Source organism: Asticcacaulis biprosthecium C19, assembly GCF_000204015.1.
GTDB classification, from domain to species: Bacteria; Pseudomonadota; Alphaproteobacteria; order Caulobacterales; family Caulobacteraceae; genus Asticcacaulis; species Asticcacaulis biprosthecius.
Window position 1 is genome coordinate 841,814 of record NZ_GL883078.1, and the last position, 48,430, is coordinate 890,243.

A 48,430-nucleotide genomic window follows, 5' to 3' on the forward strand; every position below is an offset into this window, starting at 1 on the left:
GTCGGTCTTCGACCTCAGGCTTCCACTCACTCGAGCGGTCCCCCTCCCCGACAAGCGGGGAGGAGCAAGAAATTAGCGCTCTTGAAAACAAAGCCTATGGTTTTTAAATAGCTTTTCCCCACGCACGATGTCGTGACAGGGGCAATTATGTGCGCGTTCGCACTATTTTTGTGCTATGCAGCATGATTGTCCGCTTACTGTAAATTCCGTCTTCCCTACTGCTTTTTTATGGGCTGACGGGCAGTATGCCTACATTCCGCAAGGTTTTCAGAGCCTTAGCACAATTCCGTGATCAGTCCAAACAAAGGCGTGAGAAGCATTGACGGCTTTTTCCGCGCGAGAGGACGTGCGTTCCAAGCTCATCGAGGTAAGAATATGCTGCAGTCCAACAGTTTCCAGGCCGCCAATCGGATCGAAGACGAAGACTTCAGCGTAATCGATATTCCCTTTCTAAATGACGCCAAGTCCGGTGCCGTCCGCCTGACCCGGCCGGCGATTATCGGCAACTTCCCGCCGCGCCAATGCGGCCTGGCCACCTTCACGCGCGACATGTACGCCTGCCTGTCCATGGCCCTGCCGAAGGCGCAGTGGAGCGTGGTCGCCATGAATGACCCCGGCGCGTCATACGACTATCCGGCAGAGGTGACGCACCAACTTCCGCAGAACGACATCGAAGCCTACCGCGCCCTGGCCGACGAACTGAACACCGCCGGCAACGACGTGGTCTTCGTCCAGCATGAATTCGGCATCTATGGCGGGCCGTCCGGCCGCTATCTGCTGGCCATGCTGGAGCGGCTCAACATGCCGATCGTCACCACCTTGCACACCATTCTGGAAAAGCCCAACGCCGAACAGCGCCTGGTTATGGATGCCCTGATCCGCCTGTCCGACACCCTGGTCACCATGGCACAGAAGGGCAAGGACATCCTGATGCGCGTCTATCAGGTGCCGGAAGCCCGCATCGCCGTCATCCCGCACGGCGCCCCGTCGCGGCCGCTTCGCGACACCACCAGCTTCAAGGCCGAACTGGGCCTGACCAACAAGAAAACCCTGACCACCTTTGGGCTGCTGTCGCCCAACAAGGGGATCGAGACCGTTATCCAGGCGCTGCCCGATATCGTCCGCGGCTGCCCCAACCTAATCTATCTGGTCATCGGGGCCACCCATCCGCACCTGATCCGCAACGAAGGCGAAAAGTACCGCGACAGCCTCAAGCAGATGGCGCGCGATCTCGGCGTCGAACGCCATGTCCACTTCATCAACAGCTTCGTCAATGATGCCGAACTGGTCGACATCCTGCAGGCCACTGACGTCTATGTCACGCCCTACCTGACCGAGACCCAGATCACGTCGGGCACACTCTCCTATGCCCTGGCGCTGGGCCGGCCGATCGTCTCGACGCCCTACTGGCATGCTCAGGAAGTCCTGGCCGGCGGCGTCGGCGCCCTCTGCCCCTTCAAGGATGTCCACGCCTTTACCCTGGCCATCTCCAACCTGCTGGCCTCGGACACGGCGCGCACCGCCATGTCGCAGCGTGCCTATCAGGCCGGGCTGTCGTCGCGCTGGTCGGCTGTGGCCAACGCCTATGTCACCCGCGCCGAGGCTGACGCCGAACGCCGTACCGAAGAGCCCGGCATCCGCGCCAAGGTCATCGGCGATGCGCCGGCCTGGGGCGCGATCGAGCGTATGACCGATAGCTGTGGTATTTTCCAGCACGGCAAGTACGGCCTGCCCGACCGCGAGCATGGCTATTGTGCCGACGACAATTGCCGCGCCCTGTCGCTGGCAGCGCGCCTGTCGAACATCTCGCCCCTGACGCCGCGCCAGATTGAACTGACGCGCATCTATGCTGCCTTCATGAACCATGCCTGGAACCATGATACGCGTTTCCGCAACTTCATGTCGTTTGGCCGGCAGTGGCTGGACGACGGCGGTTCAGACGACTGCTGCGCCCGGTCTTTCGAGTGTTTGGTCGATGTCGCCCGCTCGAACCTGCCCGAAGACCTGCGCACCTGGGCCGTTAGCCTGGCCAATGACGTTCTCGGCAAGACAACGCAATGGCAATCCCTGCGCGCCCGCGCCATCCTGATCCGCTGCCTGGTCCGCGGTTTCGGCGTCATCGGCGATCCTCAGGAAGTACAGGTTCTGGTCCGCAAGCTCGGCCAATCGGTGCATGGCGCCTACCGGCATCATGCCCGCGCGGGCCACAAGTGGTTCGAACCTTATCTCGCCTATGACAATGCGCGCCTCAGCGAAGGGCTGATCCTGGCCGGTCAGTTCCTGGTCGACAATGCCATGCTGAACGACGGCATCGACTCCCTGCGCTGGCTGATGCAGCGCCAGACCGATGACGCCAGTGGCTGTTTCGTGCCGGTGCCGACCTCGCATTTTAAAGAGGACAGCCAGGGTCGCAACCTGTTCGACCAGCAGCCGATAGAGGTCGTCGCCACCGTCGAGGCCTGCCTCACCGCCTGGACCGTGACCACCGACTCGCTGTGGCGCAATGAAGCCCTGCGCAGCTATGCTTGGTTCCATGGTGAAAACGTCCACAGCCTGCCGATGGTGACCGCGGATGGCGGTTGCTACGACGGTTTGAACCCGAATGGCTTCAACCAGAACCAGGGCGCCGAGTCGATCCTGGCCTATCCGTTGAGCTGGACAGCCCTTAAGGCCGGTCTCTGAGCCCGAAGCTGCGCGTATAACAACACCGTGATCACCCTCTCTCCGTACAAGGACAGAGGGTGTCAAACTTTTTGCAACAGACTATAGGAGGCGGCAATGGACGGATCCGTTCGCACGACACACGGGGAACGCACCTTGACCGAGATGATCATCAGTCCAACGACCCTGCACGCCAACCCCGAGCGCGTCGTTATCCTGCCCTTTTCGATTTCGATCAGCGCGCACAACAGCGCCATGGGCGCCATGTCGCGCGTCGCGCGGATTTGCGCCGCCATCGTCGACATGCCGAACGACGTCGTCAAGGCCGAGCTGGAGATCGTCAATCGCGACTTCACCGGTCGCCACTGGCAGACGCGCGGCATCTTCCTGGAGCGCTTCCGTCAGATCCAGGCGATGCAGGGCGGCATGGATGCGCTGGATGAGGACCATCAGGCGCTGATCGGCGCCTATTTCTGTCACGAGTATAGCTATCAGGCCGCCGCGGTGATGAACCCATCGGTCGTGCCCCACCCAGACCAGACAGGCGCCCCTGTCGGCGCCACCAACTTCATCATGTCGACGCGCACCGTCGGTGAAGGCCATATCTCGACCATTTCTTTCCGCGAAGGCACCTTCCATCCTGACGGCAAGGTCGAGTTGAAACCCGATGCCCAGATCGCGGTGGCCGCCAAGCCCCACGGCAATGCCCCGCTGGACGGCGTGGTGACCGTGCATGGCCACCAGGGCTGCCCGGTGTCAGAGACTGTCTTGTTTCCGGTAACACGCAACCAGAGCAACGGCCTGGAAGACCTGCGCATGGTCAAGTTTACCGACGACAACGGCGCCTCGACCTTTATGGGCACCTACACCGCCTATAATGGCCGCGAGACGGCCTGCGAATGTCTCGAAACCAGCGACTTCCGCTCCTTCAAGCTGACCCCGTTTCGCGGAGCTGCGTCACAGCACAAGGGCCTCGCCCTGTTCCCGCGCCGCATCAATGGCCGCTATGCCGCCGTCGGCCGGCTGGATCATGAAAGCATCTTCTATCTTGAAAGCGACGACCGGCTGACCTGGAACAATGGCGATTTCCTGGCGGGACCGGTGGAACCGTGGGAACTCATCCAGATGGGCAATTGCGGTTCGCCGATCGAGCTGGACGAAGGCTGGCTGGTCCTGACCCACGGTGTCGGCGCGGTGCGGCGCTATTCTCTGGGGGCGATGCTGCTGGACAAGGACGATCCGCGCAAGGTTCTGGGCCGGTCCAAGGTGCCGCTGCTGTCGCCGTCCGAGGACAATCGTGAGGGCTACGTGCCGAACGTGATCTATACCTGTGGCGCCATGCGCTGCGGCGAGTGGGTGTTCCTGCCTTATGGCGTGGCGGATTCGAGCATTCATTTTGCCTCGATCAAGGTCGCGGATTTGCTCAAGCATTTGAGTGTGTAGGCTTTCTTTCACCTCTCCCCGCTCGCGGGGAGAGGGGTTTCTACAGCGATCTTGCCGTTTGTGCCGTAACCGCCTAAAGGAGCGGCTCATTTACGGCTGTAACGAAAGACTGCACAATGTCCTCTCCGGTTCGCGTCCGCATCGCTCCGTCCCCGACGGGCGAGCCCCACATCGGAACCATGTACACCGCGCTTCTCAACGAAGCCTTTGCGCGCCGCAACAACGGCACCTTCATCCTGCGCATCGAGGACACCGACCAGAGCCGCTCGACCCCCGATTCCGAACGCAAGATCATGGAGGCCTTCACCTGGATGGGCCTGCATTGGGAAGAAGGCCCCGACAAGGGCGGCCCCCACGCCCCCTACCGCCAGAGCGAGCGCAAGGACATCTATCACCGCTTTGCCGGCCAGCTCCTGGAGTCGGGCCACGCCTTTCGCTGCTTCTGTTCGGCCGAGCGCCTGGATCTGATGCGCAAGACCCAGCGCATGAAGGGCGAAGCGCCGAAATATGACGGCCGCTGCCTGACCTTGCCCAAGGCCGAGGCCGAAGCGCGCGCCCAGACCGAGCCGCACGTGCTGCGCATGGTGGTGCCGACCGAAGGCAATTGCGAGTTCACCGACGGCGTCTATGGCGATATCTCCATGCCGTGGTCGAACATCGACATGCAGGTGTTGATGAAGTCGGACGGCATGCCGACCTACCACCTGGCCAATGTCGTCGACGACCATGTCATGGAAATCAGCCACGTCATCCGCGGCGAAGAGTGGATGTCGTCGACGCCCAAGCATATTCTGCTGTACCGCCATTTCGGCTGGACTCCGCCGCAGTACCTGCACCTGCCGCTGATGCGCCAGCTCGATCGCTCCAAGCTGTCGAAACGCCGTAACCCAACCTCGATGTCGTGGTTCGAAGCCCAGGGCTACCTGCCGGAGGCCCTGGCCAACTTCCTGGGTCACTACTTTGTCCGCTTCGAAGAGGGCGAGGACGAGCTGATGACGCGCGACGAATTCATCCAGCGCTTCGATATCGCCCAGGTGTCCAAGGCCGGCGCTGTGTTCGACGTCAAGAAGCTGGACTGGATGAACGCGCGCTGGATCCGCGAACGCAAGACGCCGGAGCAGTTCCGCGCGGACGTCATGAAATGGGCGGCACGCGAGAGCCGCGCCGACCGCGTTCTGGACCTGGCCCAGTCGCGGGTCGAAAAGCTGGCCGACCTGGCGCCGCTGATCGCCTTCATGTTCGTCGGCCATATTGACCTGAAGGCCGAGGCTTTCGACGGGCTGAAGGCGACGAAAGAGCAACTGCGCGAGATCCTGACGCGCTCCTATGCGCTGATCGATACCCTGACCGAGTTTACCGGTGAGTCGATCTTCAACGCCGTAGCGGCCATCGCAAAAGAGATAGGCCTGAAGACCAAGGACGCCGCGCCGATCCTGTTCGTGGCGATTACCGGCACGACGCGGTCGCTGCCGGTGTTCCAGGCGATGGAAGTGCTGGGCCGATCGGTCTGCCGCGAACGCCTGCGCGCGGCGGTCAAGCTGGTGTCGGACGAGGAAGAGACGGTCGCCGAAGAAGCTGAAGCGACGGACGCGTAACGCTGTAGAATCCCCTCTCCCCGTTTACGGGGAGAGGTTAGGGTGAGGGGCATGCTGTACCGCCCGGTGTATAAGCGTCTTCGGAAGGCCCGTCAGGCTCGCCGCCCCGCGCCGATCGCGTTCACTTCGTTCCGCTCTCGTCCTCTCACCGCAAGCGGTGGAGGATAATTTTATACGCTTCTCCATCTCCCGCGCTGAGAACTTATGCGTCCGGATGCAGACTGTCTCTTTCTGCAGAGGAGACAGCCATGCTCGACGACAAAAATCCCGAAACCGACCTCGATCTCGATGAACACGCCGGCGACGAAGTCGGCGACAACATCCTGAACGAGGACGAGGACCAAGACCTCGACGACGACGTGGATGACGAAAACGACGAAGGCGAAACTGGCATCGGCGTGATCGACGATCTGTCCAACGGCGACACCGACAGCGAAAACGAAACCGGTACGATAACACCGGCTCTGTAAAGGTTTACACGACATCGCATTGTAAAGGATTACAATCTTTGCGCATCAAGGGACCTGCTCAACCCAGCAGGTCCCTTTTTCGTGACAAAATTTTGCATTGTCGGATCGAATTTTCCGTGTCTACATGGCGTCGTCTCAACACCCCGCAAGAGGGCAAAAGACAGGAGAGAAACATGGACCATCTCAGCATGAACCGCCGCATGGCTCTGGGCGCGATCGCCGGCGCCTTCGGTATGACGCTGATTCCCGCCCTTGCCAGAGCCGCCGACCTTGCCGCAGACCCGACGGCGTCGGAACTCGGCTTTCAGCCCACCACGACCGTCTTCACCGCGGCTCAACGCGCCTTTGTCGCCGCCTACAGCGAGCGCATTGTGCCGACCACCGACACACCTGGGGCGATTGCCGCCGGCGTACCCGCCTATATAGAAATGATGCTGGGCGATTGGTTCACCGGCAACGAACGCGCCGACTTCATCAAGGGCATCGACGCGGTCGAGGCGCACGCCAAAACCAGCCGCAAGAAAAGCTTCGCCAAGCTGAAGGCCGCCATACAGGATGAGGTTATCACCGAGGTGATGAACGGCAAGGTGCCCGGCGCCGGAACCGAGTTTTTCTATGCCTCACGCCAGTTGGTGGTGTCGGGCTATTACAGCTCCGAAATCGGCATGACAGTCGAGCGAGTCTACCTGCCCGTCCCCGGCCGCTATGACGGCGATTACAAGTACGAAGGCCGCGTCTTCACCGGCTGATGGCATACAGCCGCGGGTCTGCGCAGACGGACGGCGGCACCAGGAGAGAAACAAATGCAAGACGCGTCCTATGAGTTCGACGCCATCGTCATCGGTTCGGGGGTCAGTGGCGGCTGGGCCGCCAAGGAACTGACCGAAAAGGGCATGAAGGTGCTGATGCTCGACCGCGGTTACATGGTCGAACACGGCGATTATCCGGGCGAAGGCAAAGGTGCCTGGGAACTGCCCTTCCGCGGCCAGACACAAAAGGCCAAGGTCGAGAGCGACCATTTCAAAGCCCGGTTCGGCGGCGCCGAAGGCTCCGACAAGGCGCATTATTTTAACAACGACCGGCTGAACCCCTATGCCTATGACGAAGGCAAGGATTTCCGCTGGGTCCGACCGGCCATTGTCGGCGGCAAGTCGATCCTGTGGGGCCGGGTGTCGCTGCGCTGGAACGCCACCGACTTCGAAGCCAACAAGAAAGACGGCAACGGCAATGACTGGCCGATCCGTTATGACGACATCGCGCCGTGGTATGACTATGTCGAATCCTATGCCGGCATTGCCGGCAACAAGGACGGGCTGGACGAACTGCCCGACGGCCAGTTCCAACCGCCGCACCCGATGAACGTGGCCGAGCGCTGGGTCCAGGACCAGTTCAAGTCGAATGTGCCGGGCCGTCACTTCATCCATAACCGCGTCGCCAACATGACCGAGGACAAGCCCGAACAGGGCCGGTCGCGTTGCCAGAGCCGAAGCCAGTGTGCGCGCGGCTGTTCGTTCGGTGCCTATTTCTCGACCCAAGCGGTGACCCTGCCGGCGGCGCGCGCCACCGGCAACCTGACCCTGATCCCCGACTCCGTGGTGACGTCGCTGGAATATGATGAGGCCAAGAAGCGCGTCACCGGCGTGCGCGTCATCGATGCCAACACCAAAGAAGCCAAGACCTATCGCTCACGCATCGTCTTCCTGTGCGCCTCGACCCTGGCTTCGGTGCAGATCCTGCTGAATTCGCGCGCCGAAGGCCGTTCCGACAGCTTCGCCAATCAGAGCGGGACCCTTGGCCGTTATGTCATGGACCACATCTTCCGGGTCAGCATTTCGGGCGAGGTCCCGGGCTTCAATGACATGATCGAATATGGCCGGCGGCCGGGTGGGATCTACATCCCGCGCTTCCGCAACCTGCGCGACGACCAGAAAAACGAAGTCGACTTCGTGCGCGGGTATGGCTACCAGGGCGGCGCCGGTCGCGGCCCCAAATGGCCGGAAGGCTTTGGTGCCGACATGAAGGAGCAGATGCGTGAATACGGAGCGTGGCGGATGGGCATGATGGCGTTCGGTGAATGCCTGCCCTATCGCGACAACACCCTGACCCTGTCGCCGACCAAGGTCGACCGCTTTGGCGTGCCCCTGGCTGTGTTCAATGTCACCTTCCACGACAACGAATACAAGATGATGGCCGACGCCAAGCAGGAAGGCATCCGGATGCTGACCGCGGCGGGCCTGAAAAACGTCAAGGCCGAGCAGCGCGAACACGTGCCGGGTGACGCCATCCACGAAATGGGCGGCGCGCGCATGGGCCACAGTCCGCAGGAGTCGGTCGTCAACAAGTGGAGCCAGGCGCACGACGCGCCGAACCTGTTCATTACCGACGGCGCCCAGATGGCGTCGACCTCGTGCGTCAATCCCTCGATCACCTTCATGGCCTTGACGGCGCGCGCCGCCGACTATGCCGTGAAGCAGGTCAAAGCCAATATTATTTAAGGAAAATTCGTCATGAACGCCTTTACCCCTTCGCGCCGCGGATTCCTGATGGGCGCCGCTGCGCTCGGCCTGGCCAGCGCCGGTTCTGCCCAGGCCCACGCCTATCATCATCTGGGCATGCAACTATACACCGTACGTGATGCCTTCAACGCCGACCCCTTGGCCGCGCTGACAAAGGTCAAGGCGATCGGATTTGCCGAGGTCGAGACCGCCGGCCTGGCCGGACGGACCGCGAAAGAGATCCGCGGCTTCTTGGATCAGGCTGGGCTGAAAGCTGTATCGAGCCATGTGCCGCACGACGACTGGTTCACCCGCCCCGAGGCGGCACTGGACGAGGTCGCGACGCTTGGCGGCAGCTATGCCGTCCTGGCCTGGCTCTCGCCGGAGCGGCGCAAGGACTGGGCCAAGCTGGGCGAACAGATGAACGGCTGGGCCGACCTGGCCAAGGCGCGCGGCATCACGGTGGCCTATCACAACCACGACTTCGAGTTCGTGAAGACGGCCGAAGGCATGCCGTTTCATATCCTGATGGAAACGACCGACCCGGCCAAGGTGGCGATCGAGCTCGACTGTTACTGGGCCAGCTTCGCCGGCCACGATCCGCTCCATGTCCTGCATGAGCATGGCGACCGCATCAAGCTGCTGCACCTGAAGGACAAGGCGGCTGACGGCAAGATGACTTCGGTCGGTTCGGGCGTGATCGACTACACGGCGGTGTTGAAAGCGGCCAAGGAAAAGGGCGTGACGAATGTGTTTGTCGAGCACGATAACCCGACGGACGCCTTTGCCAGCCTGCAGGCGAGCTATGCGTATCTGACCAAGACCTAGGTTCTGCTCGGCCGGTGGAATCAAAAGACGGAAAGAGCGGAAAGAAACGGAATTCCGGTCGTGGCAACTCGCGCGCGAAGCGCCTTCATTCTATGTGTTTGGGGTTTTGCGCCAGCCGGCTTGAAACCCTGAATTCCGTGTCTTCAGTTTGCGACGCCGCAGGCGGTGCTTCAGTGTTTTTGGTGTTCCACTTAAATGCCGGCGACAGGCCGGCTGGCGGAGATATCTCTGAGATGAAGAAGAGGAACACGGACCACACGGAGGCCGCTACGCGGCGACACTGAAAACACGGAATTCAGGGTGTGTAGGGCTTGGGTGCAAAACGTCATCGTTTTCGGGAATGAAGGCGCTTCGCGCGGGAGGTGCCACGACCGGAACTCCGTTTCTTTCCGCCTCTTTCCGTCTTTTCCGTCGTTTGATTCTACCAGCCTTTCATGCAAAAAAACGCCCCCGGCCAGGGAGCGGCCGAAGGGCGAGTCATGCGGGAGGTGGATACGCTTGACGACGGACTAATCTTACTTTTCCGTGCCCGGAACCGACGTCTTGGGCAGCTTGCCGTTGCCGATACGGCCTTCATTGCGAAGTGCGCGACCCTTATCGGCCATCTTGTCGTTGTGAACGGCTTCGCCCAGCTCTTCTTCGGCGGCGCCGACGGTTTCCTTGATGCTCGACTTGATCGACATGGTCAGTCTCCTGATGAAATGATCATCGCCCGCCATCCTGGCTGCGATTGAACCAAGCCTATCAGCCGCCGCATAAGTTTGATGCGCGCAGCCGTCGCCGATGACGTAAAAATCGGATCAAGGGTGCGCACGTGCCGTCCAGCCTGTGGACAATTCCTTTATATTATAGGCATTCGCCGTATCTTTATGCCGCCTTTATAATATCCGCTGACGTCCACATGGCTTCCTTAAACGCGATGCACCAATCTAGGATTATCACGTCCACGGTTTCCGGCGCGGCACAGTCCGGGGCTCTTTACCGCCCCCCCTAGCCTAAGACCTCGGATTATACGCCGTGCAAGCAATCCGTGGACGTGAGCCCTTTTCCTCCCCCGAAAAATTGACCTCCCTTTTGTTTGTACAGGAGACGAACCATGCTTTCTTCCGCGACCAAGGCCGCCGCCAATGTTACCAAGACCCTGGCTGAAAACGACATCCGCAACGCTGCCCGCGACACCGAAAACACCGGCCGTGACATCTTGCACAATGTCAGCGATTACGCTCAGGATGCCGGTCAGAAGGTTCGCGGCTTCGTCGACAAGACCGTCGATCAGACGCGCAGCACGACCGACAAGCTGACGACCGAAATCAAGTCCAATCCCATTCGCTCCAGTGCCATTGCGCTGGGGGCCGGTTTCATCCTCGGCGCCCTGCTGGCGCGCCGCTAAGCTTATTCGTTCGCATCGGGTCATCAAGCCCCCCCCGAGTGATGATCAGATGCCGGAGCGGAGCATGGTGTCCTGGCCATGCTCCGCTCCCGAAGTTTTTGGAAGCCGCCAGGCTGGCCTGCAAAGAGCCGTTTTCTGCGCTTCCGGTGCTCACGTACTTAAGTACGCTCCGCTCCGGTTCTCGAAACCAGCCCTTTTCGGCTCAGCCTGACGGCCTCCCTGTAATTAACCTCATTGAGAGAACACGATGTCGGTCATTTTGCGGCTTCTGGATCTGCTTTCGGCCAGCCATAAACTGAAAGATTCCAAGCCGTACGTCATGCGCGCCCTGGCTGGCATGGCCGTGTTCCTCATGCTCAGCGTCTTCGCCACCTTGATGACAGCCTTGCTGTTCGCCTCCCTGCTTTGGCTGATTTATGCCGAAATGCTGGCCGCCGGCGTCGGCAGCGCCTTTGCCGGTACTCTGGTTGCTGGCCTGGGTCTGATCACCATTGGCCTGACGGCCTTCGCCGCCCTGCGCACCTGGGCTGCCGTCCGCACGGACATCGACCTTGTATTCAATGCCCAGACGCCGGTTGTCAGCAAGGTCGCCGACCGCGTCAGCAACATCGCCGGCGCCTTTATCTCCGGCCTTCGCAGCCGCAGAGCCTGAAATTCCCTATAAAATTTTAGCTCTTACCGCGTTTTTACATTCAACATGGCCCCGCTTATTGTCCGTTTACACCCCGCCCGATAGGGTGCAGGGTGGCTGGGTGATGCCGCCGTTTCATCCCGGCGGCGGGCCGGACGCTTGAGCCGTCAGGCCGGGCATGCCACAATCAAGAAAAAAGCTGGCCGGTTAATTATGCGCTTGCCCTGGGGAATTACCGTCAAAGAGGTCTATCTGGCCTTCTTCGCCGTGATCGCCATTGCCTTGTGCGGCTTCATCATGGTCATCTACGGTCAATACGAGCGCGTCCAGCAATCGCACAAATACACGATCTACCAGTATGAAAATATCCGTCAGAGCCGGATGATCCTGAGTGACGTCATCGACATGGAAACCGGCGTGCGCGGCTTCGTCCTGTCGGGCCAAACCCGCTTCCTGCAACCTTATGACCGGGCCAATGCCCGTCTGCGCGACGAAATCTTCGCCCTGCGCAACCAGACCTATTACGAACCCACCTCCTTTGCCGAAACCAATGCCTGGCTGGAACAGATCGAGGCCATCCAGACCTTGCTGGCCAAACAGGTTACCCGGGTCAAGTCCCAGGGCCGCAGCGTCATTTCGTCGGCCGAAATGGAGGAGGAGGTCCAGCAGATGGACCGCCTGCGCACGACGGTGGAGGCTGCCGTCGACAAGCGGCTGATCATGCTGCGCCAACAGGTCGAACTCGTCGACAAGCAGCGCAACAATTTCCTCTATATCCTCGTTTTTGGCGCCGTCCTGGGGGTTGGGATCCTGCTGGCCGGCACGGTGCTGATCATCCGGCTGGAAAGCGAGAAGGAAAAGGCCGAGGACGAGAATCGCCGCGCCGAATCGCGCTTCCTGGCCGTGATGAACGGGGTCAATGACGGTCTGTATGAGCTCAACTTCGTCAATGACTCCATGTTCATGTCGCACGAGTTCAAGGCCATGCTGGGCTATGACGACGATGAACTGGAGGAAACGGCCGAGACTGCCATCGCCCTGATTCACCCAGACGACGTCGAAGCCTCGCTGGAGGTCCGCCGCGACTACATCACCAAGAAGGTGCCCTTCTACAGCAATGTGTTCCGCATGAAGCACAAGGACGGCACCTGGCGCTGGATCCTGTCGCGCGGCATCGGCACCTGGGACAAATTCGGCCAGATCCGCAGCCTGATCGGTACCCATACCGATATCAGCGAACAAAAGGCGCGCGAAGAAGACCTGCGCCAGCTCAATGCCGACATGGAAGCTTTCACCTACATCACCTCGCACGACATGCGCTCGCCACTGGTCAACCTGAAAGGCTTTTCGCACGAACTGGCTATTGCGGTGCATGAGGTCAACGAACTGCTGGAACCGAAGAAGGACCAGATCGGCGCCCCGACGTGGGACAAGCTGGAAACCATCCTCAAGCGCGATGTACCGGAGGCCCTGGGCTTTATCGGTAACGCCGTCGACCGCATGGACACCCTGACCACGGCCATCCTGGACCTGTCGCGTATCGGCAAGTACGTCTATCAAGACGAGAAGGTCAATGCGCGTGACGTGGTCGACACCTGCCTGGGCGCCCAAAGCTACGAAATCAGCAACAAGGGGGTCGAGGTCAAGGTCGGCGCCCTGCCGGAACTGGTCACCGACCGCACGGCCCTGGAGCAGATCTTCTCCAACCTGATCGACAATGCCGTCAAATATCTGCGCGCCGATGAACCGGGTAAAATCGAGATCACCTGCCACGAAACCGGCCGCGATTATATCTTCTCCGTTCGGGACAATGGTCGCGGCATTGCGCCGGAGGACAGCGACCGGGTGTTCAACATCTTCCGCCGCGCCCGCAACACCGGCGATGTGCGCGGTCTCGGGATCGGCATGGCCTTCGTCAAGGCGTCGCTGCGGCGCATGTCCGGCGCCATCTGGTTCGAATCGGCGCTGAACAGCGGCACGACCTTCTTTTTCAGCCTGCCCAAGAAGACGCTGGAGGCACTGCGGCCGGCCGTCGAAAACCGCAGGACCGCCTCGACCCGCGGAGGGCGCGGATGATGGAGCCCTTTGCCCAGCCCTTCACCGTGGTGATGATCGAGGACGATCCCGGCCACGCGGCCCTGATCCGGCGCAACCTCCAGCGCGGCGGCGTCATGAACCCGATCACCCTGCTCACCACAGGGACCGAGGCGGTAGACTATTTCTTCCCCGAAACGGGCGCGGCCGGATCGCATATTCCCGATGCCCATGAGCCCTGCGTTGTCATGCTGGACCTGAATCTGCCGGATATCGACGGGTTTGAGATCTTGCGCCGCCTGAAGGCAGATGACCGTACCCGCCTGATCCCGGTCGTGGTGCTGACCACCACCGATCATCCGAAAGATATTGACCGGTGCTATGCTTTGGGGTGCAATGGGTTTATGACCAAGCCGGTCGGCTATGAGGCCTTTTCTGACGCGATTCGTAAACTGGGGCTGATGCTGACCGTCGTGCGCGTACCCCACATTCCCGACAATCGTCATGGCTAATACAACAGACCCCTCTGGAAACCCCTCAGGAAAACCTCCAGGCGCCGCATCCGGCAACGCGTCCGGACGTGCCACGACGCACCACGCCATGCACCGCATCCTTTATGTCGAGGACGATGCGGCGCTGAGCCGTCTGTTGCAGCGGCGCATGGAGCGCGCTGGCCTGACGGTCGATACCGTGGAAACCGCCGAGGCGGGCCTTGAGGCGCTGAAGGCCACCACCTACGACCTGGTCCTGGTTGACTACAACCTGCCGGGCATGAACGGTCTGGAGTTGCTGGATCATCTCAGCCGGATGCCCCAGCCGCCACCCGCCGTCATCCTGACCACCGGCGGCGATGAGCGCATCGCGCTGGAGGCCCTGGAAAAGGGCGCCGCCGACTATGCGGTCAAGGACGTCAACCAGACCTATCTCGACCTGTTGCCGGCCATCATGACCTCGGCCTTCACCAAGGAGCGGCTGCTGCGCGAGAACGCCCAGCAGCGCGACGAACTGCAGCACGCCAAGGAACGCGCCGAGGCGGCCAGCCAGGCCAAGAGCCGCTTCCTGGCGACCATGAGCCACGAAATCCGCACGCCGATGAACGTGGTCACCGGCCTGGCCAGCGTCCTGGCCAAGTCGCCGCTGAACGACGAGCAGAAGAAGATCGTCGACACGCTGCGCACCAATGCTGACCTGCTGCTGAAGCTGATCAACGATCTGCTCGACATCAGCCGCATCGAGGACGATCACATCGACCTGGAGCAGTTGCCGTTCGAGGTCTCGGCCATCCTGCGCGATATCCGCGTCATGTTCGAACAGGATATCGCCCGCAAGGGGCTGACACTCCAGTTGGAGGACAAGACGCACGGAACGGTGTTGCAGGGCGACCGGACGCGGCTGCAGCAGGTGTTGATGAACCTGGTCAGCAACGCCTTGAAGTTTACCGATTCGGGCGAGATTACCCTGCGCGCCGAGGTCACGCCCGACGGCGACGATCACACCATCCTGCACATGAGCGTCAGCGATTCCGGCATCGGCATCGAGCGCGAAAAGCTGCCGCTGATTTTTGAGAAGTTTACCCAGGCGGATGAAACCATCACCCGGCGCTATGGCGGTTCGGGCCTCGGCCTGTCGATCGCGCGTTCGCTGGTCGAACTGATGGGCGGCGATATCCGCGTCGAAAGCCGGCCGGGCGAAGGCTCGGTCTTCCACGTCACGCTGCGTCTGCCGCGCGGCTTTGCCCGTGAAGCGGTGACCGAACCCGAACTGCCGCGCCGTCGTCCAATGGAGGGCGAGGCCAAGCCGATGGTGCTGATCGTCGAAGACTATGCGCCGAACATCATGGTGCTGTCGCTGATGCTGGAGGAGCTCGGCTACGACGCTCTGGCCGCGGCGTCGGGCGTCGAGGCCATCCACATGGTGCGTGAGCGCGACCATCCCTTCCATGCCATCCTGATGGACGTCCAGATGCACGGCATGGATGGGCTGGAGACCACCGGCTGCATCCGCGAACTGGAAGACGAGGATGCGCGCAATATCATTATCGGGGTGACGGCGCACGCCCTGGCGGGCGACCGCGAACGCTGCCTGGCGGCGGGGATGGACGACTATATTTCCAAGCCGGTGTTGCCGGATATCCTGGCGATGAAACTGGGCCAGATCCGGTAAGGCAACAAACGGAATTCCGATAGCCGAATCTCCCGCGCGAAGCGCTTTGACGGCTTGATGGTTCAAGTGATGCACTGGCGTATTTTCACCTGGAATTCCGTGACTTCCGTGCACGCCGCCACAGGCGGCACTTCAGTGTTTTCCGTGTTCCTCTTAAAAATCTTCGGTTTACCTGAGGCTTTTAAGAGGAACACGGAAAACACTGAGGCCGCTGCGCGGCGACACTGAAAACACGGAATTCAGGACGACCGACATCTTTCAGAACAGCTAATATCTGTCAGGAAGTAAGGCGCTTCGCGCGCAAAGTGCCGCACCCGGAATTCCGCTTCTTTCCGTTTCTGTCCGGGTGTTCCGTCGTTTGAGTCTAAGAACCTGTCCGAACCTTACCGGCTCCTTACGGGGCCGAAGCGGCTTCGGCACTGCGACCTTGCAAGCCTTGGCATAACGTCACCTTCAACCGGGGGCGCTCATGGCCCCGAAATGGAGGCGATGAACGTCATGCCCGATCAAAGCGATCAAACCCTGAATGCCGCAGCGCCCGCCACCTCCCATCTCGAGCAGGTCGAAAAGGTCTCCCGCGACCTGCGCAAGCTGCTCAACGGCTGCGAAGGCGCCCGGCTGAAGACCGACGTCAAGGCCCAGATCGAAAGCCTTAACGCCTGGACCGAAACCTATCTCGACGGCCTCAACGCCGTTCAGAAGCTGACCGAACAGGGTCTTGGCACCTTGCATGACGCCCAGAAGGAACTCGCACTCTGCCTGGAAGAATATCTGCGCCTGGAAGACGAAGGCGGTAACCCCGCCACGGCCGACCAGCAGTACCGCACCGACGAAGTGTCGCGCGCCCTGCGCCGGATCAACATGCTGATCCCCGCCTTCGATACGACCTTTGCCGATCCCACGCTTGCAGAGCCCGGCGAACCGACGCCCGATACGGCGCCGGAACCGGCCCAGCCCGAGATTCCCGATCAACCGGACCAGCCGGAGACCTCTCCGGATTTGCAGCCCGACATTCCCCCCGTCACGCAACCCGAAATGCGCAGTCACGCTGCCTGAGCCGAGGACCCCATGATGAACGCTCATGTCGCCCCTTTCCCGACCCGCCGGCCGTCACCCCCGATCCACCAATCGACGATCGACGGGGACGTCTATGACGAAGACCTGCCGCCGGAACTGTTCGACGAGGATGAGGACCGCGAAGATTTGGTCACTTATCTGCATATCGCTGAACACGTCGAAGATTGAGGCAAGAAATGAGCACGACACGCGGTTCGCCACTCGGCCGGATTCTGGTGATCATTCTGGTGATCGTCCTGATCATCGCCGGCATCTGGTACTTCAACAAGAACAACTCGACCACGATCGGCGAGCATGTCGGTGAGGCTATTGACGCCGTGCCCGCGGCCGCCAACAAGGCCATTGAAGAGGTCAAGGACAGCGACACCCTGTCCAGCGTTGGCGAAAATCTCGAAGAAGCCGGCGAAAACGCCGGCAAGGGCCTGGAAAAGGCCGGCAAGTCGACCTCCAGCGCCGTCTCCAAGGCCACCGACGGCGACGACAGAACCTGAGAAAGGAACGATCGATGAAAGGCATTTTACTGTGGCTGGTGGGCATACCGATCCCCATCATCATCCTCCTCTATCTGTTTGGCGTCATGCGGTAGTACTGGACCGATCACGGCTTCGATCTTTCCCCGGGTCGAGGCCCTGATCCATGACGCGGAGCAAGGCGTAAACCTTGCTCCCTCTTTTTCATTTTTGTGTTTGCGGTGGCGCGGACCGCATATTCGAGTTAGACAATTATGATGCCCGCCAACGACATGTCCTCGCCTTCGCACGATCAAATCCGCGAATATCTGCACCGCCAGATGCTGTCGTCGGTGTCGCACGACCTGAAGACGCCGCTGGCGACCATTATCGGGTCACTGGAAGTGATGACGCTGCTGGATGCCAAGCTGTCCGAGGACAAGCGCCGCGCCCTGGTCAGTTCCGCCCTCACCGAAGCCTTCCGGCTCGACTATTTCATCACCAACATCCTGGACATGGCCAAGTTCGAAGCCGACGCCGTGCGGCCGCGTTTTGAATCGGCGCGGCTGAGCCAGATGATCCAGGATTCGCTGTCACGGCTAGGGCCTTTGAAGACGCGTGGCGAGTTGGAGATTACCCAGGTGGGTACCCAAGACGAGATTGTTACCGATCCGATGCTGGGCGCCCGGGCGATCGGCTTGGTGCTGCATAATGCCTTCAAATTCGGTGGCCGCAAGGCCGGCAAGGAAACGCCTCGGGTCGAGGTCGCCTACGGCATGAAGGACGGTTACGGCTTCGTCCGCATCCGGGACCATGGCGAAGGCATTCCCGACGATCAGCAGGTGGCGGTGTTCGACAAATACACCCGCCTGCAAAAGTCCGATCAGCAGGCCGCCGGCACGGGTCTGGGCCTGACCATCTGCCAGCATATCATGCGGCTGCTGCATGGACGGATCGAGCTGACCAACCACTCCGAAGGCGGAGCGGTGTTTACGCTAATCTATTCCGATAACCGCAAGTCGTAATCCTGCTTATTCTACGGAGCGGAAATAGTTTTAAAGCGGATCCACAGATTAGACAGATTTCACAGATTAAGCCTCTGAATAATCTGTGAAATCTGTCTAATCTGTGGACCCACTTTAACGCAATTGCCGCTACGCGGCCGGTTCAGGTCCGACACATAAAAAAAACCGGCCGCGAGGGCCGGTTCTTTATTTGGATTTTACTGCCGTCACAGTGGGGGATTGGCGCTGCGGCCGGTGATCATGCGGTACACCAGGCTGGCGATAAACAGCACCACAAAGATCACGGCGATGAACTTGGCGATTTCGGCGAAGGTGCCGGCCAGGCCGGTGAAACCGAAGAAGGCGGCAACCACCGCCAGAATAAAGAAAGTCACAATCCAGTTTAACATGGTCTTCTCCTGTCAGGCTCCGGCCTGGAGCCGGGCGTCATCCTGAGCGTAGGTGAGCGACGATAAATATACAAAGACGAGTCGTCGCTCCGAAATAAGGAAAACGTCAAAGGCCATTATCCGAAACAGAGATACAAAAAACCAGGGCCGGCACGCGCCAACCCTGGTTTTCCACCATCACGTTTTTTATAGACCTTAAGCCTGCTGGATCTTTTCCGGCTCCGGATTGATCAGGTCCATGCGGTAGCCGATGCCGGATTCCGACACGATCGACTTGCCCAGGCCCGGCCGGGTTTCCAGCTTGTCGCGCACCTGGCCGATATAGACGCGCAGATACTGCGTATCCTCCAGGTGGGCAGGGCCCCAGACTTCCTTCAGGATCTGCTTGTGCGTCAGCATGCGGCCACGGTTGACCAGGAAGAAGCGCAGCAGGTCGTATTCCTTGGGCGTAAAGCCGATACGCTCGCCATCGATAAAGACTTCATGGCGTACGAGGTCCATGCGGATCGGGCCATGGACGATTTCTGGCTCGCCGACTTCCTTGACCGCCGATTTGCGCAGATTGGCATTGATACGGGCCAGCAGAACCTCAGCCGAAAAAGGTTTGGTAACATAGTCATCGGCACCGCAGTTCAACGCCGGCGCAGCGTCGGCGTCTTCCGAGCGCGCAGTCAGCACGACGATCGGCACATTCGACCACTCACGGATCTTGGCGATGACCTCCTTGCCGTCAATGTCCGGCAAGCCCAGGTCAAGCAGGATCAAATCGGGGCGAACCGAGGCCGACAGGCGCAAGGCCTGCTTGCCGCTGTCGCATTCGCACACCTTGAAATCCGCGGCTTCCAGAAAAATGCTCAGCATTTTGCGGATTTCGTCTTCGTCATCCACAATCAGAACTGTGTTTTTCTTTTCCAGCATTTGACGTCCCAAAGAGGTAAAATTTGCACACCCCCGGATGACGGAAAATGGATAGAACCGCCCCAGAGATATCGTAACATGTAGGAGGTCAAAAATAAAAAATAAATGCGAGACGAATACCATCCTGCAAAGCGGCCGACAAACAGGTGCGGGTTGGTATTCGCATTTTTTTAGCTCAAACGCCGCATGGCGCGCCGCATATGCGGCGGCGCGCAGTCGCGCTTGCCAGATGCGATGAGTGAAGGTCATCGCATCTGGCAAGTAGGTTTTACCGCCGGCTACTATGCCAAAATTGCTGCCGGCTGGACGCCGCTGGCCTGGGCCGCCAGTTCGATAAAACGCGCCAGGGTGTGGTCACGTTCTGTGACCGCATCGGCATCGTGCGTCGTCAGGCGAATCTGCACACGGTTATAGACGTTGAACCATTCGGGATGGTGGTCGATGCGATCAGCCTCGGCCGCTACCGACGCCATAAAGGCAAAGGCCGCCTTAAAATCGGCAAAAGTAAAGTCGGCGCGGATGGCCTTACCGTCCGGATCGATTTTCCAATGCGGGTAATCCTGGGTCAGGGCCAGCAGTTCGTTTTCCTTGAGCTTATGCACGGCGGTCGCCTCCGATTTTGGCGCATCATGAACCCAAAGCTATCAAACGCCAATGGCCTTGGAACCCTCAGACGGTAAAGCCGTTGTCAGGCGTTGAACGGCGGGTTAAGTCGAGTGCAAATAAAAACACGGGAGGTCATCATGAAGGTACTGAAACAATGGGTTCTGGCTTTTGTGATGGCGACGGCGCCCCTGGGTGCACCCTTGGCCGCCCTGGCGAACCCGGCGCCCCCGCGGATAAGGCAGCCTATGCCGACGTGACGCCGCAATACATCCTGGTCAATGGCGATCTGCGCACGGGTGTCAGCCTGTCCGGCCCGTGGCACTGGTCGCTCGACCCCTACCGCGATGGCCTCTACGACTTTCACGGCAAGCCCTACGACCCAACAAAGGGCCGCGCCATGGACATCAGCGTTGCCGACGCCATGGCCAAGAATCCCAACGCGCTGTTCGAACACGACATCCACCGCGCGCCGGTGACCCAGGTGCCAGGCTCGTGGATCGGTTATGATCCGGAGACGCGTCACTATGACGGGCTGATGTGGTATCTGAAGACCTTCGACGCACCCGCGCGCTCAGCCAAGCGGGTGTTTCTGCGTTTTGGCGCCGCCGATTACCGCGCCGATGTCTATCTCAATGGACAGAAGGTCGGCAGCCACGAAGGCGGCTTCACCCCCTTCAGCTTCGAGGTGACGGATATCCTGCGCGAAAAGGGCAACAATCTGATCGTCGCTGTCGATTCCAAGCGTTCGGCCGACACGGTGCCGCCGACCATCACCGACTGGGAAACCTATGGCGGCATCACCCGCGATGTCCGCCTGGTCATCACGCCGCAGACCTTTGTCGATGACGACTTTATCCGCCTCACAAAGGACGGCCGCATCGCCGCCGATGTCGCCCTGGAAGGCGCCGGCAAGGCTGGAACCGCGGTCGAGGTGGCCATTCCGGCGCTGAAACTGACCCTGAAGGGCACGACCGACGCCCAGGGCCGCGTGTCGCTGAGCGCCGCCGCGCCGAAAAGCCTCAAGCGCTGGTCGCCGGATACGCCGGTGCTGTACGACGTCACCGTCAAGGCCGGAGAAGATACCGTCAGCGACCGCATCGGCTTTCGCACCATCGAGGTCCGCGGCGCCGACATCCTGCTGAACGGCGAACCCATCTATCTGCGCGGCATCTCGCTGCACGAGGAAGAGTTCGGCACCTCGCCCCAGCGCATCATCACGCAATCGGCGGCGCGCGCGCTTCTGGGCGAGATCAAGTACGGGCTGAACGGCAACTATGTCCGACTGTCGCACTATCCGCACTCGGAGGTGATGACGCGCATGGCCGATGAAATAGGCCTGCTGGTGTGGTCCGAGGTTCCCGTCTATTGGACCGTTAAGTTCGACAGCCCGACCGTGCTGAAGGCCGCGCAGCGCATGCAGGCGGAGAACATCCTGCGTGACCGTAACCGCGCCTCGATCATCATCTGGAGCATCGGCAACGAAACTCCGGTCAGCGATGCCCGCAACAGCTTCTACACGGCCATGGCGCAACACGCGCGCGCCATCGACGGCACCCGACTGGTCTCGGCGGCATTGCTGAGCCACCGCCAGATCGTTGACGGCCGCATCGACATCACCATCGATGACCCGATCGTGCCGGAACTGGATGTGCTGGCGGTCAATACCTACAACGGCTGGTACGGCAACGACAAGATCGAGGACGTGCCCAACACCGTCTGGCACAGCGCTTCGGGCAAGCCTTTGCTGCTGTCGGAGTTCGGCGCCGATGCGCAGTACGGCCATTTCGATTCCGAGCATCACAGCCGTTTCAGCGAGGACTACCAGGTCGATTTCTATAATGGCACCCTGGCCATGGCGGACAAGATCCCGTTCCTGCGCGGCATGTCGCCGTGGATTCTGAAGGACTTCCGCTCACCGCGCCGCCAGACCACCTGGCAGGAGGGTTGGAACCGCAAGGGGCTGGTGTCGGAAACCGGCCAGCGGAAAAGGGCGTTTTTTGTGCTGAGCGACTATTATAAGAAAAAGGCGGCGGAGGAATAAAGCGCCGAGCTCTTGTACCGCAGTTTTTGGAAGTTGCTCCGAGGAGACCAATGAATTTTACGCCTGTCAACAATCTTGAAGCAGAATTGGTGAGCGTTCGGAGTGGTCACGTCCCGATGACCAGTTTCCTGCGCTTGCTTTGTGCATCTGATTTATATGTGCCGAGTGCGAATGAAGTCGGGCAAGATTGGTCAGGGCTCCAACCTGTCATCTTCGACAAGGAAGGTGTACAAATGGTCGCCTGCTTTACCGCTTTGGAGCGCATTGCTGATGCTTCAAAATTGGCCCCCTATTGCCTAACGATACGCGGCGGCGAATTTCTGAGACGCATTCCGCACGAGTTTGGGCTGGTTGTTAATCCCGGGCATGAGGTCGGTTTTGACGTGCCGCCCATAGGCCTGCGAAAAATCATATCCGAATTCGCCTAAGTCCATTCATGTCGACGCGCGGCTTGGCAAGAGGGGCGAACTGCAAGGGCCTTGCCTCGGAAACCGGTCAGCGCAAGCGGGCATTCTTTGTGCTGAGCGAGTATTACCAAACGAAGGCGGCGGAGCACTGACACTTTCTTATACCTCCCCGCGCCTCTTCGCGTGGGGAGGGGGACCGCTCGAACGAAACGTAGCCAAAGGCGGAGTGAGTGAGGTGCGGTGGTGGGGCGACTTACTTTTGGCTCAACCGCGCCTGGACAGTCAGCCAAATACCGTCCGCTGCTCCATCTGGATCGCGGAATACCTCTCCGGCCGGAATTCGATACACTTCGATACCCTATTCATTCAGCCAGCGGTCTCGTCGTTCGTCTCGGTCGGAATCGTGAAGGGCTCCGTCAACTTCCACGTATAGCTTTACCTTGTGGCAGTAGAAATCGAGAATATACGGCCCCTTCGGATGTTGGCGACGAAAAGCGATTCCGTCGCCATCCCTGTGCTTCAGTCTATCCCATAGAAGGAATTCCGGCGTCGTAAGCTCACGCCGCATTTCCTTGGCGAGGGCCAGTTTTCGGATGTCCCTTTTCATGGTTTCAAACTATCAATCTACGGCATTTTCGTAAAGTCGCCCCCCCACCACATCTCACGCGCTGGCGGCCTACGGCCTGGCTCGCTCGTGCGGTCCCCCTCCCCACGCAAAGAGGCGTGGGGAGGTATAAGATTAAACGCCCTTCAGATACTTATAGCTGCTCGCTAAGCTCACAAACCCATCCGTCGGGTTGTCGTGCTCGACATAGACCTGTTCGACGCCCTTGGCCTTGGCGACCTTCAGCACCTTGTCCCAGGGGATTATGCCTTCACCGACCGGCGCCATGTCACCTGACGGCGTCTTATCCTTCAGGTGCAGGGTCTTGATGCGATCGCCGTGTTCTTCCAGCACATGGACAGGATCGTGGCCCGCTAGGCTGCACCAGTAGCAATCGAGCTCGATTATCACCAACTCAGGATCGGTGCGCTCCAGCAGGATATGGAACGGCATCTCCGGCCCTTTCCCCACAAACTCGAAATCGTGGTTGTGATAGCCGAAGACGACCCCGCGTTCCTTGGCCAGTTCGCCCCAGTGATTCATCCGATCGGCCCACATGGCCCAGTCACCGCGCTGATCCTGCGGGATCCACGCCATGACGGCGTACTTGGCGCCCAGCACCAGATTATCATCTAGGGTGGCTTCCGGATTGGACATCAGATCAGCCAGGCCGACATGGGTTGCCGTCGCCTTCATATCGGCTTCGTCGAGTGCCGCCTTGAAAGCCTGCGCCGTCATCCCGGCCAGGTTGGACGTCTCGATATGGCGATAGCCGATGGCGTGAAGCTTCTTGAACGTCCCGACCGGATCGGCCTTCAGCGCATCGCGGACGGTGTAGAGCTCGACACCCGGATCATAGAGAGTTTGCGCGGCGCGGGCGGTCCCGGCAAGCGCCCCAGAAACAACTAGGCCCGACAGGCCGAGCAGCAGATGACGGCGATTCATGAGGCGTCTCCTTATGGTTTTCGCCATAGGAGCACCCGAATAGCCGGCTGTCAAAGCGCCTTGTGATAGGCGCCGGTGCCGTGATGGAAGACCCGGTCGCTTTCCAGCACATCCGAGGCCCGCAAATCGGCCTGGCCGCTCAGTTCGTCATAGATCGGTCCGAAATCGGTTTGCGCCAGTTCAAACAGGCTGTCGATCGACGGCAGGACGAAGTAGCTCTCCTGGAACTCGTCGATGCGGTAGTGCGTCCGCATCACCCGCCTCAGATCAAAGCCGATACGATTGGGCGAGGCATCGTCGAGCGCAAACACCGTCTCGGTAAAGGACGACAGGATGCCCGCGCCGAAGATGCGCAGGCCCTCGGGCTGTTCGACCAGGCCAAACTCTACCGTGTACCAGTACAAACGCGCCAGCCGGTCCAGCACACCCAGCTTTTCGGCGCGAAGGCCTCCCTCGCCATAGGCCTGCATGAAGTCGGCCATGACCGGGTTCATCATCATCGGCACATGGCCGAAGATGTCGTGGAAAACGTCAGGTTCCTGGAGATAGTCGAGTTGATGGCGCTTGCGGATGAACTGACCGGCCGGGAAACGGCGGTTGGCCAGGTGGTCGAAGAAGACGTCATTGGGCACCATGCCCGGCACGGCCACCACCTGCCAGCCGGTCTTGGCGGTCAGGACCTCGGACAGGGCGTCGAAGTTCGGGATGGCGGCATCGGTAATCGGCAGGTCGTTCAGCCCGTCGAGATAGGCCTGGCAGGCGCGGCCCCTGACGCGCTCCATCTGGCGGTCGAACAGGACTTTCCAGGTGCCGTGTTCGTCGGCGGTATAGGCCTGCCAGTTCTGTGGAATGGTCCAGTCCGGCCGTTCGGGGACATAGCCGCCGACAATGCCGTGTTTTTCATCTGCAATGTTGAAGGACGGGTCATCCATGGCGCATCTCCGTTGGAGATAGTGTGCCGTTAAATGGTTTCAAATGCAATTATCATTTGCGTGAGTGGAAATGGGCCGTCCTTTCTTCTCCTCCCCACTTCGTAGGGAGGAGAAGTATAGACCGCGTTCTATCCCCCCGCGTCGGCGATCAGCTTCTTCATCGCGTCGAGATAGGCGATATAGGCTTTGCGCCCGGTGTCGGTCAGGGTGACCGTGGTCTGCGGCTTCTTGCCGACAAAGGCCTTGTCGATCGACACATAGGCTGCCTCTTCCAGCTTGCGCAGTTGCACCGACAGGTTGCCGTCGCTGGCCTGGAGCCGCTGTTTCAGGACAGTGAACTCCGCGGCACCCGCCGTCGAGAGGTAGGCCATAATCCCCAGACGCAACCGGCCGTGGATCACGTCGTCTATGGATTCGATGTTGAACTCGTCCATGGCGCTCAGGCCTTCTCAGCCTTCATCAGGATGTAGCCCGGCAAGCTGGCCAGCAGCAGCAGGCAACCGGCATAGGCCAGCATCTGCTCCGGCATGGCGGCCATAAGGCCTAGCACCGGCGCTGCCACAAAACAGCCCAGCGCCACCAGCTTCAGCCAGGCCAGGCCTGACATACGAGCATCGACCCACCAGCCTACGCCATACAAAACGATCAGGATCGGCGCGATGAAGGACAGGGCCATGGTCTCATGCGTCTGGTAAACCACCAGGATCACCGTGATGAGGGAGGCGCCTATCCCTAAGCCTACCGCCGACCAAACCGAACTGGAGGCCTTGCCGGTGGCCGTGATGGCGCGGCATTGACGGTTACGCAGCCAGGCAATGACGCCGAACAGGCCGCCCAGGCCGAACCAGATGGCGAAACTGACCCAGGCTTGCTGGGGCAGGACACCCGTCATCAGAAGATACTGGCCGATTGAGGCCAGGCTGAAGATAATCCCGGCCCACATCAGGATGTAACCGCTCCTCAGCGGGCCGGCATTGCCGGCCTCCGCCAGGGCTTTCATGTAGGCGATATCGTCTTGCAGGTTTGAGGACATGGCTGATTCCTTGAGATTGGTGACAACAGACATCAGACGGCCGGCTTGCGCAACATCAGGGTCAGGCCGGGCAGGACGGCGAAGACGGCGACGCACACGGTATGGACCAGGTATTGCTGCGCCGTGCCGGCCAGGGTGGCGGTATAGATCGCGCAGAGGAAGGCGCCGATGGCCAGAAGGTTAGGCCATTTGCGGCCCGACATGACCGCCGTCAGGCGCCAGCCGATGCCGTAGATACAGAGTGTGATCGGCGACGATATGAAGGCCGCCTTATCGCCGACGCCGAACTGTATCAGCATGGCGATAATCGCGCCGACCAGGAACAGGGCGCCCAGGATCAGACTGCCCCAGATGGCGCGGTAGCGGCGAAAGCCCGGGTGAACCTTCACCAGCGGATCGACCCCCACCTTCAGGATGACGCCGAACAGCAGGAAGGCCGCCGTGGCGCCCATCCACACCAGGCCGATCATGCCGGGATGCGGCAAATGGACGGCACCCGACAGCACCAGATAATTAACGAAGCTGGCAGTACCAAAGGACAGCCCGGCCCAGAAGGGCATGCTGCCGTCGATGATAACGGTGTCGGTCTCCAACTCTTGAGAAGCGGTCATGGCGAGGGTGGACATCTGAGGTCTCCGGGTTGTGATAAGCCATGCCTATATGAAGTACTTTATTTTGTAAAGTTCTTTTTCGTTGGCGCAATGTGACTCTTTTGTAATGCGACAGGCGATGAAAGTCGGGTAGTTTCACCGGAAATCTTTTTGGTCGAACGCAAGTTTATTTGAGGTGGGGCACATGACACGGACTTCCCTGACGGCACTGGCATTGGTATGGGCGCTGAGCACAATCGCCGCTTCACCAGGTTTCACCCAACCCATGACCACTGTCGCCAAATCCACCGCGTCCAATCCCGCCGACCTCCCCAATGACGCCCCCGATCCGCGCGGCTTCCTCGATGAGATTGATGGCGAGGCCGCCATGGCCTGGGTCCATGCCCATAATGCCGCGAGCCTGGCTCAGTTGGGCCAGAACCCGCTGTTCGAGCAATACCGCACCGAAGCGCTGAAGATCCTGGAAGCGACCGATCGGGTGCCGGCGCCGAACTTCGCCACCGGCGGCTTCGTCGACAACTTCTGGCAGGACAAGGACCACGTCCAGGGCCTGTGGCGGCGAACGAACTGGGACGCCTACAAGAGCGGCCAACCGGACTGGCAGACTATCCTTGATATCGACGCACTGGCCAAGGCGGACGGCAAGACCTGGGTCTATGGCGGGTCATCTTGTCTGCCGCCGGCCAATACCCGCTGCCTGATCTCGCTGTCCGACGGCGGCACCGACGCCGACGAAATCCGCGAATTCGACGTAACCACAAAAAGCTTCGTCAAGGATGGCTTTTTCCTGCCGGCCGGCAAGCAGAACGCCAGTTGGCGCGACGCCGACACGATCTATGTTTCGCGCGAGTTCACGCCCGGCGAGTTGACCGAGTCCGGCTATGCCTATGTGACCAAGGTGCTGAAGCGCGGCCAAACCCTGGACCAGGCGGTTGAGATCCACCGCGGCGAAAAGACCGATGTCTCCGCCGGGCGCTATCCGGTGCGCGACATTACCGGCGCCTATGTCGCTGATGCGTCGTACCGCTATCTCGACTATTACCATTCGCAATACAGCTTCCACGATGGCGACCGCACCGTCACCTTCCCGCTACCGACGACCTCGAGCTTCTCGGCACTGCATGAGGGTCAGATCGTGTGGTGGCTGAAGGAGGATTGGACCAGCGCCTCGGGCAGGACCTTCACCTCCGGCTCGGTGATTGCGTTCGACTTTAAGCAAGGGATGGCCAATCCAACGGCCATCGAACCTGCCCTGCTGTTCCAACCCAGTGCTCACGAATCCGTCGAAGGCATCAGCCAGACGCGCAACCGCCTGATCCTGACCCTGTCGGCTAATGTCGTCGGCGAAATCCGCGCCTACAGCTTGAAAGACGGCCAGTGGTCGTCGATCCGCATCGAACTGCCGGAAAACTCGACCCTGTCGGTCGGCTCGGCCGACGATGAAAGCGACCGTGTCTTCGCCTGGTCGAGCGGCTTTTTGCAGCCTTCGACCCTGTACCTGGCCGACGCCGCCACCGGTAAGGTCGAGAAACTGCGCACCGCGCCATCGCGTTTCAATGCCGAAGGCCTGCAGGTGCAGCAGCACTGGGCGACGTCAAAGGACGGCACGCGCGTGCCCTACTTCCTGGTTGCCCGCAAGGACATCAAGCTGGACGGCACGACGCCGACCCTGCTCTACGCCTATGGCGGCTTCGAAGTGTCGATGCAGCCGTCCTATTCGGGCAGTCTGGGCAAGCTGTGGCTGGAACAGGGCGGCGCCTATGCCCTGGCCAATATCCGCGGTGGCGGCGAGTTTGGACCGAAGTGGCACGAGGCTGGGATGAAGACCAACCGCCAGCGGATCTATGACGATTTCGCTGCGGTCGGCGAAGACCTGATCGCGCGCAAGGTGACGACGCCGGAACATCTCGGTATCATGGGTGGGTCCAACGGTGGCCTCCTGATGGGCGTGCAACTGACTCAACGGCCGGACCTGTGGAACGCCGTGGTGGTCCAGGTGCCACTGCTCGACATGGTCAACTATACCCGCATGTCGGCCGGCGCCTCGTGGCAAGGCGAATACGGCAATCCCGACGATCCGGTCGAGGGCGCCTTCCTGCGCTCGATCTCGCCCTATCATAACGTGAAGGCGGGCGTGGCCTATCCGGAACCTCTGTTCGAAACCTCGACCAAGGACGACCGTGTCGGCCCGGTTCATGCCCGCAAGATGGCAGCGCTGTTCGAAGACATGAGCCTGCCGTTCTACTATTATGAGAACACCGAGGGCGGCCACAACGCCGCCGCCAACCTGCAGGAAACCGCCCGGCGCTATGCCATCGAGTATACCTATCTGGCTGAAAAGCTGATGAAGAAGTGAGTTTTCAACCACGAACCACACCAACAGACACGAACTTCAGGCACATCTTGACGCCGCGCAGCGGCTGAAAACTATTGAAGTTTTGGAACCGCGAATGGACGCAAATAAACGCGAATAGATCGGCTTCACCATTCGCGTTTATTCGCGTCCATTCGCGGTTCCTGAAATACGTAAAAAGGGCGCTACGCGGCGGGTTCAAGCACATCCTGAAGTTCGTGTCGGTTCGTGTCGTTCGTGGTAAAAAATCTTACCTACGCCGGCGTCACCGTCTCCAGCCATTGGTCGAACGCCTTGCGGCGGTGGCGGCTTAGCGGCAGGGCCAGGCCGGTGACCAGTTCCACCTTGTCGCCCGACGTCTTGCGGATCGCCTCACCCGACACCCAGTGCGAGCGATGAATCTGGAATCCACCCAGCAGCAAAGCTTGCGCCTGTGCCAGGGTCATATGGATCAGCGCCTCACCCTTCGGCGTATGGACGCGCAGATAATGGTCCTCCGATGACAGGGCCAGCACCGGCTGGCCGCGCAGTTCGCGCGGCAGCTTCGCCCGGAAATCCGCCGTACCGTCTACCACCGGCGGCGCCTCGACCTGGCTACCGTCGCGGATGCGCTCCCACGATAAGACCAGACTGACCGCCCGGAAAATCAGGGTCATGATGAGGTTCTGCCATACCAGGCTCACCGGATCGATCTGGCCAGCGACCGCCGGGGCGAACACCGCCAGGCTCAGATAGACCACCACCGCGCCCGGCACGGCCAGGGCGACATCGACGCACAAGGCCGCCCATAGGGGCCAGTAGCCCTGGAACCAGCGCCGCGCCACGGCATAGGAAAAGCCGAGAGATCCGGCGCCGATCACGCTGACGCACAGCGTGAAATGCGCCAGGCGTTCAGCCAGGGTCATGCCGGTATAACTGCCGAAAGGCCCGATCAACCCTAGGGCCAGGCCGATCACCGGCAGGCTGGCCAGGATCTGCCAGCGCAACAGCGGCGCCGAATGAAAGCTCAGGAAGGACGGACCCAGGCGTAGCGCTCCATCGGCGAAAGACGGCTGCCAGTGGCGAAAACTACCTGCCATTGGCGAAACACCGCGAGACATAGAACGGCGCTATCCCGTAGGCAAGAGACCTCAACTCACCTCAGGGGATACCCGTGCTCAAGACCGTTGTTACCACCCTTATCGCCGTGCCCGTCATTGTCGCCATCGCCATCGGCGGCGTCCTGACCTTTACCGGCCCGAAAACGCCGCCGCCCATCGAGGCCATCGAAAGCGCCAACGCGCCCCTGTCGGTTTTCGCCCGGGAACAGCCAGCGCCGCAATATCTGACGGCGCGCGACGGCGAGAAACTGTCTTACCGCTTCTTTCCCGGCAAACCCGGCGGCGGGGTCGCAGTTGTCGTCCATGGTTCATCCGGCACCACGGTGGCCATGCAGGGCATTTCCAAGACTTTGTCGCAGCGCGGCGTGACCGTCTACTCCGTCGACCTGCGCGGGCACGGCCTCAGCAAGGGCCCGGAGGGGCGCTTGGGTGATATCGACCACCGCGGCCAGTACGAGGAAGACCTGGCCGATTTCGCCGCCCTGGCGGAACGTGAGCACCCCGCCGAAAAGCGCCTGCTGCTGGGTCATTCCATGGGGGGCGCGATCGTCCTGCGTACGGCGGGCTTTCCTGCCTATGCCAGGAACTTCGACGCCTACCTGGCCCTGTCGCCGGTCATCGCACCAGGATCGGCCCTGGACCAGCCAAAACAGGGCTGGGTTGCGGTCAGCATCCCGCGCATCGTGACCTTGAGCATCCTGAACGGTTTCGGCATTTCTGCGCTGGACCATCTGCCGGTCCTGGCCATGGCGGTGCCGCCGAGTGACAACAATATGCGGCCGAAAACCTATAGCCATGCCCTTCTCTCTTCGGCCAACCCGCCGCGCGAGTGGCAACCGGCCTATGCGGCGATCAAGGCGCCGACGCGCGTCCTGATCGGCAGCAAGGACGAACTGTTCCGCGCCGAAATGTATCCTGGTGAACTGGGCAAGGCGAATCCGAACATCCCGGTGACCCTGCTGCCCGACGTCACCCATATGGGCATTGTCTATCAGCCGGCCGCTTTGGATGCCGTGGCGATGACGGCGGAGGATCTGCTGCAGTAACGTCCTGAACGCACCGCTTAGCGGCATCAGATATCAAAGTGGGTCCACAGATTACACAGATTAGAAGGATTTAAGACGCGCTTCGCGCAAGACTATCCCGGAAACACCTCTTAATCCCTTTAATCTGTGTAATCTGTGGACCCACTTAAGGTAAAATGCCGCTGAGCGGCGGCGTCAGGACAGACTGAAAATTAAGCGGCCGTCCGGTCGTCGTTATGCAGGCACGCCGCCAGGCTGGCTTCGAAATCGACCAAGATATCGGCGAATTCGATGCTTTCCAGCGGCCGGGAATTGTTCTCGATCACCTTGGCCATCCGGAAGCGCCAGAAGGATACCATGTGGTTCAGCACGCCGATTTTCTCGCCCAGGCGCAGGAACAGGTGCGAACCGTGTTGCAGAAAATGGCGGAACGGCTCCGGGTTGCGATCGCGCGCCAGGGCCGTATAGACGTCGTCGTACGACTCAAGCGTCTGGGCGATTTCCTTCAGGGTCTTGACGATCGCCCGGGCCAGGCGCGGACGCACCTTGCGCAGATAGCCCCGCAGGATGTCGTCGTGCGTCACATTGGGCTTGTAGTGGGCCAGGCCCGTCAGCACTTCACGCACCCCGTTCTGAAGTTCCCTGTGGCACCACAGGTAATAGAGGAAACCCCGCCAGCACATGACGCCTTCGTAAAACGCCTCGGGCGTCATATCCAAGGCACCACGCAATGGCAGAAGTTCCTGGTCCAGCTTGTCCGACAGAATCTTGTTGCCCAGCTTGTCGGCCTTCTTGCCGTCCTCAGCGTCGAAGTCGTCACCCAGAGCCGCCCGCACCAGATCCTCAACCTTCTGCGCCGTGTAGGCTGCCATTTCGGTCAGGTCGGCGTGCGAAATCTGGAAATAGATCCCGGCCGGCCGGATGCCGATCCGGCCCAGATGCTCACGGACCAAGAACGGATCCAACGACGGCAAGCTGTCCAGGATATGCAGGATGCGGACGTCACGGTTCTTGGCCAGACTGTCGATGCCCAGGTAGTTGGACATCAGCCCGTCAAACCCGATCTGGCGATAATAGATCGACCGGCCACCCAGGCGCAGGTCGAACGGGTCATAGGGCAAGATGATCTTGGTCACCGTGGCGCGGCCGTTGTTGAACAACTGGCGTTCGTCGGCACGCAGGGTATGTTTCAGGATGATGGCGCGGTTGAGCTGCGAATTCTCGAACAGCGGCCGCTCCGCCCAGGCGTTCTCTTCGCGGTGATGCACGAAGACCTTGGTCAGATTCATGACCCGGCTGGACGCTGCCGTCCGGTTCAGATGGGCCAGGTTGCGGATTTCCCGGGCCGCGGTGAACTGGCTTTCACCGGACGTGCCGGATACCTGCAACAAGGCCATGCGGCGGTTACTCCAAACAAGCCTCATACCAAAACGTGCCAGAAAGCCTCCCGCGCACGTTTTGGCCAGGTAACGTTCTTTGGCAAGAGGCGCCTTAAACTATCAGTCGCTGAGGGGGCGTGACACGCAGGTCAGCGAATCCTCGAAATCCATCAGGATGTCGGCATATTCCCCTGGCGTCAGACGCTGGTTCATCATCTGCTGGCCCATGCGGTAGCCCCAGAACGAACCGATGTGCGACAGAATGCCGATGTTCTCGCCCAGTTCGTAGAACAACCCCGGCCCATCCAACAGGAAGCGGCGGAACGGTCCCGGATTCTCCCCCTCGACCAGGGCGTGATAGGCCTGATCGTAGACATTGAGCGTACGGCCGACATTGGCGATCGCGTTGACGATGCTGCGCGCCAGACGTGGCCGGCACTCCTTGAGATATTCGCGCAGGTTTTCGTCGGACGCGCCGATCGGTTGATAGGTGGCCAGGCCTTCCAGGACACGGCGCATCTCTTCCTGAAGCTCCAGGTGACGCCATTTGAAGTACAGGAAGCCGCGCCACGAGAAGATGCCGTCGGAGAATTCCTCGTCCGACATGCGCAGGGTCTTTTTGAGCGGCCACAGCTCCTTGTCGAGCTCATTCGCCAGGATCTTGCCGGCCAGCTTGAGCGAAGCGCCGCCGACCGTGGCGTCACCGAAGGCCGTCGCCACCAGGCGCTCGATTTCCTCGTTGGCGAAGCCGATCATGCGCTGAACGTCAAAGGGCGAGATCTTCAGATAGCAGGCTGCGGGCTTGAAGCCGTTGCGCGACAGGTGCTCGCGCACCAGGAAGGGATCCAGCGACGGTGAGGAATCGAGCAGGCGCAGGACCTGGACGTCGGAATTGCCACTGATGTCGTCGGTGTTGAAATAGTTGCGGCAGAAGCTGTCGAAACCCATCTGGTTGACGAAGATCGAGCGGCCGCCCAACTTCAGGTCCAGCGGGTCGAACGGCAGGATGACCTTGGTCGCCGTGCGGCGCGAACGGGCGAACTGATCGCGTTCATTGGCGCGCAGCGTGTGCTTGACCAGGATCGCCTTGTTCAGCTGCGAATCGCGGAAGAACGGCCGGAGCTGGTATTCCTTTTCCTTGGACGAGTTCAGATAGATCTGGGACAGGTTCAGCACGCGCGACGTCGAGGCGGTTTCGCCCAGATTGGCCAGATTGCGGACATCGCGGTTGGTCGCATTGCCTATGGTGCCATTCTTGGCATCAGCCGGAGCAAAGGCGTTCATGACACCTTCCTTTTGCGGCGCTGGTCAACCAGACGGTTCAGTTGCGACACGATGTTCACAGCCTCTTCATGCTCACTGTAGGGGACATCGTTCAGCCGGATCAGGGCGTCAAGATGCACATCCAAAACTTCGGCTTCTGCCTTGTTCCCAAAGTGTCGCACATACTCGTTTAAAGAGTGTGTAGCTTGTTCCAGCAGTTTTAACCGCATACCGTGGGCCTCGGTTTGGACCTCAAGCAAGCGGCCGGTCAGGTTGTCCAGGACCCTGGGGTCGATCCGTTCGTGACGCAGCAAGGCCTGGCGCAGGACGTCCGCCTCACCCGACAGCCGTTCACGAAGGGTACCATCGTCGGCGCGGCGCAAAATGCCCGGAAACAGGCCGGCGCGGCGTCTGCGGCGGTCGGGCCCCGTGAAGCCGGCGGAGACAATAAAACGTTGTTTGCGCGTCAGGGAATGGGTCACGGCCTTCAGCAGCGAGGTGGTCGAAAACGGCTTGACGACAAAGTCGTTGATGCCGGCCTTTTGCGCCGTCGTCACATCGTGCTGCCGCTGACGCCCGGTCAGCATGACGATCGGGACCTGTGGATTGGGAAATTCGGGCTTTTCGCTGTGGGCCGCCTGGCGGATCTCGCGCACCAGATCAATCCCCGACTTGCCCGGCAACTCCCAGTCCATCAGGATCAGGTCGGGATGGTGCGCGTGGATCTGCTCGACCGCCTCCTCCGCCGATCGGGCATAGTGCAGTTTGACGAAGCCGGTGGCGCGCAGCAGTTCCTGGACCAGACGGCGCGAGGCGTCGTTATCTTCGACGATCAGGATGCCAACCGACTCGCAATCGATTTTCCGCAGCCATTTCTGCGTCTGTGAATGCGCCGTCGCCATTCGAACCATCTGTTGTCGCCCCCCAATGAATACTGCAGCGCAAACTAGAGGGAATACCTAAATTATTGGTAATTAAGCCATTGATTTCATGGTTAATTTTATTTGAATTTCGACCGTGAACCGAACTTTAACGGTGACGCCGCATACTGGAAAGCTATGGAACGCCGTCATCTTCTTTCCGCCCTGTGCGCCGCCGCTGCGACCACGTTTGCCGCCGTGCCGGCCCTTGCCAGTGCGCCCAAGAAAAAGGGCGGCGGACTGGGCTATACTCAGTTCCCGATGATAAGCGTCTTTACCAAGGGGGCCGGCCACCGCCACGGCTCGATGAGCGTCGAAATCGGGCTGTACTGCGACGATGCCAAGCTGACCGAGCAGGTCAAGCTGTACCGCCCCCGGCTGATGGATGCCTATGTCACCAAGTTGCAGGGCTATGCGGCCAATCTGACGGCAGCGTCGCTGATCGACACCGACTATGTCGCCAATCAATTGCAGGCGACCACCGACAAGATCCTGGGCCGTCCCGGCGCCAGGGTGCTGCTGGGCTCCATCCTGCTCAACTAGGTTTTGCGTTGCACACAAGCCGGAAAGCCGCCATAAAGACAAGCGACACCGGAGCCTGTGCAGATGACGTCATCGCCTTTCGAGAACGGCCTGAAGCTGATGGAGGCGCAGCAGCAACTGGCTGCGCGCAGCCTGATCAACCTGATCGAGATGATCAGCACCTCCTCGCACCGTTACGCTTCCGAGACCACCTCCTTTACGAAGGAAGCCCTGGACCTGATGCGCGCCGCCGCCCAGACGCGTGATCCGGCGGCCCTGACGGAACTGCAAAAGACCTGGGCCCAAACCTGCGTGAAATACAGCCAGAACCAGAGCCGCGCCGCCATGACCTTTGTCGAACAGTGCGGCCTGCAGGCCCTGAACACCGCCGCGCGTTCGGCCAAGACCGACAAAAAGGACTGAGATCATGACGGGTTTGGCGGGCAAGACGGCACTGGTCACGGGTTCCACCAGCGGCATAGGCCTGGCGATTGCGAGTGGTCTGGCCGCCCAGGGCGTCAAAATCATGCTGAACGGTCTGGGTGATCCCGGCGAGATTGAGGCCCTGCGCGCCGAGATGGCCAGGACCTACGGCATCGAGGTGCTATTCGACGGCGCCAACCTGCTGCGCGCGGATGAGATTGGCGGCCTGATCGGCGCCATCGACGCGAAACTGGGCGGGGTGGACATCCTGGTCAACAATGCCGGCATCCAGCACGTCTCTCCCATCGAAAGCTTCCCACCGGAAAAGTGGGATGCCATCATCGGGCTGAACCTGACCTCCAGCTTTCATACGGTGCGCCTGACCTTCGAAAAGATGAAGACGCGCCGCTGGGGCCGGATCGTCAACATGGCCTCGGCGCATGCCCTGGTTGCCTCGCCGTTCAAGTCGGCCTATGTCGCGGCGAAACACGGCCTGCTGGGCTTTACCAAGACGATCGCGCTGGAAGGCGCTGAATTCGGCATCACCTGCAACGCCATCTGTCCGGGCTACGTCAAGACGCCGCTGGTCGAGAAACAGATCCCCGACACCGCGAAAGCGCGCGGCATGACCGAGGAACAGGTGATTCGCGACGTACTTTTGGCCGCCCAACCGACCAAGGAATTCGTCCATGTCGAAGACGTGGCGGCTTTGGCGGTTTTCCTGTGTTCGGACGCCGGCAAGGCGATCAATGGTGCGCCGATGTCGATCGACGGCGGCTGGGTCGCGGCCTAACAGCTGCGCGGCCTGGTATTTACAGGTTTTTTATTTTTTTCTCCGCCTATCAGCAACGCTTCTCTATTTGTGCTATGTCCATAGTCCCAGACCTCTGGTGAGAAGGACCTCCACATGATCAAATTGACCTATTCCAAAGTGCTGCCGCTTATCGCCGCAGCCGCCTGTCTGACTGTCGCTGCCTGCGAAAAGAAGACCGAAACGACCACGACGACGGAAACCACGACAACGGAAATGGCGCCTCCGGCCGATACCGGTACGGCGATGTCCGATATGGCTATGTCGGACACCACGACGGTTACCAGCACCTCGACCTCAGTCGCACACTAAGCGACCGCTGGATTGTTGGCGGGGGTCCACCCCCGAAAGGAAAAGCCCCGGAACCGCAAGGTCCGGGGCTTTTTTTGCTGAGCCGACCACGCAGCGGCATTTTATATCAAGGGGATCCACAGATTACACAGATTAGAAGAGATTAAGCTGCTGAAAAATCTGCGAAAATCTGTGTAATCTGTGGATCCCTTTAACGTAGGATCCCGCTATGCGGCGGGTTCAGAACCGGCCCTACTCCACCTCGGCCTCGACCTTGGCCAGGTTCTCACGGGCGGCGTCGGCGGCGCGCTGGCGCTCCCACATGGCGTAGTACAGGCCCTTGAGCTTCATCAGTTCGGCATGGCGGCCGCGTTCGGCGACGACCCCGTCCTTCAGCACCAGGATCTCGTCAGCGCCTACGACCGTGGACAAACGGTGCGCGATCACCAGGGTCGTGCGATTCTTCGACACATCGTCCAGCGACGCCTGGATCTCACGCTCAGTATGCGTATCCAGCGCCGAGGTCGCCTCGTCCAGGATCAGGATCGGCGGCGACTTCAACAGGGTGCGGGCAATCGCGACGCGCTGCTTTTCGCCACCCGACAGTTTCAAGCCGCGCTCGCCGACCTCGGTCTCGTAGCCCTTGGGCAGGGTCGAGATAAGGTGGGCGATCTGGGCGCGTTCAGCGGCATCCTCGACCTCGGCCTTACCGGCGGCGACATTGCCGTAGCCGATATTGTAGGCGATGGTATCATTGAACAGCACGGTATCCTGGGGCACCATGCCAATCACCTTGCGCAGCGAGGCCTGGGTGACATTGCGGATATCCTGGCCATCGATCTCGATACTGCCGGCTTTCACGTCATAGAAGCGGTACAGCAGCCGCGACAGGGTCGACTTGCCGGCGCCCGAAGGACCGACCACGGCGACGGTCTTGCCGGCCGGCACCTCGAAGGTCACGCCCTTCAGGATCTCACGATCGGGATCATAGGAAAAATACACGTCCTTGAAGGCGATGGCGCCGTCGCTGACCACCAGTTCGGTGGCGGCCGGCGAATCGACTACCTCCTGCGGCTCGTCTAGAAGATTGAACATGGCCTCCATATCGATAAGGCCTGTCGAGATTTCACGATACAGGGTGCCGATGAAGTTCAGCGGGATCGACAACTGCATCATGAAGGCGTTGATCATGACGAAGTGACCGACCGTCTGGCGACCGGCGGCGACTTCCATCGCCGACATCACCATCACGATGGCCATGCCGATCGAGAAGATCACCGCCTGGCCGATATTGAGCCAGGCCAGGGAGGTGTAGGTCTTGATGGCCGCCTTTTCATACTTACCGGTGGCGCGATGATAGCGATCGGCTTCGAGTTGCTCGTTGCCGAAATATTTTACGGTTTCGAAATTGAGCAGGCTGTCGACCGCCTTGGACATCGAATCGGAGTCGGCCTCGTTCATATCCTTGCGGATGCTGATGCGCCAGTTGGAGGCGATGATCGAGAACCAGACATAGACGATCACGGTAACAACGACGACGACGACGTACCAGAAGCTGAACTGATAGGCCAGAATCACCGCCGTCAGAACGAACTCGATCACGGTGGGGATACCGACCATCATGGTCAGGCGAATGATGGTTTCGATACCGTTCTTGCCGCGTTCGATCACCCGCGACAGCCCGCCGGTGCGGCGTTGCAGGTGGAAACGCAGGCTTAGGTTATGGAGGTGGATGAAGGCCCGGTTGGCCAGACCGCGCACAGCGTGCTGACCCACCGCGGCAAACAGAGCGTCGCGGACGTTGTTGAGCACCTGCGACAGCATCCGCGCCACGCCATAGGCGACGACCAGGATGATCGGACCGGCAGCCAGAAGCCCCCAGAACTGAACATCGCCGCCGCCGGTCAGGGCATTGGTCGCCCATTTGTACGTGTACGGAATAATGACTGTCAGGATCTTGCCGGCCAGCATGAACAGCAGGGCGAACACCACCTGGGCCTTCAGGTCAGCACGCTGCGCCGGCCAGAGATAGGGGGACAGGAAGTTGACCGTTTCGGCGAACTTGGCCTTGGGCTTGGGGAAGGGGGTGGTCGCCGGTGCGGACATTCAGGAAGGCTTTCTGGGGGACTTTCGAGTCGTTTCGTCGGCCCTATATAGGCGGCGCCTTCCCCTGCGCCAATTGTGGCAAAAATAATTTTGTCCGAGGCCGCAGGAATTACTGTCGATTCAGAACCAGATCTTGGAAACTCTGCCCTAACTCCCTCTCCCCACTCGAGGGGAGAGGGTGGGGGTGAGGGGTTGGTTCGGTCGACAACTGTAAGAGCCGATCCCCCTCAACCCCTCACCCGATCGCCCACGCGTCGCTCGGCTCTCGTCCTCTCCCCTCAAGTGGGGAGAGGGAAATATTGCCTAATTCCCAAAGACTTACGGCGCCGCGTGATTATCCGCTATAGCCTTGAACGCCTTCAGGAAGGCTGAGGGCGGGTGGGCGCCCGACACCGCCGTGCGGTCGTCAAACACGAAGAAGGGCACGCCCTTCACGCCAAACCCTTGCGCCTGTTTCTGGTCGGCCTCGACCCGGGCCTTCAGGCTGGTAAAATCAAACGCCCCTTCCGACAGGAGGCGATCCAGCCCCACCTCGACCGCCAGTTCCACCAGGACCTCACGGTCAAACAGGTTACGGCCCTGGGTGAAATAGGCGAAATACATCCGCTGAAGCAGGTCCGGCGCCTTTTCCCCGGCAAAGGCCAACAGGGTATGGGCGTCAGCCGTATCGCCCACCAGCGTACCCTGCAAGCGGAAGGTCAGACCGGCCTGAGCTGCGGCGGCTTCTGTACCGGCGATGGTCGCCTGCGCCTGCTGCGGCGTCTGGCCGTAGCGGCGAACGAACATCTCCTCGACCGGATAGGGCGCCTCACCCGGCATCAGCCGGAAGGCATGATGCACGATAACAGGCTCCAGGCCGGCTTCGCGGATGGCGGTTTCCAGATTGACCCTGCCGATATAACAGAAGGGACAAATGACGTCGGACCAGATATCTATTTTCATGAATCCGCATGTAATACGGTTACGGTTGAGGTCAAGCCTTTGAAGACGTTCGCAGCTCTCTTTACAGTCCTGGCGCTTTTGTCGCCCCTCCCCGCCATAGCCGCAGACCCGGTCCGCATTATTGTGGTCGGCGATTCCACCATGACCGACAAATCGGGCTACGGCAAAGGCTTCTGCGCCCGGTTCACCCCCGACGTCACCTGCATCAACGCCGCGCGCGGTGGCCGCAGTTCTAAGAGTTACCGCGCTGAAGGCCTGTGGGACAAGGTCCTGGAGCAGTTGCGCGACGGCAAGGCCTATGCCAGAACCTATGTCTGGATCGGCTTCGGCCACAATGACGGCTCGGCCAAACCCGAGCGCCATACCGACCTGGAAACCGAGTTTCCGGTCAATATGCGCCGCTATGCCCAGGACATCCAGGCCGCCGGTGCCATCCCCGTGATGGTCACGCCCCTGACCCAACGCTGGTTCCGCAACGGCACGCTCAAGGACGACCTGCGCCCATGGACCGCCGCCATCCGCGTGGTGGCGACAGACGGCGACTATGACCTGGTCGATGTCTATGGCGTGACACGCACCGCCGTCCAGGCCATGGGGCCGGTGGCGGCGAATCGTACCGCCGGAGGTCCCATCCCGCAGAACATCCTCGACAGCGAAGGGGCCGGCACCTCGCTCCCGGCGGTATTCAGCGACGCCTCACAGGGCACGCCGGCCACCGCCCAGGCCTTCGACTACACGCACCTCGGGCCTGAAGGTTCGGCCCTGTTCGGCAAGATCATTGTCGACGCCTGGGCGGCGCACGAACCGGGCATACGACCCTATTTAAAAGCGAATTAGGTCGGGACTGCCGTGATCCTCACGCCGGCTCGTCGCGCAAGCGGTCCCACCAGGTGAACTTCATCACCACTGTGCACACCACGATGACGGCCAGGGTGATCAAGAACTTGTCCATCTCGCGGATCATCAGGAAGATCGCCGACGCCGTCAAAGCCGTCTGCCACACCACGCCCACCAAACAGTTGAACATGTCACGGCCGAAGTCGCGGTTCGGCTGCGCCGCCGGTTCATCTTCCTGAAGGGCCTTCAGCACCGGCCCCCAGAAACCCCACGGCCGGGTCTTTTTGTAGAAGGCCTTGAGCGTCTCCATATCGGTCGGTTTGGTCACCAGCGACCCGATCACCGCCACGGCCAGACAGGCAGCGAACAGCCAGGGGAAGGCTGCCAGCCCGTCGATCGCCGCGCCGGTCACAGGGTCCTTATAAACCGCCATCCACATGGCCGCGACCACCCCCAGCGCCATCGACGCCGCATAGCCTGTACCGTTCAGCCGCCACCAATACCATTTGACGACATTGGCGACCGTATAACCACCGTACAGCCCTGTTGTGATCCAGGTGACGACGTCGTTGATCGAGGTCAGCTGCCAGCCGATAAAGGCCGCAATGACCGCGAATAGGAACGACGTCAGATAGCTCAGGCGCATCAGCGATTTCTGGTCGGCTTCCGGCTTGATATATTTGCGGTAGATGTCGTTGACAACGTAGGCCGGCGCAGCGTTCAGTGACGCCGAATAGGTCGCCATGAAGGCCGACAACAAGCCGGCGAGCGCAATACCCAGCAGACCTGGCGGCATGTAGTTATGCACCACCCACGGCAGGATGGCGTCGAAATCGGCGACGAATGGCTTGCCGGCGGCCGCCGCATTGGCCTGGAGCTGGCTCCAGTACGGCCCGATAAAGACGAGGGCCAGCACGGCCATGCCGGCGATCATCAGGTAGCGCGGGAACAGCAGGACCAGGTTGACGAATCCGGAAATCTTGGCGGCTTCGGTCGGCGATTTGGCCGACAGCAGGCGCTGCATGTCGTAGTTCGGTGCCGGACCGGCCATGGCTTTGAAGAAGCCCTGGAAGACCATCAGCCCCATGAAGATGGCGAAATAGGAATGGCCCTCCTTGGCGATCGTATCGATGGCCGAGGTCGCCACCACCCTGTTCTCGGGCTTAGCCGTTTCCGCCACCCTCGCCCAATCGAGATCGAGGTTCCAGCCAAAGGCCAGCTTGTTCCATCCGTCCGGAATGGCGGCTTTCAGCGCTTCCGGCGAGACCAGGGTGAAGGCCAGCCAGGCGATGGCGATACAGACGATCAGCTTGATGAAGAACTGCAGGATTTCGGTCATCACCACCGAATACATCCCGCCCTTGACCGAATAGACGGTGGTCAGACCCACCACGATCAAACCATACAGCTTGTCGTTCAGCACGGGATCGGCTGCCAGCTTCCATGGGCTGAATTCGGCGACCAGCTTGCCGATACCCAGGAAACCAAAGGCCAGCATGCCGACCACCATGATCAGCGCGAACACGACATTGATCAGGTGTGAAGCGCGCGCGCCCAAACCGTCGCCGAAGCGGAAGGTGATCCATTCGGCGCCGGTCAGCTTTCCCGAACGCCGCAGCCAGATGGCCAGGAACATCATCAGGAAGATCTGGTTGAACACCGGCCACAGCCACGGGATGAAGACTGACTTCAGGCCGTAGACGACCAGGAGCCCGACCATCCACATAGTGCCGGCGACGTCGAACATGCCGGACGCGTTGGACAGGCCAAGCACCCACCACGGCAGCTTGTTCCCGGCCAGGAAATAGTTACTCAGGTTTCCCGACGACAGTTTCGCCACCCAGAAGCCCAGGCCTATGGTCAGCAGGACGTAACCGGCGACAATGGCGATGTCGATCCCGTGCAGAGCGGTCATGTTTTCCCTCCCCTTGTTGTAAGGGTACTTATTTTGACGCGCATCTTTATCCGAAAACGGGGACGCCCGTGCGGTGCGTCACACTTTTCGGGATGCGCTTTTATTTTAAACGCCGATCGAGTTCGATCATTGCCCGTCCGTTATGGTACGGGCACTTCCACATGCCGGCGGCATAGACCGGCGGGCGGGCCGCATCGGCGCTATACCAGGTCCATTCGCTGCCCCTCGCTGCGCCATACTGATCCTTGAGATAGCGCCATAGCCGTCCGGCCGCGTCGAGAAAATCCTCGTCACCCGTCATCTGCCAGGCATTGACGAAACCAACCAGGCCCTCCGCCTGGCCCCACCATTCGCCATCCGGGTCGAGGTGGCCGTCGAAGCTCTTTTCGTAGCTCAGACCACCTTTCGCGCTGAAGCCTTCCTCGAGCGTGGCGCGCGACAGGCCAATCGTCAGTGTACGGATTCTCGTGGCCAAAGTGGCGTCGCTCAGGACTTCGGCACCTTCCCACATTAGCCAGGCGGCCTCGATATCATGGCCATAAGACACGGCCTGGCTATGATTGCTCCAGTCCATGCCGAAGAACAGCTTCAGATGCCGTCCGTCATCCGCGAATCGGTCGGCGAAGATCGTCAGGGCACGGCGTAAGGCGTGATGGCTGGCATCGTCGGGGGCGACGCGGTGCAGGTTGGCATAGGCCTCCAGGATATGGAGGTGGGTGTTCATGGTCTTGGGGCTGTCGGCGTCCTTGTCCGACAGGCGCGGATCGTCGATCGGATGCCAGTAGGCGCTCAACGCCTCGACATAGCCACGATACTGCGGGTCCCAGAAGCGGTCTTCGATGTCGCGTTGCAGGTGCCGCGCCAGGGTCAGAGCGCCCGGCTCACCCGTTGCCCCGTAATATTCTGCCAAGGCATAGACAGCGAAGGCCTGGGCGTAACCCTGCTTCTTGGCGTCAATAACCTGGCCCTTGGTATCGAGCAGCCAGTAAACCCCGCCGTGGTCCGGATCGAGGAAATGGTCGCGCAGATAGGCATAGGCGCGTTCGGCCAGGGCGCGCGCTTCATCCGACCCCAGATAAACGGCCGTGGCTGAGAAAAACCACAGCAGGCGGGTGTTGAGGATGATGCTTTTCGGCGCCTCGGCGACCGGCTGACCGGCAGCATCGATCTCACCATGGAATCCGCCATTGACCTCATCCGGCGCCCTGTCCGCCCACCAGCGCATGAGGGTCTCCGCTTCCCGGCGGGCCTCGATGCGCAGGTTGTCGCGAATGTCGGCGGTAACGATCATGAGTTTTCAGGAAAGGTTTGGCCCGAATAGGCTTGATTACGTGAAATCAGGTCCAGGCGCTGCTGGACGCAGGCCGCCGACGTCAGGGGATCGGACGGCGTGTTCTTGCAATAGTCGATCAGACGCGCCACCGACGACGTCGCGACATGCAGCCGCGTGTCCGAGGAGGCGTAGTAGATATAGACCTCGTCCTTGTCATTGACGATCCAGCCGTTGGAGAAGCAGACATTGGACACATCGCCGACTCGCTCGTCGCCCTGGGGCGCGATCAGGTGGCCGCCTGGCGCGTAGGTCACCTTCCACGGTGCGTTCAGGTCGGTCATGAACATGTACAGGACGTAGCGCAACCCGGCAGCCGTGTTGCGCACACCATGCGCCAAGTGCAGCCACCCGTCGGCCGTCCTGATCGGCGCGGGCCCCTGGCCGTTCTTCACTTCCTTGATGGTGTGATAGACCTTGGTGTCGACGATGACTTCCGACTCGATGACCGGGTTGGTCATGTCCCTGGTCAGGCCCCAGCCGATGCCGCCACCGCCGCCGACCGAAATGAAACCGTCCTGCGGCCGGGTATATAGCGCATACTGACCATCGACAAATTCCGGATGCAGAACAACATTGCGCTGCTGACCGGAGTTGGTTTTGAGGTCCGGCAGACGCTCCCAGGTGATCAGGTCCTTCGTGCGAGCAATGCCGCATTGGGCTGTCGCCGCCGACGTGTCGTGGGGCAGGCTCAGATCCTTGCGCTCGGTACAGAACAGGCCATAGATCCAGCCGTCAGCATGCTGCGTCAGGCGCATGTCGTAGACATTGGTGTCAGGTTCGTCAGTCTGCGGCAACACTACAGGCGCCGGCCAGAAACGGAAATTGTCGATGCCGTTGGCGCTTTCCGCGATCGCAAAGAACGACTTGCGATCATCGCCTTCGACCCGCACGACCACAATGTACTTAGCTTGTCCGTCTTTGGGCCATAACATAGCGCCGGCATTGAAAGTGGCGTTGATCCCCAGCCGTTCCTGCATGAAGGGATTGGTGTCGGAGTTAAAGTCGTAACGCCATTCCAGCGGCACATGGGCCGCGGTGACGACCGGATGCTGCCAGCGATGATAGACCCCGTTGCCGGTCGCGGCCGGCACATTGGCGCGCGTCAGCAAGGCTTCGTGGTCGGCGCGCAGGCGGCCCAGGCGCTCGGCAGCGTTCGTCATCTTCAAAAAGTTTCCCTAGCAGTTTCCACGGATTAAATAAATTTGATTTAATAAATATGCAAGCCCTAATCCACGCAGTAGGCCAGGATTTGACTCATCTGCGTCAAGCCACGCCCACCGTCTTCGTGCCACGCCGAAATGGCCGACTGCACAGCGGCGATATCCTTCTTCGATGTCGGCTCTCCCGACACCACGGCCCAATGGTTCAGCGCCTTGATGACCGACGGCGACAGGAGAAGCGCATCGCGGCCCATCCGGCGCAGCGCGCGCTGACCCGTCGCCCCACCCAAGCGCGAACCTCGGTTTTTGAGTTCACCGCATAATTCCATATAGCGATCGACCGGCCACGAGGCGAAATAGGCTCCTGCCGAACCGTGCGACGTGGCGACATCCGACAGATACTGCGCATTGCCGGCCACCGACCGGATTTTCATGGCGTTGGCGACCAGGCCCGGCGCTTTCATCAGCGCGGACAAGTCCTCGTCCGACATGAACAGCCAGCGCGTGACGTCAAAACCGTCGAAGGCGTCCTCGAACTGCGGCCAGCGTTTCTCGATCAGGTCCCAGTTAAAGCCGGCCTCGAAGATGCAGCGGGTAAATTGCGACAGCCAGCGGTCTTCCGGGATCGCCGCGATCTCATCCATGGATTTCGGCGTAATCAGCAAGGCTTCGAGCGCTTCGGCCCCGCCCTTGCGTTCGGCGGCACGCGCCTCTATCTCGGCAAAACGGATCATGCGGCGGTCCCCGGATCGACTTTTTTGACTCACGCGCCTTGCAAAAAGTTATGATATAACATATTTGCAGATCATCCTACTCTGGACGAAAAAGGCGCAACCCGCAATGGTGCAACTTAAGGCAAGATGGCTCGATATCGCCTCTATGGTGCTGTCGGCCCTGTGCGTCGTGCACTGCATCGCCCTGCCTTTTATCGTTGCCGGCATACCCTTCCTGGGCGCTTTTACCGATGCCGACTGGGTGCATCAGGTTTTGGTCCTTATGGCCGCGCCACTGAGCCTGTGGGCCATCAGCTATTCGAAGGCCTGGCGCAAGTGGGCTGTCTCCCTCCCGATGTCCGGCGGCCTGTTGCTGCTGGCCCTGGCCGCCTTTGTCCCCGCCCTGCACGACGCCGAAGTGGCCCTGAGCCTTCTGGGCGCAGTGATGATCGCTGCTGCCCATGGCATCAACTACCTCAGCCAGCGCCCGGTGCACATCCACTCGGCAACCTGCGCCCACGGCGCCGATTGATCCGCTGCGGCTTGCGGTGCTAGGGTTGCTCCCGTTCAGGGGGCACGACGACCGAAGCCGAGATTACAACACAACCTTTTCGTCTGAGCTTTGGCGACTACGCGCGTTTTTCGATCGTCAGCCACTTCCGGAACATGGTGCGCTGGCCCGGAGCCGCAATCTATGGCGTCCTGATCATCGGGCTTCCTCTCCTCGGCCATATAGCTGAGTTGATGCAGGGCCGGTATGTTGGGTTGATTGTCGGTATCGTCGTAATGGCGTTCCTTTGGAGCATTGTCGTCCCGGCATTTTGCCTGGCCGGCGTATGGTGGAATTTCCGACGCAATGTATTGGCGGCAGGCACCCGATCGGCGCGGCTGACGAGTCGCAGCTTCATACTTGAAGGGCCAGGCCTGTTTTCCGAGCTCACTTGGGGTAACTTCCGGGAGGTCCGGCGCGGCAAACGTCATATTTACCTCCACCTGACCGGAGGTATGGCGCACATGGTTCCCGACTCTGCGTTCGATACGCCGCAGTCAGCCAGGATTTTCCTGGATCGCGCCCGACAGTTGGTCGCCCAATCCCGGCATGACCAAGCGACCGTTTTCGAAACGCCGGTAACGCCTGCTCCGATCCAGGGCGAGCTTCAATCCCAGCCCTATCTCTATACCTTCGGACTTCATTTCCGACTCAATGTCGGCCTGTACTATCGGGCACTCAGGCCTATCTTTTTTGCCGGCTTAGCCGTGGTCTACCTTATTCTTCTCTGGCAAAACGGTTGGGGTCTAACCGAGTTCGACCGGGCGGAGCTGCTACCGCAACTGGGTGGGTTCACCGTGATTACAGGCGGCTTTGTGCTGATATTCCCGCTAATCCTTGTGCCGGCTGCCTGGCTGTTCGGGCGTCATCATCCATAAATCACCGGCACGCGCGTAGCCTCTCTGACTGGAGACCGGCTTATCATACATGGCCCGTCCTTTCACACCGAACTCACGTTGAGCGATCTGAGACAGGTACGGCGGACCCGGCACCTGATCCTGTTCATGGTCCAGCCCGGTTCCGCCGTGCCGGTTCCTTCTTCCGGTTTTGCGACCCCGGCAGATGCTGACGCGTTCTACGCCGCCGCCTTCTCCCGCTGGCAGGCAGCGCGCCCTGCGCCTGCGGCGAAAACGCATCTTGACGGAAAGTCCTGAGGCTTTAAGGGAGCGGGTAGTTTCCATAGTCGCGAATTCCCCCGAATGATCCGTCACATCGTTATGTTCAGTTGCAAGGACCGTGCGGACGTCGACGTCATCTATCGCGGCCTGTCGGTGCTGACCCAGATCCCGCAGGTCGCCCACCTGGAAGTCGCGCTGAACGAAAAGATCGACCAGATCGGCAACGATATCGATGTCGTGGTCTATGGCGAGTTCGCCTCGCTGGAAGATTTTCGTGCCTACAAGGTCCATCCTTTGTACGAAGAATCGATCCGCCGGGTGCGTCACCTGCGTGATATCCGTGTGGCAGCAGACTACACGGTCAGCAATGCCACCCGCGTCCAGTTGCCAGAACTGGCGAAGGCGTAAGGACCTACCGAGGCGTCTTTTTTTCTTATACTCCCCCGTTATACGGGGGAGGTGGCGGCGCGCGATAGCGAGCCGTCGGAGGGGGGATTTCTAGGCTCCCAACTTTCCAGCCGCCATTAGAACTATTCCGTCCGCGACGCCGTCCGCGTCCCTGAACACATCGGCAGCCGGAACGCGGTAGACGTCAAGGCCTTGCGCCATCAACCATGACTCCCGAACAGTGTCCCGCTGCACGGCCTCATCGCTATGATGATGGCTTCCGTCGACCTCAATGGCCAACTTCGCACGAACGCAATAGAAATCCAGAATGTAAGGGCCGTAAGCGTACTGCCGCCGGAATATAGGCATACCGGGAGTTCTGGACTTAAGCCGTTCCCAAAGAAGATACTCCGGCGCAGTCAGGGCGCGACGCATTTGCCGAGCTTGAGCGTACTTGGGTTTCATCTCAACAGACTAGCCTCAGATTTCGAAATTGGAAATTGGCTGGTGCCAGGAAATCCCCCCTCCGACTGCT

General features: G+C 60.4%; 50 protein-coding genes. 29 read left to right on the forward strand and 21 right to left on the reverse strand.

Annotation, left to right across the window (positions count from 1 at the left end):
• Positions 1–375: 375 nt before the first annotated feature.
• From ABI_RS14240 to ABI_RS14270, 7 genes are all read left to right on the forward strand, one after another.
• Positions 376–2,682 (forward strand): glycosyltransferase family 4 protein, encoded by a 2,307-nt coding sequence (locus tag ABI_RS14240; protein WP_006273720.1) that lies wholly within the window; start codon positions 376–378, stop codon positions 2,680–2,682.
• 96 nt (positions 2,683–2,778) lie between these two features.
• Positions 2,779–4,104 (forward strand): glycoside hydrolase family 130 protein, encoded by a 1,326-nt coding sequence (locus ABI_RS14245; RefSeq protein ID WP_006273721.1) that lies wholly within the window; start codon positions 2,779–2,781, stop codon positions 4,102–4,104.
• Between the two features lie 116 nt (positions 4,105–4,220).
• Complete coding sequence (gene gltX / locus ABI_RS14250; RefSeq protein ID WP_050808302.1) at positions 4,221–5,699, forward strand: glutamate--tRNA ligase; 1,479 nt, start codon at positions 4,221–4,223, stop codon at positions 5,697–5,699.
• A gap of 248 nt (positions 5,700–5,947) precedes the next feature.
• Positions 5,948–6,169, forward strand: a complete 222-nt coding sequence (locus ABI_RS14255) for a hypothetical protein (RefSeq protein WP_006273723.1) — start codon at positions 5,948–5,950, stop codon at positions 6,167–6,169.
• A gap of 173 nt (positions 6,170–6,342) precedes the next feature.
• The gene (locus ABI_RS14260; protein WP_006273724.1) at positions 6,343–6,918 is read left to right on the forward strand and encodes a gluconate 2-dehydrogenase subunit 3 family protein; all 576 of its coding nucleotides are present in this window, start codon (positions 6,343–6,345) and stop codon (positions 6,916–6,918) included.
• Positions 6,919–6,972: 54 nt separating this feature from the next.
• Entirely contained in the window at positions 6,973–8,664 is a 1,692-nt protein-coding gene (locus ABI_RS14265) for a GMC oxidoreductase (protein WP_006273725.1), read from the forward strand.
• A gap of 12 nt (positions 8,665–8,676) precedes the next feature.
• Positions 8,677–9,492, forward strand: coding sequence for a sugar phosphate isomerase/epimerase family protein (locus ABI_RS14270; RefSeq protein ID WP_006273726.1), 816 nt, complete (start codon positions 8,677–8,679; stop codon positions 9,490–9,492).
• A 515-nt stretch (positions 9,493–10,007) separates the two neighbouring features.
• Here ABI_RS14270 and ABI_RS25710 read toward each other — a convergent pair.
• Complete coding sequence (locus ABI_RS25710) at positions 10,008–10,175, reverse strand: hypothetical protein (protein WP_006273728.1); 168 nt, start codon at positions 10,173–10,175, stop codon at positions 10,008–10,010.
• A 413-nt stretch (positions 10,176–10,588) separates the two neighbouring features.
• Here ABI_RS25710 and ABI_RS14275 point away from each other — a divergent pair, with 413 nt between their 5' ends.
• The 9 genes from ABI_RS14275 to ABI_RS14310 all read left to right on the forward strand — a co-directional run bounded on the left by ABI_RS14275 (position 10,589) and on the right by ABI_RS14310 (position 18,261).
• Entirely contained in the window at positions 10,589–10,882 is a 294-nt protein-coding gene (locus tag ABI_RS14275; protein ID WP_006273729.1) for an ElaB/YgaM/YqjD family protein, read from the forward strand.
• Positions 10,883–11,129: 247 nt separating this feature from the next.
• The gene (locus ABI_RS14280; RefSeq protein WP_040309283.1) at positions 11,130–11,534 is read left to right on the forward strand and encodes a hypothetical protein; all 405 of its coding nucleotides are present in this window, start codon (positions 11,130–11,132) and stop codon (positions 11,532–11,534) included.
• 192 nt (positions 11,535–11,726) lie between these two features.
• Positions 11,727–13,589, forward strand: coding sequence for a sensor histidine kinase (locus ABI_RS14285; RefSeq protein WP_006273731.1), 1,863 nt, complete (start codon positions 11,727–11,729; stop codon positions 13,587–13,589).
• The gene (locus ABI_RS14290; protein ID WP_006273732.1) at positions 13,586–14,059 is read left to right on the forward strand and encodes a response regulator; all 474 of its coding nucleotides are present in this window, start codon (positions 13,586–13,588) and stop codon (positions 14,057–14,059) included. Before ABI_RS14285 ends, ABI_RS14290 begins: the two co-directional genes overlap by 4 nt.
• Positions 14,060–14,147: 88 nt before the next feature.
• Complete coding sequence (locus ABI_RS14295; RefSeq protein WP_006273733.1) at positions 14,148–15,710, forward strand: hybrid sensor histidine kinase/response regulator; 1,563 nt, start codon at positions 14,148–14,150, stop codon at positions 15,708–15,710.
• 498 nt (positions 15,711–16,208) lie between these two features.
• Complete coding sequence (locus ABI_RS14300) at positions 16,209–16,766, forward strand: hypothetical protein (RefSeq protein WP_157138903.1); 558 nt, start codon at positions 16,209–16,211, stop codon at positions 16,764–16,766.
• A gap of 15 nt (positions 16,767–16,781) precedes the next feature.
• Complete coding sequence (locus ABI_RS25275) at positions 16,782–16,955, forward strand: hypothetical protein (protein WP_157138904.1); 174 nt, start codon at positions 16,782–16,784, stop codon at positions 16,953–16,955.
• Between the two features lie 8 nt (positions 16,956–16,963).
• Positions 16,964–17,278: a hypothetical protein gene (locus ABI_RS14305; RefSeq protein WP_006273736.1), complete on the forward strand. Its 315-nt coding sequence runs from the start codon at positions 16,964–16,966 to the stop codon at positions 17,276–17,278.
• Between the two features lie 236 nt (positions 17,279–17,514).
• Complete coding sequence (locus ABI_RS14310) at positions 17,515–18,261, forward strand: sensor histidine kinase (RefSeq protein WP_245531356.1); 747 nt, start codon at positions 17,515–17,517, stop codon at positions 18,259–18,261.
• Between the two features lie 206 nt (positions 18,262–18,467).
• Here ABI_RS14310 and ABI_RS14315 read toward each other — a convergent pair whose 3' ends face one another.
• From ABI_RS14315 to ABI_RS14325, 3 genes are all read right to left on the reverse strand, one after another.
• Positions 18,468–18,650 (reverse strand): DUF1328 domain-containing protein, encoded by a 183-nt coding sequence (locus tag ABI_RS14315; protein ID WP_006273738.1) that lies wholly within the window; start codon positions 18,648–18,650, stop codon positions 18,468–18,470.
• A gap of 195 nt (positions 18,651–18,845) precedes the next feature.
• Positions 18,846–19,568: a response regulator gene (locus ABI_RS14320; protein ID WP_006273739.1), complete on the reverse strand. Its 723-nt coding sequence runs from the start codon at positions 19,566–19,568 to the stop codon at positions 18,846–18,848.
• A gap of 281 nt (positions 19,569–19,849) precedes the next feature.
• On the reverse strand, positions 19,850–20,170 hold the full coding sequence (locus ABI_RS14325) for a 4a-hydroxytetrahydrobiopterin dehydratase (RefSeq protein WP_006273740.1): 321 nt from the start codon (positions 20,168–20,170) through the stop codon (positions 19,850–19,852).
• A 158-nt stretch (positions 20,171–20,328) separates the two neighbouring features.
• Between ABI_RS14325 and ABI_RS14330 the strand changes: the two genes are divergently transcribed.
• Together ABI_RS14330 and ABI_RS14335 are read left to right on the forward strand one after the other, a co-directional pair.
• Positions 20,329–22,215, forward strand: coding sequence for a glycoside hydrolase family 2 protein (locus tag ABI_RS14330; RefSeq protein WP_083811514.1), 1,887 nt, complete (start codon positions 20,329–20,331; stop codon positions 22,213–22,215).
• 50 nt (positions 22,216–22,265) lie between these two features.
• The gene (locus ABI_RS14335) at positions 22,266–22,643 is read left to right on the forward strand and encodes an SseB family protein (protein ID WP_040309284.1); all 378 of its coding nucleotides are present in this window, start codon (positions 22,266–22,268) and stop codon (positions 22,641–22,643) included.
• Between the two features lie 337 nt (positions 22,644–22,980).
• On the opposite strand, the gene ABI_RS26680 is transcribed toward ABI_RS14335, so the two are convergent.
• From ABI_RS26680 to ABI_RS14365, 6 genes are all read right to left on the reverse strand, one after another.
• Positions 22,981–23,229 (reverse strand): endonuclease domain-containing protein, encoded by a 249-nt coding sequence (locus tag ABI_RS26680; RefSeq protein ID WP_083811515.1) that lies wholly within the window; start codon positions 23,227–23,229, stop codon positions 22,981–22,983.
• Positions 23,230–23,361: 132 nt separating this feature from the next.
• Entirely contained in the window at positions 23,362–24,171 is an 810-nt protein-coding gene (locus ABI_RS14345; protein ID WP_006273745.1) for a sugar phosphate isomerase/epimerase family protein, read from the reverse strand.
• A 50-nt stretch (positions 24,172–24,221) separates the two neighbouring features.
• On the reverse strand, positions 24,222–25,103 hold the full coding sequence (phhA, locus tag ABI_RS14350) for a phenylalanine 4-monooxygenase (RefSeq protein WP_006273746.1): 882 nt from the start codon (positions 25,101–25,103) through the stop codon (positions 24,222–24,224).
• A gap of 128 nt (positions 25,104–25,231) precedes the next feature.
• Complete coding sequence (locus tag ABI_RS14355) at positions 25,232–25,537, reverse strand: winged helix-turn-helix domain-containing protein (protein ID WP_006273747.1); 306 nt, start codon at positions 25,535–25,537, stop codon at positions 25,232–25,234.
• A 5-nt stretch (positions 25,538–25,542) separates the two neighbouring features.
• Positions 25,543–26,136 (reverse strand): hypothetical protein, encoded by a 594-nt coding sequence (locus ABI_RS14360; RefSeq protein WP_040309459.1) that lies wholly within the window; start codon positions 26,134–26,136, stop codon positions 25,543–25,545.
• A 32-nt stretch (positions 26,137–26,168) separates the two neighbouring features.
• Positions 26,169–26,762 (reverse strand): hypothetical protein, encoded by a 594-nt coding sequence (locus tag ABI_RS14365; protein ID WP_006273749.1) that lies wholly within the window; start codon positions 26,760–26,762, stop codon positions 26,169–26,171.
• 250 nt (positions 26,763–27,012) lie between these two features.
• On the opposite strand from ABI_RS14365, the gene ABI_RS14370 reads away from it, so the two are divergent.
• Entirely contained in the window at positions 27,013–29,103 is a 2,091-nt protein-coding gene (locus ABI_RS14370) for a prolyl oligopeptidase family serine peptidase (RefSeq protein ID WP_006273751.1), read from the forward strand.
• Between the two features lie 251 nt (positions 29,104–29,354).
• Here the strand turns inward: ABI_RS14370 and ABI_RS14375 are convergent, their stop codons facing one another.
• Positions 29,355–30,179 (reverse strand): LytTR family DNA-binding domain-containing protein, encoded by an 825-nt coding sequence (locus ABI_RS14375; protein WP_006273753.1) that lies wholly within the window; start codon positions 30,177–30,179, stop codon positions 29,355–29,357.
• 74 nt (positions 30,180–30,253) lie between these two features.
• On the opposite strand from ABI_RS14375, the gene ABI_RS14380 reads away from it, so the two are divergent.
• The gene (locus ABI_RS14380) at positions 30,254–31,246 is read left to right on the forward strand and encodes an alpha/beta fold hydrolase (RefSeq protein ID WP_006273754.1); all 993 of its coding nucleotides are present in this window, start codon (positions 30,254–30,256) and stop codon (positions 31,244–31,246) included.
• 191 nt (positions 31,247–31,437) lie between these two features.
• On the opposite strand, the gene ABI_RS14385 is transcribed toward ABI_RS14380, so the two are convergent.
• The 3 genes from ABI_RS14385 to ABI_RS14395 form a co-directional block, all read right to left on the reverse strand.
• A complete protein-coding gene (locus tag ABI_RS14385) occupies positions 31,438–32,622 on the reverse strand; it encodes a hypothetical protein (RefSeq protein ID WP_006273755.1) in 1,185 nt (394 codons plus the stop codon).
• Positions 32,623–32,724: 102 nt separating this feature from the next.
• Positions 32,725–33,888 (reverse strand): hypothetical protein, encoded by a 1,164-nt coding sequence (locus ABI_RS14390; RefSeq protein ID WP_006273756.1) that lies wholly within the window; start codon positions 33,886–33,888, stop codon positions 32,725–32,727.
• Positions 33,885–34,769 carry a response regulator gene (locus ABI_RS14395; protein ID WP_006273757.1) on the reverse strand — a complete coding sequence of 295 codons (885 nt, stop codon included), beginning with the start codon at positions 34,767–34,769 and terminating at the stop codon, positions 33,885–33,887. Before ABI_RS14395 ends, ABI_RS14390 begins: the two co-directional genes overlap by 4 nt.
• A gap of 156 nt (positions 34,770–34,925) precedes the next feature.
• Here ABI_RS14395 and ABI_RS14400 point away from each other — a divergent pair, with 156 nt between their 5' ends.
• From ABI_RS14400 to ABI_RS14415, 4 genes are all read left to right on the forward strand, one after another.
• On the forward strand, positions 34,926–35,330 hold the full coding sequence (locus tag ABI_RS14400) for a Tat pathway signal protein (RefSeq protein WP_157138906.1): 405 nt from the start codon (positions 34,926–34,928) through the stop codon (positions 35,328–35,330).
• Between the two features lie 63 nt (positions 35,331–35,393).
• Positions 35,394–35,732 carry a hypothetical protein gene (locus ABI_RS14405; protein WP_006273759.1) on the forward strand — a complete coding sequence of 113 codons (339 nt, stop codon included), beginning with the start codon at positions 35,394–35,396 and terminating at the stop codon, positions 35,730–35,732.
• A gap of 4 nt (positions 35,733–35,736) precedes the next feature.
• Complete coding sequence (locus ABI_RS14410; RefSeq protein WP_040309286.1) at positions 35,737–36,525, forward strand: 3-hydroxybutyrate dehydrogenase; 789 nt, start codon at positions 35,737–35,739, stop codon at positions 36,523–36,525.
• Between the two features lie 114 nt (positions 36,526–36,639).
• Entirely contained in the window at positions 36,640–36,855 is a 216-nt protein-coding gene (locus tag ABI_RS14415) for a hypothetical protein (RefSeq protein WP_006273761.1), read from the forward strand.
• A gap of 231 nt (positions 36,856–37,086) precedes the next feature.
• Here the strand turns inward: ABI_RS14415 and ABI_RS14420 are convergent, their stop codons facing one another.
• Both ABI_RS14420 and ABI_RS14425 read right to left on the reverse strand, forming a co-directional pair.
• A complete protein-coding gene (locus tag ABI_RS14420; protein WP_006273762.1) occupies positions 37,087–38,940 on the reverse strand; it encodes an ABCB family ABC transporter ATP-binding protein/permease in 1,854 nt (617 codons plus the stop codon).
• 318 nt (positions 38,941–39,258) lie between these two features.
• On the reverse strand, positions 39,259–39,882 hold the full coding sequence (locus ABI_RS14425; RefSeq protein WP_006273763.1) for a DsbA family oxidoreductase: 624 nt from the start codon (positions 39,880–39,882) through the stop codon (positions 39,259–39,261).
• A 39-nt stretch (positions 39,883–39,921) separates the two neighbouring features.
• On the opposite strand from ABI_RS14425, the gene ABI_RS14430 reads away from it, so the two are divergent.
• Positions 39,922–40,719, forward strand: a complete 798-nt coding sequence (locus ABI_RS14430; RefSeq protein ID WP_006273764.1) for an SGNH/GDSL hydrolase family protein — start codon at positions 39,922–39,924, stop codon at positions 40,717–40,719.
• 19 nt (positions 40,720–40,738) lie between these two features.
• On the opposite strand, the gene ABI_RS14435 is transcribed toward ABI_RS14430, so the two are convergent.
• From ABI_RS14435 to ABI_RS14450, 4 genes are all read right to left on the reverse strand, one after another.
• Positions 40,739–42,634, reverse strand: coding sequence for a sodium:solute symporter family protein (locus ABI_RS14435; RefSeq protein WP_006273765.1), 1,896 nt, complete (start codon positions 42,632–42,634; stop codon positions 40,739–40,741).
• 100 nt (positions 42,635–42,734) lie between these two features.
• Positions 42,735–43,925, reverse strand: a complete 1,191-nt coding sequence (locus ABI_RS14440; RefSeq protein WP_006273766.1) for an AGE family epimerase/isomerase — start codon at positions 43,923–43,925, stop codon at positions 42,735–42,737.
• The gene (locus ABI_RS14445) at positions 43,922–45,127 is read right to left on the reverse strand and encodes a glycoside hydrolase family 130 protein (RefSeq protein ID WP_006273767.1); all 1,206 of its coding nucleotides are present in this window, start codon (positions 45,125–45,127) and stop codon (positions 43,922–43,924) included. The genes ABI_RS14440 and ABI_RS14445 overlap by 4 nt, the downstream gene beginning before the upstream one ends.
• Positions 45,128–45,192: 65 nt before the next feature.
• Complete coding sequence (locus tag ABI_RS14450) at positions 45,193–45,861, reverse strand: DNA-3-methyladenine glycosylase I (protein ID WP_006273768.1); 669 nt, start codon at positions 45,859–45,861, stop codon at positions 45,193–45,195.
• A 106-nt stretch (positions 45,862–45,967) separates the two neighbouring features.
• On the opposite strand from ABI_RS14450, the gene ABI_RS14455 reads away from it, so the two are divergent.
• From ABI_RS14455 to ABI_RS14465, 4 genes are all read left to right on the forward strand, one after another.
• Entirely contained in the window at positions 45,968–46,372 is a 405-nt protein-coding gene (locus ABI_RS14455; protein ID WP_040309287.1) for a MerC domain-containing protein, read from the forward strand.
• Between the two features lie 134 nt (positions 46,373–46,506).
• Positions 46,507–47,268 (forward strand): YcxB family protein, encoded by a 762-nt coding sequence (locus ABI_RS14460; protein ID WP_040309288.1) that lies wholly within the window; start codon positions 46,507–46,509, stop codon positions 47,266–47,268.
• A gap of 24 nt (positions 47,269–47,292) precedes the next feature.
• The gene (locus ABI_RS26685) at positions 47,293–47,544 is read left to right on the forward strand and encodes a YcxB family protein (protein WP_374188353.1); all 252 of its coding nucleotides are present in this window, start codon (positions 47,293–47,295) and stop codon (positions 47,542–47,544) included.
• A gap of 45 nt (positions 47,545–47,589) precedes the next feature.
• Positions 47,590–47,916 carry a Dabb family protein gene (locus tag ABI_RS14465; RefSeq protein WP_006273772.1) on the forward strand — a complete coding sequence of 109 codons (327 nt, stop codon included), beginning with the start codon at positions 47,590–47,592 and terminating at the stop codon, positions 47,914–47,916.
• A 90-nt stretch (positions 47,917–48,006) separates the two neighbouring features.
• On the opposite strand, the gene ABI_RS14470 is transcribed toward ABI_RS14465, so the two are convergent.
• Positions 48,007–48,360 carry an endonuclease domain-containing protein gene (locus ABI_RS14470; protein WP_040309289.1) on the reverse strand — a complete coding sequence of 118 codons (354 nt, stop codon included), beginning with the start codon at positions 48,358–48,360 and terminating at the stop codon, positions 48,007–48,009.
• Between the last annotated feature and the right edge of the window lie 70 nt (positions 48,361–48,430).

What these genes read in the sequence shown, in the direction of transcription:
- ABI_RS14400 (WP_157138906.1), top strand. Translation starts at nt 34,926, where the DNA reads ATGGAACGCCGTCATCTTCTTTCCGCCCTGTGCGCCGCCGCTGCGACC.
- gltX (WP_050808302.1), top strand. Translation starts at nt 4,221, where the DNA reads ATGTCCTCTCCGGTTCGCGTCCGCATCGCTCCGTCCCCGACGGGCGAG.
- ABI_RS14305 (WP_006273736.1), top strand. Translation starts at nt 16,964, where the DNA reads ATGAGCACGACACGCGGTTCGCCACTCGGCCGGATTCTGGTGATCATT.
- ABI_RS14255 (WP_006273723.1), top strand. Translation starts at nt 5,948, where the DNA reads ATGCTCGACGACAAAAATCCCGAAACCGACCTCGATCTCGATGAACAC.
- ABI_RS14300 (WP_157138903.1), top strand. Translation starts at nt 16,209, where the DNA reads ATGCCCGATCAAAGCGATCAAACCCTGAATGCCGCAGCGCCCGCCACC.
- ABI_RS14315 (WP_006273738.1), bottom strand. Translation starts at nt 18,650, where the DNA reads ATGTTAAACTGGATTGTGACTTTCTTTATTCTGGCGGTGGTTGCCGCC.
- ABI_RS14265 (WP_006273725.1), top strand. Translation starts at nt 6,973, where the DNA reads ATGCAAGACGCGTCCTATGAGTTCGACGCCATCGTCATCGGTTCGGGG.
- ABI_RS14270 (WP_006273726.1), top strand. Translation starts at nt 8,677, where the DNA reads ATGAACGCCTTTACCCCTTCGCGCCGCGGATTCCTGATGGGCGCCGCT.
- ABI_RS14385 (WP_006273755.1), bottom strand. Translation starts at nt 32,622, where the DNA reads ATGGCCTTGTTGCAGGTATCCGGCACGTCCGGTGAAAGCCAGTTCACC.
- ABI_RS26680 (WP_083811515.1), bottom strand. Translation starts at nt 23,229, where the DNA reads ATGAAAAGGGACATCCGAAAACTGGCCCTCGCCAAGGAAATGCGGCGT.
- ABI_RS14415 (WP_006273761.1), top strand. Translation starts at nt 36,640, where the DNA reads ATGATCAAATTGACCTATTCCAAAGTGCTGCCGCTTATCGCCGCAGCC.
- ABI_RS14420 (WP_006273762.1), bottom strand. Translation starts at nt 38,940, where the DNA reads ATGTCCGCACCGGCGACCACCCCCTTCCCCAAGCCCAAGGCCAAGTTC.
- ABI_RS14365 (WP_006273749.1), bottom strand. Translation starts at nt 26,762, where the DNA reads ATGTCCACCCTCGCCATGACCGCTTCTCAAGAGTTGGAGACCGACACC.
- ABI_RS14440 (WP_006273766.1), bottom strand. Translation starts at nt 43,925, where the DNA reads ATGATCGTTACCGCCGACATTCGCGACAACCTGCGCATCGAGGCCCGC.
- ABI_RS14245 (WP_006273721.1), top strand. Translation starts at nt 2,779, where the DNA reads ATGGACGGATCCGTTCGCACGACACACGGGGAACGCACCTTGACCGAG.
- ABI_RS14450 (WP_006273768.1), bottom strand. Translation starts at nt 45,861, where the DNA reads ATGATCCGTTTTGCCGAGATAGAGGCGCGTGCCGCCGAACGCAAGGGC.
- ABI_RS14310 (WP_245531356.1), top strand. Translation starts at nt 17,515, where the DNA reads ATGCCCGCCAACGACATGTCCTCGCCTTCGCACGATCAAATCCGCGAA.
- ABI_RS14335 (WP_040309284.1), top strand. Translation starts at nt 22,266, where the DNA reads ATGAATTTTACGCCTGTCAACAATCTTGAAGCAGAATTGGTGAGCGTT.
- ABI_RS25710 (WP_006273728.1), bottom strand. Translation starts at nt 10,175, where the DNA reads ATGTCGATCAAGTCGAGCATCAAGGAAACCGTCGGCGCCGCCGAAGAA.
- ABI_RS14445 (WP_006273767.1), bottom strand. Translation starts at nt 45,127, where the DNA reads ATGACGAACGCTGCCGAGCGCCTGGGCCGCCTGCGCGCCGACCACGAA.
- ABI_RS25275 (WP_157138904.1), top strand. Translation starts at nt 16,782, where the DNA reads ATGAACGCTCATGTCGCCCCTTTCCCGACCCGCCGGCCGTCACCCCCG.
- ABI_RS14285 (WP_006273731.1), top strand. Translation starts at nt 11,727, where the DNA reads ATGCGCTTGCCCTGGGGAATTACCGTCAAAGAGGTCTATCTGGCCTTC.
- ABI_RS14425 (WP_006273763.1), bottom strand. Translation starts at nt 39,882, where the DNA reads ATGAAAATAGATATCTGGTCCGACGTCATTTGTCCCTTCTGTTATATC.
- ABI_RS14395 (WP_006273757.1), bottom strand. Translation starts at nt 34,769, where the DNA reads ATGGCGACGGCGCATTCACAGACGCAGAAATGGCTGCGGAAAATCGAT.
- ABI_RS14405 (WP_006273759.1), top strand. Translation starts at nt 35,394, where the DNA reads ATGACGTCATCGCCTTTCGAGAACGGCCTGAAGCTGATGGAGGCGCAG.
- ABI_RS14465 (WP_006273772.1), top strand. Translation starts at nt 47,590, where the DNA reads ATGATCCGTCACATCGTTATGTTCAGTTGCAAGGACCGTGCGGACGTC.
- ABI_RS14275 (WP_006273729.1), top strand. Translation starts at nt 10,589, where the DNA reads ATGCTTTCTTCCGCGACCAAGGCCGCCGCCAATGTTACCAAGACCCTG.
- ABI_RS14375 (WP_006273753.1), bottom strand. Translation starts at nt 30,179, where the DNA reads ATGGCAGGTAGTTTTCGCCACTGGCAGCCGTCTTTCGCCGATGGAGCG.
- ABI_RS14260 (WP_006273724.1), top strand. Translation starts at nt 6,343, where the DNA reads ATGGACCATCTCAGCATGAACCGCCGCATGGCTCTGGGCGCGATCGCC.
- ABI_RS14360 (WP_040309459.1), bottom strand. Translation starts at nt 26,136, where the DNA reads ATGTCCTCAAACCTGCAAGACGATATCGCCTACATGAAAGCCCTGGCG.
- ABI_RS14330 (WP_083811514.1), top strand. Translation starts at nt 20,329, where the DNA reads ATGGGTTCTGGCTTTTGTGATGGCGACGGCGCCCCTGGGTGCACCCTT.
- ABI_RS14460 (WP_040309288.1), top strand. Translation starts at nt 46,507, where the DNA reads ATGGTGCGCTGGCCCGGAGCCGCAATCTATGGCGTCCTGATCATCGGG.
- ABI_RS14410 (WP_040309286.1), top strand. Translation starts at nt 35,737, where the DNA reads ATGACGGGTTTGGCGGGCAAGACGGCACTGGTCACGGGTTCCACCAGC.
- ABI_RS14470 (WP_040309289.1), bottom strand. Translation starts at nt 48,360, where the DNA reads ATGAAACCCAAGTACGCTCAAGCTCGGCAAATGCGTCGCGCCCTGACT.
- ABI_RS14455 (WP_040309287.1), top strand. Translation starts at nt 45,968, where the DNA reads ATGGTGCAACTTAAGGCAAGATGGCTCGATATCGCCTCTATGGTGCTG.
- ABI_RS14435 (WP_006273765.1), bottom strand. Translation starts at nt 42,634, where the DNA reads ATGACCGCTCTGCACGGGATCGACATCGCCATTGTCGCCGGTTACGTC.
- phhA (WP_006273746.1), bottom strand. Translation starts at nt 25,103, where the DNA reads ATGGATGACCCGTCCTTCAACATTGCAGATGAAAAACACGGCATTGTC.
- ABI_RS14290 (WP_006273732.1), top strand. Translation starts at nt 13,586, where the DNA reads ATGATGGAGCCCTTTGCCCAGCCCTTCACCGTGGTGATGATCGAGGAC.
- ABI_RS14240 (WP_006273720.1), top strand. Translation starts at nt 376, where the DNA reads ATGCTGCAGTCCAACAGTTTCCAGGCCGCCAATCGGATCGAAGACGAA.
- ABI_RS14370 (WP_006273751.1), top strand. Translation starts at nt 27,013, where the DNA reads ATGACCACTGTCGCCAAATCCACCGCGTCCAATCCCGCCGACCTCCCC.
- ABI_RS14280 (WP_040309283.1), top strand. Translation starts at nt 11,130, where the DNA reads ATGTCGGTCATTTTGCGGCTTCTGGATCTGCTTTCGGCCAGCCATAAA.
- ABI_RS14390 (WP_006273756.1), bottom strand. Translation starts at nt 33,888, where the DNA reads ATGAACGCCTTTGCTCCGGCTGATGCCAAGAATGGCACCATAGGCAAT.
- ABI_RS14355 (WP_006273747.1), bottom strand. Translation starts at nt 25,537, where the DNA reads ATGGACGAGTTCAACATCGAATCCATAGACGACGTGATCCACGGCCGG.
- ABI_RS14320 (WP_006273739.1), bottom strand. Translation starts at nt 19,568, where the DNA reads ATGCTGGAAAAGAAAAACACAGTTCTGATTGTGGATGACGAAGACGAA.
- ABI_RS14345 (WP_006273745.1), bottom strand. Translation starts at nt 24,171, where the DNA reads ATGAATCGCCGTCATCTGCTGCTCGGCCTGTCGGGCCTAGTTGTTTCT.
- ABI_RS14295 (WP_006273733.1), top strand. Translation starts at nt 14,148, where the DNA reads ATGCACCGCATCCTTTATGTCGAGGACGATGCGGCGCTGAGCCGTCTG.